Origin of the sequence: Marinimicrobium sp. (assembly GCF_002695945.1) — a bacterium.
Lineage (GTDB): Bacteria > Pseudomonadota > Gammaproteobacteria > Pseudomonadales > Cellvibrionaceae > Marinimicrobium > Marinimicrobium koreense.
The window spans coordinates 1-56386 of sequence record NZ_NZQP01000044.1; the positions used below are offsets into that span (position 1 = coordinate 1).

The window sequence follows — 56386 nt, forward strand, 5'->3', positions numbered from 1 at the left end:
GCAAACGAATCTGGAAGGAAAAGTTCGTAGGCTGAACTTGACCTGACAGACACCATCGGAAAAACCGGTAACTGTCAGATCAAGTCTGAACTACTACATGTCAGGTGATCTGGCGTCTTCCATTATCGAGGGGGCACTACTACGCCTGCGTCCCGTGCTGATGACTGCGCTGGTTGCTAGCCTGGGTTTCGTGCCCATGGCGCTTAACACTGGAACTGGTGCCGAGGTGCAGCGTCCGTTGGCCACTGTAGTCATCGGTGGGATCATTTCGTCAACATTGCTGACGCTGCTGGTGCTGCCCGCGCTCTACAGTCTCGTCCACGGCGGGAGCCGCGCAAACCGGAAAGCTTAACAGAGGTAACCCTGGAGGTCGTGCGACCTCCAGGGCTTTTTTAGTCTCGCCACTACTACCGCTCATCATCCTCATCTGGTTAATCCCCCCTCCAAAACTTCCTTGTTGACGTTGGCTGGTATTTGACCGACTAACGAAATACGGTCGAGGCGTGTAAATCGACCAACTTGCAGACCTGCGCCGTCGTGGAGCGCGATTCAACTGTTGCCCCACTTGGCGTGAGGGATAGTTTGACAATGGGGTGTCTCTTGTAGCCAATCTCGATGGGTACGATACAAGCGTTTATACCTGTCTCTCTCTCGCCCGGAGTTCGTTTTAGAAGTGGTTTAGAGGGAGTTTTAGGTAGCTCATGCCGTTGTCCTCTTTTGGCGGGAAACTGCCTGCCCGCATGTTGATCTGAATGGAGGGTAGAATCAACTTCGGCATGCCCAGTGTGGCATCGCGTTTTTCACGCATCGTCACAAACTCGTCTTCGTCGACGCCCTCGTGAATGTGGATGTTGTGCTGCCGTTGCTCTCTTACGGTAGTTTGCCATTGATGGTGATCGCGTCCCTCGGATAGGTAATCATGGCACAGAAACAACCGAGTCTCGTCGGGCAGCGCGTACAGCTTTTGTACCGAGCGGTACAGAGTCCGGGCGTCGCCGCCGGGGAAGTCTGCTCGTGCAGTGCCGTAGTCCGGCATAAACAGCGTGTCGCCCACGAAGGCCGCATCCTCAATTACGTAAGTCAGGCAGGCGGGCGTGTGGCCGGGGGTATGCATGACTCGAACATTCAGTTCTCCAATCTTAAACTCGTCTCCTTCTTCGAAGAGTTCATCGAACTGTTTGCCGTCCTGTGAAAACTCCTGACCCACGTTGAAGATGTTTCCAAACTGGCAGACTGGCTCAAAGGCCAACGTCGCAACCCGGTCAAACTCTACACCTTTGGCGCACCCCGTGTCGGGCTGGAAGGCTTTGCTCGGCATCTGACGAACAGGGCCCTCTCGAGCAATATTTACCGTGTCTACCATAAAACCGATCCCGTCCCGATGATTCCGGTTTACCCCTACCGCCACCCGCCATCACCCGGTGATGGCTATCACATTCCCTGGGGCCGAGGCGCCATTTCCTTCGCCGCCCACCGTATCGGTCACTATGTGGACAGCACTCGTCAGTGCAGTTGGTTGGCGTTGAAAGGACGTCCCAACCCCGAGCTGGGAGAAGAGGCGCTCAAACAATGGTTGTCCCGAGACACGCTGGATAATCCCACGGATCCGTCGGTTTGGGAGCGGATCAATAGTGCGATGGCATGGGTGCTGAGGAAAATCAGCGTGGTGTTTGTGGCGCCGATTCAGGCGGCATTGATGGGCGGGCTGACCTTGGCGGACCGAATTGCGCTGGCCTTGCGGCAGGGCGTTGATGCGTCCAAAGACGCCGGGTTCTGGGTGTTGCGGTTGATGCGACGGATTATGAAGCTCTTGGGCTTTGGGGCGATTGCGGAGACGACGGCGGAGCTAACCAGAGAGCTCATGCGTTGGGTGCTGATCCGGTTGATCGATCGAATGACCCAGATGGCGCAGCGGGCTTTGCGGCAGTTGCGGGGTGGGTAACGGCGCTCTGTAGCTTAGTTTGTTTCGGTGCCCCTTCTGGGACGGGTAACGGCGGATGCGGGCTTCGCCCTTATCCGCCCTACGCGAGCTGCCGTGGTATCCGTAGGGGCCGAGCGCAGCGATTAAACCCCGCATCCGCCGTAAAGTCACTTGAAAGTGAATATTTTGGTGATCACTCGGTCCCCGGTTCATACCCAAGCACCGGGCTCAACCAGCGCTCCATTTCGGTCAGGCTCATGCCTTTGCGCTTGGCCAGGCTTTCCACCTGATCCTTCTGGATTTTCCCCACATTGAAATACTTGGATTTCGGGTGGGAGAAATACCAGCCGGAGACCGCGGCGGTGGGGTACATGGCAAAGCTGTCGGTCAGTTCGAGGCCGGAGTTCTTCTCCGCATCCAACACCCGGAACAGCGTCGCTTTCTCGGTGTGGTCCGGGCACGCGGGGTAGCCCGGGGCAGGGCGGATGCCCTGGTATTTTTCCCGGATCAACTCGTCGTTGCTCAACGTCTCATCCGGCTGATAGCCCCAGAACTCGGTCCGTACCCGGCGGTGCATATGTTCGGCAAAGGCCTCGGCCAGACGGTCGGCCAGGGCTTTGACCATAATTGCGTTGTAGTCGTCCCCGGCCGCTTCGTACTCCTTCGCGAGCTCTTCGGCACCGATACCGGCGGTGACCGCGAAGCCACCGATATAATCCTGCTTGCCAGAGTCCTTGGGCGCCACAAAATCGGCCAATGAATAGTTGGCCGGATCGTTACCGGGTTTCTGATTCTGTTGACGAATGTGGTGCAGAGTGTCGATCACCTTGCCCTTGTCATCATAAATTTCAATGTCATCGTGATTGACCGTGTTGGCGGGCCAGAGGCCGATGACCCCGCGCGCTTTCAGGCGTTTCTCGTCAATCAGCTTGCGCAGCATTTTCTTTGCGTCGTCAAACAGGTTGCGGGCGGCTTCACCGACGATTTCATCATCGAGAATTTTCGGGTACTTGCCGACCAGATCCCAGGACATGAAGAAGGGTGTCCAGTCGACGGTATCCAGCAGGTCTTCCAGTGGGTAATCATCAAAAACCTTCAGGCCGGTAAAGGTCGGGGCAGGGGGCGTGTAGTCGTCCCAGGCCATCGCCGGTGCATTCTCGATCGCTTTCGGGTAGGTGCGCAGAGTGCCGCGGGGTTTGCGGTTGGCGTTGCGCTCGCGCACCTTGTCGTATTCGGCCTGCAGGTCGGCAACGAACTTCGGGCGGTTGGCATCGGAGAGCAGGCTGCCTGCCACGCCAACCGCGCGGGACGCGTCAGCCACATAGACCACCTGGTTCAGGTTGAACGCCGGGTCGATTTTGACCGCTGTGTGGGCTTTCGACGTGGTGGCGCCACCGATCATCAATGGTTTATCAATACCCTGACGCTGCATCTCCCGGGCGACATTCACCATTTCATCCAGCGACGGAGTAATCAGACCGGACAGGCCGATGATGTCGCAGTTCTCCTCTACGGCCACCTTGAGGATTTTTTCGGTCGGAACCATCACGCCCAGGTCGACCACTTCGTAGTTGTTACATTGCAATACGACCCCGACAATGTTCTTGCCGATATCGTGCACATCCCCTTTGACCGTGGCCATCAGAATTTTGCCGTTGGGTTTGCTGGCCTCGGTTTTCTCCGCTTCGATAAAGGGCTGGAGGTAAGCCACGGATTGTTTCATCACCCGGGCGGACTTGACCACCTGGGGAAGGAACATCTTGCCCGCACCGAACAGATCGCCGACCACGTTCATGCCGTCCATCAATGGGCCCTCGATCACATCCAGTGGCTTGTCAGCGCGCTGGCGGGCTTCTTCGGTGTCTTCGATGATGTAGGCGGTGATGCCCTTGACCAGTGAGTGCTCAATGCGCTTTTCCACGGCCCAGCTGCGCCACTCGAGATCTTCCTTTTTCTCGCCGCTGCTGCCGTCGCCTTTGTACTTTTCGGCAATTTCAAGCAGGGTTTCCGTCGCGTCATCTTTGCGGTTGAGCACCACATCTTCGACTTTCTCTTTCAGCTCTTCGGGCAGGTCGTCGTACACCGCCAACTGGCTGGCGTTGACGATACCCATGTTCAAGCCGGCCTTGATGGCGTGGTACAGAAACACCGAGTGAATCGCTTCGCGCACCGGATTATTGCCCCGGAAGGAGAACGACACGTTGGATACACCACCGCTCACACCGGCGTGGGGCAGGTTTTCCCGGATCCAGCGGGTGGCCTCAATGAAATCCACCGCGTAGTTGTTGTGCTCGTCAATGCCGGTGGCAATGGCAAAAATATTCGGGTCAAAAATAATGTCCTGGGGCGGGAAGCCCACTTTGTCGACCAGAACGCGATAGGAACGTTCGCAGATTTCTTTCTTGCGCGCCGCGGTATCGGCCTGACCATCTTCATCAAACGCCATTACGACCACCGCTGCACCATACTTGCGACAAAGTCGGGCGCGCTCAATGAACTCTTCTTCGCCTTCCTTCAGACTGATGGAGTTGACGATCGGCTTGCCCTGAATGCATTTCAGCCCGGCTTCAATCACGGTCCACTTGGAGGAGTCGACCATCACCGGCACCCGAGCAATATCGGGTTCGCCGGCAATCAGATTGAGAAAGCGCACCATGGCTTTCTCGGAGTCCAGCATTGCCTCATCCATATTGACGTCGATCACCTGGGCGCCGCCCTCGACCTGCTCCAGGGCGACTTCGAGTGCAGTGGTGTAATCCTCTTCCACGATCAGACGCTTGAACTTGGCCGAGCCGGTAACGTTACAGCGCTCACCCACGTTGACGAACAGGGAGTCCTTGGTGATGTTGAAGGGTTCCAGGCCAGACAGGCGACAGGCCGGCGCAATGTCGGGCAGCGGCCGCGGGGCGTGCGTGGCCACGGCATCGGCAATCGCTTTGATGTGCTCCGGTGTGGTACCACAGCAACCACCGATAATGTTCACCAGACCGCTGGCCGCAAACTCTTCGACGACGGCAACCATTTCCTCGGGGGACTGATCGTATTCGCCGAACTCATTGGGCAGGCCGGCGTTCGGGTGCGCTGACACCCAGCAGTTGGCCACCCGGGACATTTCCTGCACGTAGGGGCGCAGTTCCTCGGCGCCCAGGGCGCAGTTCAGGCCCATGGAGAAGGGGCTTGAGTGGGCCAGGGAGTTGTAAAAGGCTTCGGTGGTCTGCCCGGACAGGGTGCGTCCGGAAGCATCGGTAATGGTGCCGGAAATCATCAGCGGCAGCTCAACACCGTTCTGCTCAAAATAGGTCTGTACCGCGAAGGTGGCGGCTTTGGCGTTGAGGGTATCGAATACGGTTTCGATCAGAATCAGGTCCGAGCCACCCTTGACCAGCCCGTCGAGGGCTTCCATATAGTTCTCGACCAACTCATCGAAGGTAATGTTGCGCGCACCGGGGTCGTTCACATCCGGTGAAATGGAGCAGGTGCGACTGGTGGGCCCAAGCACCCCGGCGACGAAGCGGGGTTTATCCGGGTTGTCGGCGGTGTACTCGTCGGCCACTTCCCGAGCCAACCGCGCGGCGGCCCGATTCAACTCCGGCACCAGGTCTTCCATTTCATAGTCGGCCATGGAGACACGGGTGGAGTTGAAGGTGTTGGTTTCGACGATATCGGCCCCTGCGTCGAGGTAGCCCTTATAGATGTCTTTGAGCATGGCCGGTTGGGTAATGGCCAGCAGGTCGTTGTTACCCGCGACGTCCTGGTGGTAATCCGCAAAGCGCGCGCCCCGATACTCGGCCTCGGACAGTTTGAGGTTCTGGATCATGGTGCCCATGCCGCCATCGAGAATCAGGATGCGCTCGCGCACCAGGCGATGGAGGGCGTCAATACGGGCTTGGCGATCGTCGGTCAGGCTCATGGATTACCTATCAGAGGGGATTGATTTGATTCGAAAGGGCATGGATTTTAGCAGAAATGGCGCAAGATCGCAGGTTCGAGCATGTTGAAGTGATCTCGCGGAAGACTTCGTCGCCGAGGGCTGCGGGAGGGAAGGGGTCTTTGAGGCACGCCGTAAACCCATCCATGGGGGCTCGATCGCCTGCCGTCCAGGCAGGCGACGTCCTCAAAGATCCCTTCCCTCCCTCCGCTGTGCCTGCATAGCGTTCCGGGAAATAGCACCCTAAATATCCGCTACATACCAATTCTGTATGGTGGATAAGGGGTGAAACCCCGTCATCCACCAAATAATGCCGCTGCCATGCTTAATTATGGTGGATGGCGCCCTCCGGGCTTATCCACCCTACGTCAAATTGTGGCACTGAGAGCCGGTGCGGGGTGTACCGTTTGTAGACTCTCTGAGGCATGGATGCCGATGAGAAGCCTCCAGGGATGGATTCACGGCGGGTCTACAAACGGTACACCCCGTGCCGGATCGGGCGTGACGCAGCTACTGCACTCTGTCCCAATTTTCTACCCCTTTGTCTCCAAGCCCAATATCCCGTAAAATACCCGAGTAAATCAATCAGGTATACGCCTGTCCCAGTATTGGAGGCCCGCACGCCACTATGGTCAATGTACAGATCACCGAATCCGCCCAGCAGTACCTCAAAGAGCTTCTGAACAAACAGAAGGACAGCGAGGGCGTCGGAATTCGCATGTTTGTTGCCAGCCCGGGAACCCCCCAGGCCGAGACCTGCATTGCCTACTGCCGCCCCGGCGAAGAAAAGGAAGACGACGAAATCGTCGAACTGACCGCCTTCAAAGCCTACTTTGAAGGCCGCAGCCTGCCATACCTGGAAGACGCCAAGGTCGATTACTCCCCGGACCGCATGGGTGGGCAGCTCACCATCCGGGCGCCAAATGCCAAAATGCCCCAGGTCAATGACGACAGTCCGCTCGAAGACCGCATCAACTACGTCCTGTACAACGAAATCAACCCGGGCCTCGCCTCTCATGGGGGTAACGTCAGCCTGGTGGAGATCACCGAGGACAACTACGCCGTATTGCGTTTCGGCGGCGGTTGCCAGGGCTGTGGGGCCGTGGAAGTGACCCTGAAAAACGGCGTTGAAGCGACGCTGAAAGAGAAGCTGCCCGAGTTGGCGGGTGTTCGGGATGTGACCGACCACACCGACCGCACCAACGCTTATATCTGACGCGATCCTCCGTAACCCGGCTTTACATCCGTGTTAACGGATGTAAAGCCGGGTTAAAGCCCGGTAAAACCGCTGCCAACCACGTCGTAACTGCCGCACAATAGCCGCTCCAATAAATACAGGCAGGAGCGATAACAACGGATGGTGGTTTCCCGGCAACTTTTCAAAAAAGCGGTGCTTGTCGCCGCGCTCGTTCTGATCACCTTGGCCGTGTTTCAATTCTGGCCGAGCGGTTCTAACGAAGAGGCGCTCGCCAGCGTCGAAGTCCGCCGTGGCAATATCGAGGCATTGGTTACCGCGACCGGCGTGCTGCAACCCCGCACCTATGTGGATGTCGGTGCTCAGGTGTCCGGCCAGTTGGAAACCCTGCACGTGCAGGTGGGTGATGAGGTCAAACAGGGGGATCTGCTCGCGGAAATTGACCCCACGGTGTACCTCGCCCGCGTCGATGGCACCCGAGCGCAGTTGCGCAACCAGCAGGCGCAACTGAAGGACCGCAAGGCGCAACTGACACTGGCCGAAATTCAGCTCCAGCGCCAGAAAAACCTCTTCGCCGAAGATGCGACCACCCGCGAAGCACTGCAAAGTGCGGAAGCGTCATTGCGTTCCGCCGAGGCACAGATCGAAGCACTGAGTGCCCAGATCGAGCAGACACAATCCACGTTGCGTGCCGAGGAAGCCAACCTCGAGTACGCCAAAATCTATGCCCCCATGGACGGCACCATCGTGACCATCGACGCCCGCCAAGGGCAGACGCTGAACGCCTCCCAAACGACCCCGATACTGATGCGCATTGCCGACCTGGACACCATGAGTGTCCAGGCCCAGGTGTCGGAGGCGGATATCGGCCAGTTGGAGGCCGGAATGCCGGTTTACTTCACCACCCTGGGCAATCAGGGGCGACGCTGGGAAGGGCAGTTGTCCCGGATTGAACCGACTCCCCTAGTCGAAAACAATGTGGTGCTCTATTACGCCCTGTTTGATGTGCCAAATCCCGGTGGACGCTTGCTGCCCCAGATGACGGCTCAGGTGTTTTTTGTCGCCGGAGCCGCTGACGATGCCCTGATCGTCCCGGTATCCGCATTGCGCTACGGAGAGCGGACTCAACGTAACACTGAAGCAGCTTCCCGGAGCGGACGATCGGCAACGGTTTCTGTGGTGAGCCCCGGCGCTGAGCCGGCGTTACGGGAGGTGCGCGTCGGTGTCACCGATCGGGTGCACGCGGAAATCCTGTCCGGGTTGAGTGAGGGCGAACGGGTTCTGCTTAGTGGACCGGAAAGCCGCAACCGGCGCGAGCAGGGTAGTGGCATTCCACGGATGTTTCGCTGATGTCGAGCACCCCCATCCTGAGCTTGTCCGGTGTTACCAAGAGCTACCACAACGGCGAGCTTGAAACCCGGGTACTGCACGGTATTGACCTGACGGTTTACCCCGGGGAGTTTGTCGCCATCATGGGCGCCTCCGGCTCGGGTAAATCGACCCTGATGAATATCATCGGTTGCCTGGACAAACCCACTGAAGGCCAGTATTGCTTCAACGGGCGCGACGTTGCCAATCTCTCGCCGGATGAGTTGGCCCAGTTGCGTCGGGAGTCTTTCGGCTTTGTCTTCCAGAGCTACAACCTCCTGCCCGGCGCCAGTGCACTGGAGAATGTCGAAATGCCGGCAATCTACTCCGCGCTCACACCGGCCCAGCGGCGCGAGCGGGCCCGGGAATTGCTGTCCACACTTGGACTGGCTGATCGGCTCGACCACAAACCCAGCCAATTATCCGGTGGTCAACAGCAGCGGGTTTCGATTGCCCGGGCGCTGATGAACGGTGGCCAGATCATTCTGGCAGACGAGCCCACTGGCGCACTGGACAGTCACAGCGGACGGGAAGTGATGGCGTTGTTGCAGTCCCTGTCTGCACAGGGCCACACCATTGTACTGATCACTCATGATCCGGAAGTAGCCAAACACGCCCATCGGCGTATCGATATCAGTGATGGTCGGATTGTCGCCGATCCGGGCGCGGCTGAGCCGGTATCGGACGCGGAGCAGCTGTCCGACCAGCCCGCTCCTGATTGGCACCGCGACCCGCCGTTTGCCAACGAGCTGACCGAAGGCACCAAAACCGCCCTTCGCTCATTGGGCAGTAACCTGTTCCGAACGGCACTGACCCTGTTGGGTATTGTGATTGGGGTGGCCTCGGTCATCACCATGCTTGCCATCGGCGACGGCGCGCGCCAGGACGTGGTGGACCGGATCAGCTCCATGGGCAGCAATCTGTTGCTGGTCCGACCCGGCGGGCCAGACCAGCGCGGAGGGCGCTGGAGTGTGACCACTCTGGTACCGGAAGACATGGACGCGATCAACCAGACCGTACCCAATATCATTGCGGCCATTCCCGAGCTGACCGGCGGCCAGACACTGCGCTACGGCAATTCGGATCACCGCGCCGAGATCAACGCGACCTCCTACGCGTTTCCGGCAGCGCGCCAGTGGTCGGTGGCGACCGGCAGCTTTTTTACTCTGGAGCAGCAGAACAACTACACCTCGGTGGCGGTTCTGGGGCAGACCGTCGCGGATTCGTTGTTCGGCGAAAAAAATCCGCTGGGTGAGTACATCATGATTCACAATGTGCTCTTTCAGGTCATTGGGGTCATGGAAGAGCGGGGCGCTTCGCCCATGGGGCAGGATCAGGATGACGTGGTGCTGGTGCCATACACCACCGGCAGCCTGCGTCTGTTTGGCCAGCAACACCTGCGCAATATTACCGTTGCGGTTGCGGATACGGACCGGATGAATGCCACCCAGGATGCGGTACACCAATTGCTGCTGCAACGCCACGGCACCGAGGACTTCCAGATTCGCAACATGGCGTCATTGATTGAGGCGATCTCCGAAACCCAGGACACCCTGACCTGGCTGCTCGGCTCCATTGCCGCCATTTCCCTGTTGGTTGGGGGGATCGGTGTAATGAATATCATGTTGGTCAGTGTCACCGAGCGTACCCGGGAAATCGGTATCCGCATGGCAACCGGCGCGCGAACACGACATATTCTGCAACAGTTTCTGATTGAGGCGCTGGTGGTGTCAGCTCTGGGTGGCTTGATTGGCGTCGTGTTGGGGCTGTCCGTGGCAGCGGCACTGAGCTATTTCGGCACGCCCATTTACTACTCCCTGTTGCCGGTGGTGCTGGCGTTCAGTTGCGCCTTTGCCACCGGCCTGATTTTTGGTTATCTGCCCGCGCGCAAGGCCTCCCGGTTGAATCCGGTCAACGCCTTGGCCACGGAGTGAACGCGATGAAATGCAACGTTTTTGCGGCCTGCTGCAGCCTGAGTGTTCTGGTGGGCTGTGCGAACATCGACCCTGTGCCGCGCCCCGAGATTGATCCCGACCTGACCTGGAACAGTGTTCTGGCAACATCCGGCGCGCGAGAGGGCTCGAGTTCCTTAGCGAGCTGGTGGCAGGCGTTCGGCGCTGAACCGCTCGACGCCCTGATGCAGCAGGCCTTACAGAACAGCCCGGACCTGATGGCCGCCGAGCAGCGCCTGCGCCAGGCGGATTGGCAGATGCGTGCGACGGGCGCCTCGGTCTATCCAGGCCTCAATGCCGGCGCCGGAACCAGCGTGCGCAGTGACCAGGACGTCGAGGGCGATAGCCGCTCTTCGGAGTCGACCTCCGCCAACCTCGGGTTGAGTTATGAATTGGACCTGTGGGGCAGGGTGGCGGCGGAACGAGCGTCCGCCCGCGCCGGTTTTCGTGCCAGTGAGCAGGATTACCGCGCCGCTTACCTTAGCCTGACCGGCGCCATTGCCAACACCTGGTTTGAATATCAGGCGCTGCACGCTCGCATTCAGATAGCCCAAGACAATATGGCGCTGAGCGAGCAGGTGATGACCGTCGTCGAGGTGCGCTATCGAAACGGCGTAGCCAGTGCGGCAGACGTCGCCCGCCAACGCACAAGCCTGTTGTCTCAGCGTGCACAGCTTCCGCCGTTGCAATTTCAGGCGCAACAGACGCGCCGTGCCCTGGCGGTATTGCTGGGAGCCATGCCCCAAACACTATCGGTTGAACCGCAGGCACTCAGCGACATCCGCTTGCCGGATCTGAAGGCCCAGCCGCCCGCGGAAGCCATTTTCGCACGACCGGATGTGGCACGAGCCGAAGCGCAACTGCAAGCCGCCGATGCGGACGTGGTGGTGGCACGTCGGGCTTTTCTACCCTCCCTGAGTCTGAGTGCCGGTTTCAGCCTATCAACGGCGGAACTGTTTTCGTTGAGCGATGCGCGGGAATCCGACAATGCCGGCCTGTCCCTCAGTCAGTTGATTTTCGATGGCGGACGCACGCGTGCCCAGAGCCGTCGGACGGAGGCGAGACGCCAGGAACTATTGGCTCAGTACCGGAATACACTTCTGGTGGCGTTACAGGAAACCGATGATGCGTTGGGACGTGTGACTCTGGAGGCCGGGCAGGAGACAAGCGATCAGGCGATTCTGGTGGAAGCGGAACGGGCGCTGCGGCTTACGGAAGTGCGGTATCGGGAGGGCAGTGATGACCTGTTGACCCTGATCGACGCTCAGCGGAACCTGTTTCAGGCGAGGGAGCAGATAGTCGAGCGGCGCTTGAGTCGGTTGTCGGCGACGGTGGCTCTGTATCAGGCGTTGGGTGGTGTTCAGTAGGGAATTGGGGCCGTGCGGTTAGGGGCAACGTCAAGTGAGGTAATGGCGGATGCGCGCCGGTGGCGCTTATCCGCCCTACGAATGGTTCGGCGGTTGCGTAGGGCGGATAAGGGCGAAGCCCGCATCCGCCGTCACCATACCTGCCGCTACTTCTTCACCCGCTCCTGAAGATGATCCTTGATCTTCTCCCGCATATCCTTCAACGCCTGAACGGTGGTATCCCAATCGATACAGGCATCGGTAATCGACACCCCATACTTCAGGTCTTTCAGATTCTCCGGAATCGGCTGGTTACCCGCGCCGATATGGCTCTCCACCATCAGACCAATAATCGAATCATTGCCTTCCATGATCTGATTGGCCACGTTCTCCATCACCAGCGGCTGAAGCTCGTGGTTTTTATTGGAGTTGGCGTGACTGCAGTCGACCATGATGTTGGGCGGATTGACCCCGGCTTTCTCCAGCTCCTGCTCGCACATGGCGACGCTCACCGAATCGTAATTCGGCTTGCCGTTGCCACCGCGCAGTACCACGTGGCCGTAGGGGTTACCACGGGTGTGGACAATGGAAACCTGGCCTTCGGTGTTGATCCCCAGAAACCGGTGCGGTTTGGAAACCGACTTCAGGGCGTTGATCGCCACGGTCAGGCTGCCATCGGTACCGTTTTTGAAGCCCACGGCTCCGGACAGGCCACTGGCCATTTCCCGGTGCGTCTGGGATTCGGTGGTGCGGGCGCCAATGGCAGACCAACTGATCAGGTCCTGCATGTACTGGGGCGAGATCGGATCCAGCGCCTCGGTGGCGGAGGGCAGGCCCAGCTCGGCAATATCCAGCAGCAGCTTGCGGCCCATGTGCAGCCCTTTCTCGATCTTGAACGAGTCGTTCAGATCGGGGTCGTTGATCAGGCCTTTCCAGCCGGTGGTGGTCCGGGGCTTCTCGAAATAGACGCGCATCACCACATAGATGGTATCGCTGACCTCGTCGGCCAGTTTCTTCAGACGCTGGGCATAATCCATCGCCGCGTCCACATCGTGGATGGAGCAGGGGCCAATTACCACAAAAATCCGCGGGTCTTTACGGTCGAGGATATTGCGAATGGTTTCCCGCCCCTGGGTGACAACCTCCCGGGCTTTGTCGGTCATTGGCAGCTCGCGCTTGAGGTCGGCCGGTGAGATCAACAGCTCCTGGGAGACAACGTTGAGATCGTCTATTTGCGTGTCGGTCATTAGGGTTAGTCCATAGAGTGTTTCGAGAATACGGCACCATTCTACTGAAAATGGGGCACTTTTTGGGAGAAATTTGCCGATGGGGTTGATAGTTTTTGGATAATTTGATCGGCTGCTTATTATCTCTGGCAGTTGTCGCTAATTGCTTTACCGACATTAAGCCCAGATTGGCGGTGACGTCCGGGCCGGGAAGGGGAAGCCCTTTCAAGACACGCCGTAAACCCATCCCTGGGGGCTCGACGCGCGGAGTCCCTCCGCTTACGGTCTTGAAAGAGCTTCCCCTTCCCGGCCCTCAGTGCCAGCGTAACGTTTCGGGAACTAGCGCCTGTGTGATCTTTACGTTGGGTTACGGCGGATGCGCGCTACGCGCTTATCCGCCCTACGCAACCTCCTGAGCCACGCGAAGGCCGCACCCGTCGCCGCAACCCCCGCAATTACGCACCGCACGAGGTCACATCCGTCGCCGAGGCCCCCGCAATTACGCATAGGGCGGAGCCGAGCGCAGCGGTATGACCTGCATCCGCCGTAACCCAAACCTACCTCATCCGCCGCTTCCCGTCCCTGATGCATCAAAGAGGTTAAACGGTGACTTCAACCAACCGCTTTTCCGAGGCCAGCAGCGGGAAATACAGGGCGGTTTTGATGGGGCGGGTTTCGCCCAGGTCTTGCATCACCTTGGCGTAGCGCGCCAACTGCGGCGTATAGGTCGCCACCTCCTGCGTCACAAACGCCTCCGGCGACTGATCCGCCTCCGGTTGGCTGCTCTTGTAATCCACAATCCAGCGCACACCGCCATCCACAAATGTCCGGTCAATCACCGACTCGCGTACCTCACCGCCCACAGCATGATGAATCGCCAGCTCACAGGCGCTTTCCTCATGGGCCGGGTCCAGCAGCCAGCGACCGTCCGGGTCGGTCAGCGTCTGATGCAGCCCCCAGCGAATCTTCTCCAGAGCCTCCGCAATCGTGTCCGGCTCCCAGCCGAACTGGCGCAGCTGCAAGGTCCAGAATGGGCGCTGCTCCTCCGCCCAGGCCTCGGACCAGGCATCCAACGGCTGCTCGCTCAACCGCTGTAGCTGGTTGTGCAATACGGTGCCGGTATGGCGGGCCAGGCGAGCGGCCGGGGCTTCCACTTCCGGAAGGTTCTCCTCGTCGCCAAACTCCCGCCCCCGGTATGCCTGTAACACGGTCACCTCGGAGGGTGCCGGCGCCTGCCAGTCTGGGGGCAGGCGCAGAATGTGTTGGAGTCCCTCGTAGGCGTGGTCACTGTTGGCGCTTGCTGAGGGCGATTGGGTGCCCGCCGGGGCGCTCAACATCTGCGCCTGTACGGGCTCCCAGATGGTGCGTAACAGGGAGCCCTGGCGGGGGGCGCGAGGCTTGCCGCTGCGCGCATCCAAACCCACGCAGGCCAATAAATGCAGGCGTTTGACCGCGCGGGTGCAGCCGACGTATAGCAGCCGGGTGGCCTCGAAGCTGTCCCGCAGCTTGGCTTCGTTGCGCATGAATTGGTAGAGCGGGTCGGTATCGGTGCCGGTGGGAGCCAGCGGTCCCAGCAGCAGTTGGCGTTCCCCGGCCTGATTGATCCGCTGTTGCCAGAGCAGCAGCTCTTTGTCGTCGTTACTGCTGGCCCGGTCCAGCCCCGGAATGATGACGGTGTCGAACTCCAGCCCTTTGGACTTGTGCAGGGTCATCACCTGCAGGCGCGGGTCGGCGTCGGCCCGGGGGGCAGCGAACAGGCTTTCGACGCCGCGCTCGAAGGTGTTCCAGTCCCGCAGGCCGCCGCCGTGCTGGTGCTTTTCCACCAGGTTGAAGTAGCTCGGAATATCCTGCGCGTCGCCGGGCTCGGCCAGCAGAGCCGGGCCGCCCAGCGCCAACCAGACGCCCTCGATCCACTGGCGTAGGGGCTTGCGATGACGCTCCCGCCAGGCGGGCTCCAGCACGGACATCAGTCGATCCAGGCACCGCCGACCGGTGTCGCTGATTCCGGAGATTCGATCGCGTTCCTGCAGCTGCTGCCAGATCATCGGCCAGCCGTACTTGGGCCAGGGGTTCTGCGCACCGAGATCGGTGGTGACCAGTGCGTGCAGGTCGTTCAGGTCGAGACCACACCAGGGGGCGCGCAGAATCGAAAGCCAGGCAATGCGGTCGTCCAGGCTCAACAGGGCTCGCGTCAGGGACATCAGGTCGACAATCGCCATGCGACTGGCGAGTCGGTCGATTTCCGTGGCCTGCCAGTGCAGGCCGCGCCGGGCCAGGGCGGGGAGTATCCACTGCAGGTGCGGTCGGCTGCGCACCAGAATCGCCACCGAGTCTTCCTCATCGGCGGCCAGGGCCTGCTCGGCGAGCTCGGCGACCGACTCGGCTTCCTGCAGTTGCGCCAGGGTCTTGTCCGGGCTGGCCTCCGGGTTGACGGCTTCACTGTCGGCGTCGTCCGAGTCGTTCTGATGCAGACAACCGTAAAACTGGACGGCTTCATTCTCGAGTGGGGCATTGAAGGCGATGGACGGTGAATAGCGCACCGCACCCCGGCCAATATCGTCCCGGGCGGGAAAGGCCCGGGAAAAAATATCGTTGACCCAGCGAACCACGTTGGTCTGGGAGCGGAAGTTCACGGTCAGATCCAGCGCGGTCATGGGTACCTCGCCAATGCCGTGCTCACGGGCGTCCAGGAACAGGCCCACGTTGGCGTCGCGGAACCCGTAGCAGGACTGCATGCCATCACCGACGATAAACAGCGTGCGGCCGTCGTCGGGTTGCCAGCCGGCGGTCAGCTGCTCCAGCAGCCGTAACTGTGGGGCGGCGGTATCCTGAAATTCGTCCACCAGAATATGCTGAATACGGTAATCCAGTTTTAGGGCGATATCCGTTGGGTTTTCTTCATCCCCCAGAGCGAAGCTGGCTGCCTGGGCAATGGCACTGTAGTCGGTGGCGCCCAATTGTTTGAATATCAGGGTCAGCTCGGCGCTGAGCAACGGCAGCAGACGGGTCAGGCTGTCGAGCAGTTGCCACTGGCTTTCGGTGTATTCCGCGGGTGGTAGCTGGCGCACGGCGTGCAGCTGCTCGGCCAGGTCCGGGGTTTCTTCCTGAATCTGTGCGACCCACTCGCCGTACTGCTCTTTCAGTGCAGCGCCGGGTTTGCCCGCGGGGAAGCCTTCCTTTTTGGTCAGCCGCTTGCGCCACTCCCCCTTGGCGGTGAGCATCAGTTCAGCGAGCGCCTGCCAGTCGGCCACCGTCGACGGGCTCGGATCGGGCAGGGCGGTGATGCCTTTCAGGCGCAGAATCGGGCTTTCCGGGTTGTCCTGCTCGACGTTCGTGGCGGCCTGATCGGCCAGGTGGCAGAGATCGCTGGCGTGGTAGCCGATGCCTTCGATCACCCGGTTCAGTTGTTCTTCAATTACATCTTGCAGTACTGCCTCAAGGTAGGGGCGGGCGTGGGCCTGTTGAGCCTCGAGCATCACCCCCAGCCACTGGTCCCGCTTGGCCAGCAGACGCATCAGCAGCGTCTCGATGGCCGGCAGGTTGGTGTCCAGGTGACGCAGCAGGCGCTTCAGGTCCTCCCGGACGGTGTCGTCGGTTTCCAGGCGGGCCAGGAACTGATGTACGGCCTGGCGATAGGCGAGTTCCGGGGCGTCCAGGGTGTCCGGTTGCGCGCCGAGCTGGCTGTCCAGGGGCAGTTGCCGGGTGATGGCGCGACACAGACTGTCGATGGTCTGGATGCGCAGTCGCTGTGGACTCATCAGCAGTTGCCACTGGCACTCTTCGTCGCGCTGCAAGACCGCCTGAGCCAGACGCCAGGTGCGCCGGGCGTGGGGGTTGTCCGGCTCCGACCGTTCGGCGGCCTCGCGCAGGGCCGCCATGATGCGGTCCTGCATTTCCCCGGCGGCTTTGCGGGTGAAGGTGATCGCCAGTACTTCTTCCGGAGCGTCGCAGCGGGCCAGCAAGGTCAGGACGCGCTGAGTCAGCAGCCCGGTTTTCCCGGACCCGGCGGGCGCCGCCACCGCAAAGGAGCGGGTCGGGTCCAGCGCCGCCTGCCGGGCGTCGAAGTCCGGGGGCGCATCGGGGCTGAAGGCGCCGTGGGGGAGGTTGTCCAGAGTTGTTGGGTCCATAAAAAGAACGTGTCAGGTTGGTCGAAAAGTTGGGTAACGGCGGATGCGGGCTTCGCCCTTATCCGCCCTACGGGTAGCGCTTCAGGTGGCGTAGGGCGGAGCCGAGCGCAGCGGTATGACCCGCATCCGCCGTAACCGAACCCGGCCGCATCCTCCGTTGCTTTGGTTTACAAAATAAACCGCGCGACGGTATCGGCTTCCAACACCCGGTTTAACGGTACCAATTGCCCGCTGTACCGCTGCGCCTTGGCGTCCTTGAAATCCACCCGGGCATCGCCGGCCATGAAGGTCCGGGCCAGGTCGCTCAGTACCTCGCGCCACTCGGCCCGCTGAGCGTCCCAATCCTCGCTGGGCTTGACGCCGGGTGGGGGCGTACTCAGGGCTCCGAGGCCAATCCACTGCAGCGCTTTCGGGTTCAACTGCGCAAAGGCGATACCGCTGACCGGGTCTTCCTCGGTGACCGCATACAGCGGCAGCTGGGGTTCGTCGGGGCGCGGGCCCTGCCACTGATTGGCATTGAGGTCGGCGCCGGTTTTGTAATCAATCAACAGTCGCTCGCCGTTTTCCAGCTCGTCGATGCGGTCGATAAAAAGCGTCAGGTTCAGGCCATTGAATTCAATCAGCCGGCGTTGCTCGGTGGCCACGACGCGGAAGGGCGGGCGTTGTTTTTCCAGCATCAACCAGCGCTGTACCATCCGGCTCAATCGTTCCTGCTCCAGGGCACAATACTCCGGCCCCAGTTCCCTCGGTCGCCGCTGACGGATCGGCGCCAGGGTCTGTTCACAGGTGCGACTGATGAGGTCGTTCAGCGCCTCCTCTTCAATGGCGTGCAGTTGCGAGGAGTCCCTCAGGGTTTTCCACACGGTGGCCAGCACGCCGTGCAACACCGTACCGCGCTCGGCGGCGGAGAGGCCCAGTACCGGCGCATCCGGGAGCTGGGCCCCCAGACGCAGTTGGGCGAAGGCGTTGAACGGGCAGGCTGCCTGATGCTTGAAAAGCGAACTGCCGCCGGGCGCTTTGCTGCCGGCGGTGATGCCGGGTCCCTTGGCGCTGTGTACCGGTGTGAGTTCTCGGGCTTCCTCCAGAATGGCCTCGAAGGCCTGTCGGGCACTGATGGGCTCCGGGACCAGTTCGGCCAGTGGGGTCTCCGGCAGGGCGCGAATCAGCGGGCTGGGTGACAGGTCGCCCTGATCGTCGCTGTGGGGTGCGCTGAATACCACCTGTTCGGCGCATTGCCGGTAGTGGTCGGTCAGGCTGCGGGCAAAGTGCAGTTCCCGCTCGGCGCTGGCGTGGGGCATCTGNCGGTCCCGCTGCAGTTCGAGCGGCAGCAGGGGGTTGGGGGCNGGCACNGGGGGCCANTGGCGCTGATGCAGGCCCAGNACCCAGCAGTGGCTGAAGCGCAGNCCGGCNCCCTCCAGGGCCCCGAGAATCTGAATGGGNGAGTCCGGNGTCTGGGCCTGAAANGGGGTCTGTTGGGCCAACTGGTTCAGTTGNCTCAGGGCCTGAGTCAGACTCAGGTCGGCGCCGGTGGCCTCCAGAGCGGCGAAGGTTTCCAGCAGCTCATGCCAAAGCCCCAGTTGCTGGAACTCCTGACTGTCCAACCGGCGCGGGCCGGGCCAACCCAGGGTGTCCAGTTGCTGCCGGAAAANCTGGGCCCACTGGCGCGCGCTGGTGGATCGGGGCATGCGTCGTCGCTGCTCGTCGAGTAGCTGCAGNCGCCGGTTCAGCGTCGGTGCCTGTGCGGTGGTGTCGGGCGNAAGCGCAGGGCTTGCTTGCGCCTCACTCAGCCANTCGGTGATCACNTGGCCATGAAAGCGCAGGTCACTGCCGGTGAGTTCAAATTTGCCCTGNTCCCGCAGCCGNGTGACCCACTGCGCGCGNAGTACGGNCTCCGNATCCGGNTCCCCCCAAAACGNGTTCTGAAGCAGTTGGCACACCTCGCTCAGCGGCCACTGATCCCGCAGTAGGCCGAGCAGGCTCAAGGCGGCGTGAATCAGTGGCGTCGCGCCCAGCGGTACCCCGGCGGAGAAGTTGAATGGCAGGGTGTAACGGGGCGTACCCGGCAGAGGAACGGTGGGCTCGAAAACCTCGGCGAAGATCCGCTCCACCTGATCCCGTCTCTGGCCCAGGTCCGGTACGATAATACCGATGACCGCCTCCGCTGATGCTTGTAGTTGGCGCAGGCTCCACAGGGCGGCGGCGCGCAGCTCGGTGTCCGCATCCGGGGCCGCGACGCGATGTAGGTGGTTGTCGCGGGTGCCTTTGGGGGAGAGCGCGACGCGTTCGAGCGCNGCGGCTTCCAGAATCCGCTGATGCAGGGGAGGCAGGTCGTCAAAACCGAGTAGCCAGAGGCGGGGCTCGGGCTTCAGGGCACCGGNTTCATAGGCCTGGGCGACAATCTGCTGGCCGGCTTCCGGTGTCATCAATCGACGACTCGCCAATCGCTGCTCAAAGTGCTCGGCCCAGCNCAGGAAGCTGCGGCTATTGCCGTTCAGATAAGGATCCTGCCGGAGCGTATCGGGCGCCACCTCCCACAGCGTGAGTGCGCGCAGCGCCGAGTCGGCCTGCTGGGCCAAGGGGTCCGCCTGCAGAAGGGTTTGGGCTTCATCCGACTGACCGATCACTTGCTCCCAGACCCATTGGCGTTGGTGGCGGCTGGCCAGTGCCCGGTCGCAACCGGGGTAGCCCCGGCTCACCAGTGTCTGCCACTGCTCATCCAGCCACCGGTTGAGAGGCCATACNCGTGGGGCGGCCCAGGCCTTTTTTCCCTGCTCGCGCTGATAGTGGCTCCAGGCCTTCAGCAGGTGNCGCCGCAGGCGATCGTTAGCAGTGATGATGGGTTCACCGGCGTTCAGGGCGGGTAGCAGGGGGNCGAGATCGAATAGGGANGTTGCCATGNTGCTCCGGNGTTNTNGGTCGTTGGGGCANTGCGCGAAGAATAGCATGACCGGCGCGAGGCTTCAGGGGGGCGCTTGTTCCATTGAACGAATGATGCGCCAAATTCTGTGCTAGTCTTGAANNAGCTGTCAGAAAAACGAAGGNAGGCGGTGCCCACGGAGCTTTNACGGGGTNACCATTGANCGGGGCCGCCATTCAGNGGAATACAGATGCCGTTGATGACATCGATCAACACCAANCTGTTGGCGATCGTGGTCTTGTTCGCAGCGATCAGNGGGGTNTTGATCGGTTTGTGGCAGGGNGCAGAGGAGTCGCGNCGTCTGCANCAGGGGTACGACGAGCGNCTTCANATGCTGGGNGAACGTTACCGGGATCGCCTGNCTCAGGAGTTTGCNCGTCGCCAGAATCTGCTGGTGGCCACTCGTGATGCTCTGGCCGATTCANTGATCCGCACTGCCGGGGATACCGTNCCTCTGGACTTTGGGTTNCAGCGCGACCCCGATGGNGCGGTACGGGAGTACNTGGGNGAGTCNGGCNTNTTCATNCACCGGGANTCNCCGATCACCGACGATATGCGCCGNNTGGTGTACCACACCAACGGTACCTGGTTGAATATCGAGCCTCTGTTGAAGACNCAATTCAATGCCTTTTATCTGATCACCAAGGACCGGGTCAGTCGCATCTGGCCNGCCTCNCTGGTATCCGGGCACTTNCCTGCCCACGATGTGACCCAGGAAATTTTCTACACGCTTGCCGCTCCCGNTGAAAATCCCCTGGGNAAACCACGCTGGACCCCTATTTATTTNGACTACTACCCTCAAGTCTGGACCACGTCGTTACTGGTGCCGCTTTACGTCAATGGTCAGTTTGAAGGTGTGNTAGGGGCGGACCTGGATATGTCGTTNCTGTTCAGTCAGATCAATCAGTTGGAGTCGGACTTCGAATCCCTCAACGGGTTTATTTTCAGTGCCGANGGCGAACTGATCCTNCANGGCGATCAGTCGCTCAGNGCACCGGCCCAGCAGCGCGGNGANTANGAGGTGTTCAANCANCGGGCCGAGTTGAGCCCGGGCATGCGNGAGTTCATCGACCGGTCCCGGTCGGGNCAGTGGCCNCCCGGCGGNGTCTATANCCANGAGNTNCGNGGNGATANNCAGCNNATCAGTTACCAACCNCTACCNGAACTCGACTGGTATATNGGGCTNCACTANCCCGAGTCGATGCTGGAGTCCCGGCATGCGGAAACCATGATGACGATTTACCAGAATATTGCGGGAATGTTGTTGTTCCTGTCGTTGGGGATGTATTACGGGTTGAAGTGGTTGGTAACGCGACGGATTCTGAAACTGGCGGATATGACCGAGCGCATTGGTGCCGACAATTGGTCGANCCGCCTGCCGGAGTCGGGCAACGANGAAATCAGTCAGTTGGCCCGGGGCATGAANCGCATGCTGGAAAAAATCAACGAGCTGTTTCGCGGNCTGAANAACAGCATTCAGGATATGGANCGGCTGGCCTATTACGANCAGCTCACGGGNNTGGAGAATCGGCTCCTGTTCAAGGAGCAGTTGCGNACCGCNCTGTACGCGATTCGGCGNGANGNNCAGAANCTNGCNNTGTTGTATCTCGANCTGGATCACTTNAAAGACATCAACGACAGTCTCGGTCATGAGGCCGGTGACCGNTTGTTGGTGAGTGTCTCCCAGCGCCTGCGGGCCTGNCTGAGAGAGGAGGACTCGGTGGCNCGNTTGGGNGGNGACGAGTTTGCNATNTTNTTGCGCAATGTCTCCGAGCCCCGCTATGCNTCNGTGGTGGCGGAAAAGATCATCGACGCCCTGGGNTATCCGATCCGGCTGAACGCCCAGGAAGTGGTGGNNGGAACCAGTATTGGCATTACNCTCGCGCCGGATGACAGTCGGGANCTNGANNTGTTGATGCGCAANGCCGACNTGGCNATGTATCAGGCNAAATACCACGGNCGCAATNTNTATCGCTTCTACACNCCGGATATGAACCGGGAAGTAGAGCAGCGTTTGCGCCTGGAGCGNGANTTGCGNCTGGCGNTGCAGAANCANGAGTTNGAGCTNTATTACCAGACCCAACTCGATATGCAGACNGGANNGGTGGTCGGTATCGAGGCGTTGCTGCGNTGGAATCACCCGGAGCGCGGCCTGGTGCCGCCNGATGAATTTATTCCCGCAGCGGAGGACAGCGGCCTGATCGTGCCCATCGGACAGTGGGTCCTGCGTGCCGCCTGCCAGCAGGCCAAAAATCTCTACAAGGCNCAGTTCAAACACGTAAAAGTGTCGATCAACGTNTCAGCGAGGCAGCTCAGTGACCGGGANTTTGTATCGGACTTCAANGCAGTGGTAAGAGACACTGGGGTGGNNCCGGAACAATTGGTGCTGGAGGTGACCGAGAGTACTTTGATGGCGGACACCCAAGTCGCATTGGCACATCTGCATGCACTGCGCACGTTGGGTGTGGGGCTGGCAATTGATGACTTTGGTACCGGCTACTCCTCCCTGAGCTATCTGAAACGCCTGCCCGTCACCTGTCTTAAAGTGGATCGCAGCTTTGTCCAGCATTTGCCGGCCGATGACGAGGACCGGGCCATTACCACCCTGATCGTCGCCATGGCCAACAGTCTGAACTATCGGGTGGTGGTCGAAGGGGTGGAGACTGAGCCGCAGTGGGCCTTTCTGCGCGAGTGTGGNTGTCACTTTGGTCAGGGCTATTACTTCAGTTACCCGGTGCCGGTGGAGCAGCTCATGGTGGGGTTGCTCGAAGCGCAGAAGCGCCATTGATGGTCGTCAGTTATTGGGTACGGCGACCACCTGAATATCGTTGATGCCGAACTCGGCCAGTGCCGGCCCGAGCCGCTCGACCTCGGGGCCATCGGCGGTAAAAAGTGCTTGGTGAACCGGGCTTTCACTGGCTGACTTCCTGCGACNNAGCTCGGTCAACCAGTAGGCCACTCGGCGGGCGATCGCCTCCCCGGAATCAATCAGTGCGACCTNGGGNCCGACNACNGCCTGCAACTCCTGCTTNAGGAGCGGAAAATGCGTGCAGGCAAGCACCAGAGTATCCATTTCCGGAGCGCGCGGATGGCTCAGCATGGGTGACAGCAGGTCCTGAAGCTGTGCNANGGAAGGCGTCTGNCCGCGCAGGTGCGCCTCGGCCAGCCGGACCAGCTCGGAGCTTCCCAANGAAATGACCGTGCNGTCGGCGGCAAANTGCTGGATCAGGTCNCGTGTATAGGNGCGGGCAACCGTCCCCGGNGTGGCGAGCAAGCCNATGACTCTGGGNGCGCGATTGATGGGCNGCNGGCTTGATCGCGGGNACCACGCCCACGATCGGCTCGCGAAAGTGNGCCCGGATGTGCGGCAGGGCCAGGGTGCTGGCACTGTTGCAGGCCACGACCACNACATCGGGNCGGCTGTGCTCGATCAGCCGGTGCAGGACCCGATCGACCCGCNCAANNAGGACCTCTTCGCTTTTCGTACCGTAGGGAAAGGCGGCATTATCCGACGCATAGCTCACCGANCAGTGCGGAAGCAGTNGCTGAATGTCCGCCATAATACTCAGGCCGCCCACCCCGGAGTCGAATACCANCAGGCGAGGNGGGGNNTCAGCGGGCATNGTACAGGTCCGTGGTCATTGGCTTCACAGTCGTTCTTGTGCTCCTGGAGTGNCTATNGTTACAAACGGTCGTTNCGAANGGTCGNTACGACCGGTGGNCGCGCGGTGGNNCCAGCTCCGGCGAATGTGTCGTGGGCAGGGCCGGTCAGGCTTGGTAGAATCGCCGCGACGATTGTATTTTGCCCCCCGGTTCTGCACAAGGGAACCGACCAGATAACGGGAACGATCTTTGCCTCTGACCAATGTGACTTTACTGATGGCCGCCGCGGGTGGCCTGCTGAGCNGNCTGATACTGACNGTNCTNTTCTACCACTGGCGNCTCAAGGANGCCGTNGCGGCCCGCACNCGGGAGTTGGAGCAGACCCTTCAGCAGGCGCANAGTGACTGGGCGCTGGAGCAGGCCGANCATCGCCACGAGCGNGACCGNCTGGAGCGGCAGTGNCTGGATCTGCGCCGGCGCGAAGACGAGTTACGCCAGCAGTGGCAGGANAGTCAGCANCAGCATGAGCAAACCCGNCAGCGCCTGAACACNGCNCAGCAGGAGCTGGCNGCNGCCCGGGANAANCTCGAGTACCTGGGNGAGGCCCAGCGGGANTTGCGNCAACGGGANCAGGCGCTTGCCGAGGCNCGACGGCAGGCGACCGAGNTGGAAACNCGGCTCGGNCAGGANCGGGAGCAGTTTGAAGCCCAGNTNGNNCTCNTGCAGGATGCCAAAAAGCAACTGACCAGNGAATTCGAAAATCTGGCCAACCGGATNTTTGAAAGTAAGCANNAGCAGTTCTCCCACAGCAGNAAATCCCTGCTGGAAACCGCCATCGATCCNCTGAAAACCCANCTNACGGACTTCCGCCGNAAAGTGGAGGACGTGTACGAAAAAGAAAACGCTGAGCGNAACAAACTCGCCGGCCANATTGANCAGTTGCACCGNCAGGCATTGAAAATTGGTGAGGATGCCGTCAACCTGACCCAGGCGCTNAAAGGNAATACCAAGTCCCAGGGCAATTGGGGCGAGGTGGTGTTGGAGCGGCTGCTGGAACAGTCCGGGCTGCAGAAAGGCCGGGAGTATGAAACCCAGGTCAGCTACGCGAGTGCGGATGGCGGGCGCCGCACNCCGGATGTCATNGTGCGCTTACCGGANAACAAGGACATCATCATCGATGCCAAGGTTTCGCTGGTGGANTATGAGAANTANTGCAACAGCGATGATCAGGACGAGCGCGACCGATTTCTCGGGCAACACATTCAGTCACTACGCAACCATATCCGTGGCTTGAGCGTAAAAGACTACGAGCAGCTCGANGGTGTTCGGGCGCTGGATTTCGTGTTCATCTTTGTCCCGATCGAAGCCGCCTTCATGCTCGCGCTTCAGCAGGACCCGAAACTGTACAGTGACGCCTACGACAAACACATCATTCTGGCCAGNCCGACCACNTTGCTGGCCATTCTACGCACCGTCGAAAACATCTGGCGGTACGAAAAGCAGAACAAGAATGCCGAACGCATTGCCAGGGATGCCGGNGCNCTGCACGATCAGTTTGTGCTGCTGNTGGATGCGNTGGATACCNTGGGCAATCACATCGGTAAGACCCAGGAGGCGTTCGATACCGCGCGNAAACGNCTGGCGACGGGTAAAGGNAACCTGTTGCGTCGGGTCGACAACATTCGCCGGTTGGGCGCCAAAACCAAAAAGAGCATCGCTCGGGACAAGCTGGAAGAGGCGGATGAGTCCGAGACTCTANTGGACGTTGATGAGCCANTGGACGCCGATGAGGCGCTGGAGGATGGGGCNGNGCGGGAAGACGAAAAAGCCACGNATTGAGCCNGTGCGGACGCGTCGAGCCGCCGATCGTAAATCTGAATTGTCTGAATTGATAGTTGACTGAAAGGATCAAACCATGAGCAGTACCTGGATNATTCTGAGCATNGTCGGAGCCGTCATTATTGTCGCTNTGGCCGTTGTGGCNGGCATNCTGCANTACAAGGTGCACAANCTGAACCAGGCCCGCAAAGCCCAGGANTCGGCNCTGCAGGCCGAGAGCGACGCCCAGCGNGAACGCATCAACAAAAGCATNCAGGTNATCGCNCACGCNGTCGGNTCCGACGATATTACCCTGACCGANGCNAGCATCCGGATCAGNGTNTTGCTGGACAGNCTNGGNNTNGAGGATGAAGTGCGGGANGAATTCTCAGCCTTNTACGANCTGAAAGGNGCGACNGAGCANATCCCNTTCCTGGATGCCTGGAANGCGCTCAGCAAAAAAGAAAAATTCCGTTATGACCGGGAGCGCACNACTCAGGANCAGTTCCACGANAAAGCNGTGGTGGACGCCGCCAAACGCATCCGCGGCCGCAACTTCTGATTGATTCACCGTTTCAATCATCGCTTGCGCAGTACCACCCCGCACTCNAGGTGATGGGTGTANGGGAACTGATCAAACACCGCAAAATGTTCGATACGATGGGTCTGGGTCATNGTGTCCAGGTTGTGCTTTAACGTATCCGGGTTGCACGACACATACAGAATATTNTCNAACCGNTGGGTAATGCGGGTGGTGTGNGGGTCNAGCCCCGCCCGGGGCGGATCGACAAAAATGGTGCTGAACNCGTAGCTGTCCAGNTCCACNTGGCGCAACCGGCGAAACGGCCGGACCTTGTCCAGCGCCTGGGCAAAATCCTCNCTGGACATCCGCACCAGGGTGACATTGTCCACNCCGTTNAGGCGCTGATTGTANTCGGCNGAGGCCAGCGAACTTTTGGCCAGCTCGGTNGCCAGNACNTGGCGGAAGTTCTGGGCCAGNGGNAGCGTNAANTTGCCNTTCCCNCAGTACAGCTCNAGCAGATCNCCNCCNAAAGACCGGCTGTGNTCCACGGCCCAGGTCAGCATTTTTTCGCANACGCGACCNTTNGGNTGNGTGAATCCGGTTTCTACCTGTTGATACTGGAAAACCTTATCGGCCACCTGCAGGCGCTCAACCACAAAGTCCCGGTCCATCACCACTTTCTGTTTCCGGCTTCGACCAATCAGGTCCACGCCCAGCTGTTTTTTCAGGGCCCGGGCGGCCTCNTCCCANGCTTCATCCAGACGCTTGTGGTAGAGCAGGGTGATCAGNGCTTCACCGGACAGGGTGGTCAGAAACTCCACCTGAAACAGCTTCAGCCGCAGTATGGGGTCGGCATTGATGGCGGCCAGCAGTTCGGGCATCAACCGATTGATCTGTTCGGAGGCGACGGGAAAGTCATCGATCAAAAACGGNTTTTTGTATTCCCCCGGCTGATACATGGCGTAGTTCACNTGGCCATCNTCCTGCCACATCTTGAACTCGGCNCGNAGCCGGTAGTGCTTTTCCGGGGAGCTGAANACGTCAATNTCGGGCAGGTNGAAGCGCGCAAAATCCTCTTTCAGTCGCGCCACTTTCTGGTTCANTTGGGCGTCGTACTGATCGGGGAATACTTGATGAATGGCCATAACGTCGGGTCTGTGTGAAANGCGGGGGCATCCGCCCCGGAAAAAGGGCGGATTGTANCAGTTCAGNNGCGGTTTTTCAGGGCGCTTGGCACTCACCCCAATCACAGACGATAAAGCTCTGGCTCTGCTGNCCGCAGTAGATGCCATAGGCTTCNTGNGGCCNCTCNTTGGCNATCACCNCCAGTTCGGCGTTCGGACAGGTNTTCGCCATGCGCCGCTCGATTTCCCGGTANCTGCGNCCNGGNGCGAGNTTGCGNGGNATNTCNAGGGCNAGGGTGGGCACCTCACTCAGGGCGACCGGCCGTTCGGCATCCGCCANCAGGGCGTCCCGCACCAGAATGTCCCGCTCGGAGTCGGGCGTCAGGTAAGGGCGTTCGGTCAGNGTNGGCTCCAGCTCATCCAGGCGGCGCTNGCAGACAATNCGNTGGTTGTTGGCGCTGCGCTCGTTCAGTCGCAGCTCCTGCACCGCCCGGCCCCGATGCTCGTGCCGGAATCGCACCGCCGANAGNGCCAGGGCATGGCCGGCATAGTCGCGGGTTTCNCCNGCCAGCTCCCGGTTCANTTGAGTGTCGGCNCCGGCGAGCAGGTCGCCATGGGTCTCCATCCAGATGGTGCGCAAGTCCTGNGCGTATATCTTCAACTCCGGGCTNACNGCNGCGCACTCGGANAGTAGCCCTTCGNTGTAGATTGCNTCNGTCAGGAGNGCGCGGGCCATCTCGTTGCGCTCNNCCTCGGAAGGCGGTACCACTTTGGGTCCGGCGCAGGCGGTAAGNAACAGGGCAAGTGCNGCCANCAAAGCGGGAATCACGGATCGGCCAGTGGTNNNCGCNGGTGACCGGGTTGGANGTGTTCGAATCATAAGGAAGACCCCGAAGAAAGCGANTGAGATGNNCGATGATGTTCGGTGCGNTCNGCCAGGGGCAGGCGAATGGTAAAGCAGGTCCCCTCNTCGGGCATNGAGTCCACTTCAATGGTNCCCGAGTGGTGNTCGGTGATGATGAAGTAGGAGACCGACAATCCAAGCCCCGTGCCCTGACCGACCTCNTTGGTGGTGAAAAAGGGTTCAAAAATGTGGCGGCGCANATCCTCGGACATGCCCGGCCCGTTGTCCTCAATCTGCAGAACCGCNGCGCCGCGTTCNAGGTAGGCGCGCAGNTGAATGACCGGCGCNGTGCNCTGTGCCTCGTCGCNCTCATCNCTCTGGAACGCCTGNACGGCATTGCGCAGCAAATTCAGAATCACCTGCTGGATTTCCGCCGCGGAGCCCACCACCGGTGGCAGGTCCGGAGCCAGCTCGGTAATGATGTCCGGGCGCCGATGCCCCTGGCTGCTTTGCAGGTTGAGGGTGTTATCGCTCAACTCCAGCGTGTGTTGGACGATGCGCACCAGGTCGAACTGCTCATGAGCCCGGTTATTGCCGCGGGAGAACTCCAGCATGTTGCTGACAATGTGCATGGATCGCTCGCCGGCCTCGCGGATATCCTCCAGAAAGTGGAATACCCGGCGCTTGTTCAGATACTGGTGAAGCTGTTCCAGCTCGACCCCCAGCTCCCGGGCCACTTTGTGGTTCTGCTGAAGCTCAAGCGAGGTGCGCCGCTGAATGTTCTGTACGCCGTGCAGTACGGTGCTCAGGGGGTTGTTGATTTCGTGCGCCATACCAGCGGCCAGCTCGCCAAGCGACATCATTTTTTCGTTCTGGATCATCATGTTTTCAATGCGCACGCGCATGGTGATGTCATCCAGCCGGATGACCGCTCCGATCGCCTGAACCGCGATCAGCGGGTAGATGCTCAGGTCCGTATAGCGCGCGTTGCTGCCCTGGCCCTCCTGAATGTTTTCATTCACGAAGGGCACGCCGCTTTCGATGGTGCGGGTGATCGTTTCCATGGAAATGGGCAGGGCAGGGTACACCTCGGTCAGTGGTCGCCCCAGCGCCTGCTCCGGATTCAGGCCGGTTTCCAGTTCCGCCGCGCTGTTCCAGTGGGTCACGGTTCCGTCAGGGGTGACACCGATCAGCACCGACGGCATCGCATTGATGATGCTGTGGAGGTAGTCCTGGGTTTCCCGCAACAGAATCTCGGTGGCCTGGTGGTGGGCGACTTCGTCCTGCAACTGTTGATTGGTCTGATTCAGGCTCTCGGTGCGCTCAGCGATGCGGGCCTCAAGCTCCACCTTGTTCTGGCGCAGGGCATTGCGCGCCCGCTTGTTGTTCAGCCGGCTGCGCTGCAGCCCGATGATCAGCAGCGTCTGAAACACCAGCAGCAACCCGATCACCGCCCACAACAGCGCGGCCGGCCACGCGGCCTCCTCCTGAGCCCAGACCGCTGGCGACCAGACCAGCCACAGACCCAGCCAGAGGAATCGAAAACCGTGTTTCAGCTGGCACGCGTTCAAAGGCGATATCACTCAAGTTGTTATCGGTGGTGACAAACAAGCATTCTAACCCCCCAACGACCTAACTTCTAACGAACTGCATCAAAATTCGGCGCCAAATCTTGAACGGGGAATACATCGCTGGGGAAAGGCGGTTTATAAGGGGCTGGAAAAGGCCAATCGCGGGCCGCAAAATGATCAAAAAATGCCCAACAATCAATATCTTGGCTTTTTTATCAATAATTCCCCAAAAGTGTTTGACACCGGTTCGGATTTCGGTAGAATGCGCAGCCCATGGCGAGGGTGGTTAGCTCAGTTGGTAGAGCGGCGCCCTTACAAGGCGTAGGTCACAGGTTCGACTCCTGTACCACCCACCACTTCGTTAAGTGCGTTCCCTTGCCATGACAGCGCGGACCGGTAGTTCAGTTGGTTAGAATGCCGGCCTGTCACGCCGGAGGTCGCGGGTTCGAGTCCCGTCCGGTCCGCCATACATACGAAAACGGCCCACACGAAAGTGTGGGCCGTTTTCGTATGTATCGTGGAATGTGATGGGCGAGAACCCGCGCTCCGGGTTCGACAAAACGGCAGGACAGCCGTTTTGCACAGCCGAAGGCTGCCCGAAGGGTGGGCGCCATGGATGGCGCCCATGAGTCCCGTCCGGTCCGCGCAGCGCAAAGCGCTGCCAAAGAGTGAATCCCGTTCGGGAACTCAATACACCCCCAAACCCGCCCCAAAAAAAATCCCCACAATCACGAAACTGTCACACCCCGATCGTACTCTAACCCTGACGGATCGGCGCATGGAAAGGACTCCACCATTGAACAGGCGCCGCGAACGAAAGAGGATACGATTGTGGAAGACTACGTAGAAGACCTGCTGGACTACAGCTTTGACTACACCGATGATGACGGTGCAGAAGACTATTCCGACCTTTAATCCCTCCCTCATCGAGCCCGTCCGGGCCGATTAATCTGCCGACCACATCACAGAGTCATTGCCAATTGGCGGGCATAATGCGCCTGTCAACTTGAGTGTTGGCGGATTTTGACGTTAACTGTCAGTAGTGTCCCTGTCATCGATGCCCGGTTTGCCTATGGCCCATTCCAACTCGGAACACACCGAAGCGGTGTTCTTTTTCTCTGGTGATCAGGTTGCCCGGGAGATGCTTTACACCGAGTTCGAGGCAATACTGGACGGTTTTGTGCCGGTGCCCGACTACGCGGGCCAGACCGCCAAAGCCGCCTATCTGACCATCAACCCCCAGCTACAGATCAGTGCCCTGGTATTCTTCGTCATCGCCTTCGATGGCCGGGGGATGGTGGATAATCGCTGGAATCTGCCGCTGCAGCAGTTGGTCGAGCAGGCCTCCCGCGGGCCGGATCTCGGTGCCGGGCCGATTCGTCTGGTGTGCTTCAGCCAGTGTCCAGTGGCCTGGCAGCAGCAGTATCTGTGGGACCCGCAGATGGAGCCGGGGCGAAACAGTTTTGTCTTGCTGCGTAAATCCGTGGCCCGCAATCGCCTGGGCTTGGTGAAATACGAACCGGAGCCGGAGGAAACGAAGGACGAGGAGTCCATCGCGCCCCGTGAAGCCCAGAAACTCAGAAAGGCACTGCACGAGCACTACTCCCAGGAGATGCGCGACCGCCTGGCCCGGATGCTCAAGGAGCAGCGGCTTCGTATCACCACACTGAATAATCGTCATGCGCGCAAAATTGATGGGCTCAATCAGGAACACCAGCAGCGGCTGCAGGCCTATCGGGACAAGGTTCGCCAATTGCAGGAGCAAAATGGCGAGCTGACCCAGCGCCTGGAGACGTTGAAAGAGAACTTTGATGCCCAGGTCCAGAAAATCGAGGGTATGCGGGAGTATTTCAGCCACAAGCTCAAGGCCGCCCACGCAGATGAAAACCTGCAGCTTCAGACGCTGCAGGAAAACTATGAGATGGAGCTTGAAGCCCGTGTTCAGAACGCTACCGCCGAGCTGGAAGAGCGCCTGGGGATGCGCGAAATGGAGCTGTTCTACCGCCATCAGCAGGAAAATAACTTCAAAGAGGAAATTGCCCGCCTGCGCCAGGAAAACCAGAGCCTGCTGGAGCAGGGCGGCGGGCAGTTGCTCGACCGGCTGGATCGGGCCGGCATCAGCTTTGTGGCGTTCCATCCGGGAGTCGGTCAGCTTACCGTGCCCGCCAGCGAAATGGCCGCGTACCTCGACGATCCGGATACCTTTGCGGCCCGGGCCGCCGGTGTGGTGCCGGCGCTGTACAAGGAGTGGCTGGCGCACTCCCGAGAGCCGGTCTGTACCGCCAAAGATGACGCCGGCCACCGCTGTGGCAAGGCCGTGGCCCAGGTCGCCCGCCCGGCGGACTTTCATCCCGGCGAAAGCGATCGCTGTGCAGCACACCAGATGGTGGTGGGTCAGCGCTTGGCACAGTAGGGAAAACGGCGCACAATAACGCTCAATTCCACTCGCTCAGCGAATCATGCGAAATCGGTAAGGAATGACCTATGCTGTCATCGCAGCCTCAGACGCCGACCTCCGATCCGGCTTTTGATCTCTCTCTGACCCGCACCCTGGTGCCGCTCAAAGACATGAGCGAAAGCCACCTCCGGGACCTGCTCTCACACAGCCAGGCGGAAGTGGTATTTGCCGGGCAAACCCTGTTTCGTGCCGGAGAATACGACCGTCAGCACCTCTATCTGCTGCACGGTGATATCCTCTTGACCGACCGGCAGGGCGCGGAAACCCGCATCAAGGGGCGTTCCACCCTCATGCCGCTGGCCCACCAGCAGCCCCGGCCGGTGACGGCGGTTGCCGAGACAGACTGCAGTATCCTGCGCATCGACAGCGAGCGCCTGGACCAACTGCTGACCTGGAGCCAGGTATCGGACTACCTGCAACTGAACATCTCCCGCGAGCGGGATTTGGACGAAGACATCGAGTGGATGACCACGGTGTTGCGCTCCAACCTGTTCTTCAAGGTTCCGCCGCTGAATGTCGAGCAGATCTTCTACCGCTTGAAACCCCGGGTGGTCCATACCGGTGAAACCATCATCCGCCAGGGTGAAATCGGTGACTGTTGTTATTTCATCAAGGAAGGGGAGGCGGAGGTTCATCGTCACGGCGAAGGAGGCTGGACGCACCTGGCTGACATCGGCCCGGGACGCTGCTTCGGGGAAGACGCTCTGGTGAACGATGCCCCGCGTAACGCCCGGGTCCGTATGCTCAGCGACGGCGTGCTGATGGTGCTGGACAAGCAGGATTTCTACCGGCTGCTCAAGGCCCCTGAGGTCCCCACGGTACCGCTGGCCACCTTGCCCGAGGCACGCGCTCGAGGCGCTGTTTTGGTGGATACCCGAAGCGAAGAGGAGTACAGCGCGCAACACCTTTCCCAGGCGGTCAATATCCCTCTGAGCCTGCTGGCCATCAAATCCCGTCTGCTGGCCGAGGATGTGGAATACCTGTGCTACTGCGACACCGGTCGCCGTAGCCGGGCGACGGCCCACCTGCTGCGTCAACAGGGGTATCGCGCCCAGGCCCTCAATGACGCTCCCGCACTGTTTGGCGACCCTCAATGGGCGGAACAGTTCGAAGACCCGGCCCCTTATGTGTTAAAAGAGGGCAGGGCGTGTCGGGAACCCATCTGAAGCGCTGAGCGGCACCACTCGGCAGCCCCGCGAGCCCTCCCGAGTCCATCGAGTGCTCAACTGTGGCGCACCCATGTGGCGCCCAAATACCAATAACAGATCATCGCGACGAGAGAATCCGAATGTCCGAATTCACCACCATCGGCCTGATAGTGCGCCGCAACAGCGATCGGGCACTGTATTCCCTGAAGCGCCTGATCCGCTTCCTGCAGAGTCGGGGGCGGGCTTTTGTGCTCGAGCAGGAAACCGCCGAGCACCTGCCGGATCAGGAGTTGGTCAAGGATGCGACCCACACCGTCTCCCTGGAAGTGCTGGGTGCCCACTGCGATCTGGTGATCGTGGTCGGTGGCGACGGCAGCATGCTCAGCGGCGCGCGGGCACTGGTTGAAAGCGGCGTTCCCTTGCTGGGAGTCAACCGGGGTCGTCTGGGCTTCCTGACCGATATCACCCCGGAAGATATTGAAGAGAAAGTGGGCGAAGTGCTCGCCGGTGAGTACGTTGAAGAACAGCGCTTTCTGCTGGATATGAGCGTCTATCACCGGGGCCAGTTGGTCAGCGCCGGGGATGCCCTCAATGATGTGGTGCTGCACCCGGGCGAGTTTATCCGGATGTTGGAGTTCGAGCTCTATGTGGATGGCCACTTCGTCACCAGCCAGCGCTCCGACGGCATGATCGTCTCCACACCCACCGGCTCCACTGCCTATGCGTTGAGCGGCGGCGGCCCCATTCTGCACCCGCGCCTGGACGCCATTGGCCTGGTGCCCATGAACCCGCACACGCTCAGCAGCCGACCGATGGTGGTGCCCGGAGACAGCGAAATCAAAATTCTGGTTGGTGAGCACAACAACACCAACCCTCAGGTCACCTGTGACGGTCAGATACACTTTATGACCCATCCGGGCGATGAAGTGCTGATTCGCAAGAAACCGCAACTGCTCAAATTGATTCACCCGGTCAACCACAACTTCTACGAACGCTGTCGCTCCAAACTGGGGTGGGGTGGACACTTGCTGGATTGAGGTATCAATGGGGTCAGAGTCGTTTGATGCAGGTTTATCGGGAGATTGGCAGGGCTATGATGTAATCGGCGACGTGCATGGCTGCGCCGAGACCCTCGAGCGGCTTTTGCACAAGCTTGGCTACCGGCAAGGCCCAAGCGGCTACTACCATCACACCCGCCAGGCGATTTTCGTCGGCGATATCATTGATCGAGGGCCGAGAATCCGCGAGGCGCTCCAGTTGGTGCGCGCCATGGTGACCGCCGGCGCCGCTCGCATGGTATTGGGCAATCACGAGTTCAACGCGCTGGCCTACTGTACGCCCAAAGCCGGATCCGCTGGGGAGGCCCCGGCCGACTACCTGCGCCCCCACACGCCCCGCAACACCCGACAACTGGCCGAAACCCTGGAGCAGTTTGCCGACTACCCGGAGGAGTGGAACCACTACCTGGAATGGTTCCGCCGCCTGCCGCTGTTTCTCGAGTGGCCGGAGTTCCGGGTGGTACACGCCTGTTGGGACGCCGAGTTGATCGCCCGCCACCGGGCCCGCTTTGGTGATGGCCGGTTCGATGACGCTTTTCTGCAGGAAACCGCCATTCCGGGCAGCGACGCCGCGCGCATCAAACAGCGCCTCACCAGCGGTGTCGACCTGCCTTTGCCCAAAGGCATGACCATTGTTTCCAGCGACGGGGTCGAGCGAACCCATTTTCGGACCAAATTCTGGGCGCCGGACGCGCAGACCTACGAAGAGCTGTTATTCCAGCCCGATCCGCTCCCGGTGGGTTTCGGTCAGCAGCGGATCAGCCCCGAGCACCGGCAACAGATGGTAACCTATGGCGCGGATGAAAAGCCCGTATTCGTCGGCCACTACTGGCTCAAAGGCCACCCGGAACCGATAGCATCCAACATTGGCTGCCTGGACTACAGCGCGGTCAAGTTCGGCCGACTGGTGGCCTACCGTTTCGACGGAGAAACGCAACTGAACCCCGAAAAATTTGTCTGGGCCTACGTCGACCCCTAATAGATTATTTGATGTCCACCTGGATATTTGCGTAGGGCGGATCGGTCCGACGATTCGGAGCGAAGCGCATCCGCCGTTACAGAGTTTCACGTACACCGAATAGTCTGCGTAGGGCGGATAAGCGAAGCGCATCCGCCGTAACCAAACTTCAACCAACGAGACCCCAAGTGACCTGGATCCCCGTCAAACAACTCCCCCTGACCCGCGACCTGACCGAACTCAGCCGCTTTCTCCACCAGAGAGGCCTGATCCACCGCATCACCGACGAAGGCAGCCACCAACAGATCTGGGTCCAGGATCCGGCTCTGGTAGACCCACTGGCGGACCTCACCGAACGATGGTTGCAGGGCGAGCTGGAGCTCCCCACCGACGACTCACCACGTCGCGAGGTGCCCACCGGCCCCGGCCCCCGACAGTTCCCGGTTACCGTCGCGCTGCTGTTACTCAGCGCCGCCGGTGCCCTGATTGGTATGAATATCCTCGGCGGCGCCCTGATTCCCTGGTTGACCTTCCAGCCACTGAGCCTGACCGGCGCCGGCCCGGAATTTGGCAGCTGGGGCGAGGCCATGGCCCGGGGTGAACTCTGGCGCCTGCTGACCCCCGCATTTCTGCACTTCAGCGCCTTCCACATCCTGTTCAACGGCCTCTGGATCTGGGAACTGGGCCGTCGCCTGGAGGCGGTATTGGGAGTCGGTCATTACCTGCTGTTTTTCGTCGGCACCGCCGTTGCTGCCAACCTGGCCCAGTTTGCCAGCGGCCCGTCGGTCTTTGGCGGCATGTCGGGCGTCGTCTACGCCCTGATCGGATTCATCTGGATGCGCCAGAAGTTTAGCCCCCACCCGATACTGGCGGTCCCGCCGGGCATCATCGGCTTTATGCTGGTCTGGCTGGTGATCTGCTTCACCGGCATCGTCGACCGCTTCATCGGCGGCTCCATCGCCAACGGCGCCCACCTCGGCGGCCTCCTGGCCGGCATGGCCTGGGGCATCCTGACCAGCAAAACTCAGGCGCGATGATTTGTTATACTCATCCAATACCCGAACACAGAGCGATCCCATGAACTACCAAGACCTGCTCAATTCACTGACCCCGGAAATCTATGACAACCTAAAACGCGCGGTGGAACTGGGCAAATGGCCCGACGGCCGGGTGGTAACGCCGGAACAACGCCAGCATTGCATGGAGGCGGTCATCGCCTACGAACACAAACATCTACCCCCGGAGCAACACACCGGCTACATCCCACCCAAGCCCCACACCCACTGCGGCGGCGAAGGCGAGGTGGCCGAGGCTGATCAGCCGCTAAAGTGGAAGTGACGCTTTTATTTTCTCTTGTGGGATAAGTTGTAGTCCGGCCGGATACGGGGTAGACCGTTCGGAGACCCGCCGTGAATACATCCCTGTAGGCTTCTCATCGGCATCCATGCCTCAGAGAGTCTCCGAACGGTCTACCCCGCCTCCGGCCTCCAAGCTATCGTAAGCCCGTGAGGCACCCACGGTTTCGACAACGTGCAGAGGGACGGTTCAGGGTGTATGGTTCCCAGACCGTAGAGCGGGGGACCCGCGATCCGAGCCTACAGGGACGTATGTACGGCGTGTCTGGGAACCATACACCCTGAACCGGCCCGGTCCCTGAATTTCGGCACCCCACGCTTAAAAAATTTGGAGTTATTTATGTCCGCACGCGACGCACAACCGAAAGCCATTCAGTTGAAAGACTACCGGCCGCCGGAATACCTTATTGACCGCACCGAACTGCACTTCGACCTCGGCGCCGACAAAACCCGCGTCACCAGCACACTGACACTGCGCCGAAACCCCGACGTCACCCCAACCGGCAAAGGCCTGACCCTGCACGGCCAGGAAATCGAACTCGTCTCCGTGGCCGTCGACGGTCGCGCACTCAGCGACAATGACTACCGCCTCGACGACGAAACCCTGACCCTGCTCGACGCCCCCGAACAATTTGAGTTGACCACCGTCGGCGACATCGACCCCAAAAACAACACCTCCCTTGAAGGGCTCTACCGCTCCAAAACCATGTACTGCACTCAGTGCGAAGCCGAAGGCTTCCGCAAGATTACCTGGTACCTGGATCGCCCCGACGTGATGAGCGAATTTTTTACCACCGTGGTGGCCGACGAAAAACAGTTCCCGGTGTTGCTCTCCAACGGCAATCTGATCGAGCAGGGCAGTGCAGACAAAGGCCGCCACTTTGCCACCTGGCACGATCCACACAAAAAGCCGGCCTACCTGTTTGCGCTGGTGGCGGGTAACCTCGAGCACATCGAAGACACCTTTACCACGATGTCCGGTCGCGAAGTGACGCTGAAGATTTTTGTCGAAGCAAAAGACCTCGACAAATGCGGCCACGCCATGACGTCCCTTAAGAACGCCATGCGTTGGGACGAAGAGCAGTACGGACGGGAATACGATCTGGATATTTTCATGATCGTTGCCGTAGACGATTTCAACATGGGCGCTATGGAGAATAAAGGCCTCAATATCTTCAACACCGCCTGCGTATTGGCCAAACCGGAAACCACCACCGACGCCGGTTTTCAGCGCGTTGAAGGCGTCGTCGCCCACGAGTATTTTCACAACTGGTCCGGCAACCGCGTCACCTGCCGGGACTGGTTTCAGTTGAGTCTGAAAGAAGGCTTTACTGTCTATCGGGATGCGACTTTCTCAGCGGACATGGGTTCGCCCACGGTCAAACGGGTGGAAGATGTGTCCATGCTGCGCACCCTGCAATTCGCCGAGGACGCCGGGCCCATGGCGCACCCGGTGCGGCCGGATTCCTACATCGAAATTTCCAACTTCTACACCCTGACCATTTACGAGAAGGGCAACGAAGTGGTGCGCATGCTGGCCAACCTGTTGGGGCCGGAGCTGTTCCGCAAAGGCACGGATCTGTACTTCGAGCGCCATGATGGCCAGGCGGTTACTACCGAGGATTTTGTGGCGGCGATGGAAGCCGTATCCGGTCGCGACCTGACCCAGTTCAAACGCTGGTACGATCAGGCGGGCACACCCAAGCTGACTGTGACCGACCGTTGGGATGAAGACGCCGGGGAATACCACCTGACCATTGCCCAGAGTTGCCCGCCCACGCCCGGGCAGCCGGAGAAGCAGCCCTTTCACATTCCGGTGGCCATGGGGTTGTTGGGCAGTGCCGGTTCACTGCCGCTCAAAATCAAGGGGCAGGCTCCCAACCCGGAGACCGACGACAACACCCACACCGTGTTGGAACTGACGGAAGCCGAGCACACCTTTGTGTTCGAGGAACTGCCGGAGAAACCGGTGCCGTCCCTGCTGCGCGGTTTTTCCGCACCGGTGAAGTTGCATTATGACTATTCCCGCGATGACCTGATGCGCCTGATGAGTGGCGACAGCGACGGTTTCTGCCGCTGGGATGCCAGTCAGCAATTGGCCATTGAGGTGATCGAGGACGTGATGATCGCCTATCAGAAGGGCGAAGACCTGAGTGGTATCACCATCGATGAGCGCTTGATCGAGGCCAACCGCCTGTTGTTGCAGGATGATTCACTGGATAAAGCCATGGTGGCCTTGATGCTCAGCCTGCCCTCCGAGGCTTACCTGGGTGAACAACGGGACGAGATTCAGGTGGAGGCCATTCACCACAGCCGGGCCGCGGTCAAACGCGCGCTGGCCGAGGCGCTCAAACCCGAGCTGACCCAGATTTACCGCACCTACGATCACGGCAAACCTTACCGGCCCACGGCGGATGATATTGCCGAACGCAGTCTGAAAAATGCTGCGCTCAGCTATCTGATGACCCTGAACGAACCGGAGATGATCGAGGCCTGCGAGCAACAGTACCGCCAGGCGAACAATATGACCGACGCGATCGCCGCGGTTGGCGAGCTGGTCAATAGTCTGGCATCGGGTGCTGAAACGGTTCGGGAACAGGTATTGGAGGACTTTTACCGAACCTGGAAGGACGAGCCGTTGGTGGTGGATCAATGGTTGCGGGTACAGGCGACCAGCAGTCGGCCCAATACGCTGGATGTGGTACGTAAACTGGAACAGCATCCGGCGTTCGAGCCGAACAACCCAAACAAGATCCGGGCGCTGGTGGGGGCGTTTACCAACGCCAACCCGATCAACTTCCACCGTGCCGACGGGGCAGGGTATCGCTTTCTGGGGGATCAGATTCTGCGCCTGAACAGCGTCAATCCGCAGATCGCCGCACGGTTGGTGACGCCCTTTACCCGCTGGAAGCGGTATCCGAAGGCGCTGCAGGAATTGATGCACGCCGAGTTGGAGCGCATCAAGGCCGAACCGAAGTTGTCCAAGGATGTGTACGAGGTGGTGAGTAAGAGTTTGGTGTGATGGTGGTGCGGCAAACGGCGGATGCGCGCTCCGAGCTTATCCGCCCTACGGATCGCATGGCAGTTCCCGTAATAATGGTGGGTGCGCCCCAAAAGATACCACGGAGGTTTTTTGCGCAACACCGGTGAATGTATCCAAACGGATACCACCGCAGGTCGCGTAGGGCGGATAAGGCCGAAGGCCGCATCCGCCGTTACCCAAATATCAGCCGTCACCTGACGCTATTACAGCTCCCAAGACTCCAACTGCAACACCCCCGGCTGCGCCACCAGACACCACCCCCGCTCGTGCCAATCCCCCAACACAATCCGCTCCCCCGGCTGGCCATTCAGGTCCAGCGGATGGCGGGCCGGCCGATGGGTGTGGCCATGAATCAAAAGGTCTGTCCGCTCCTTGCGCATGGCTTTTTCCACCTCTCGAGGGGTCACATCCATGATGTCCTGCGCTTTGTTGCTGTTCATGCTCTGGCTTTGCGAGCGCATATGGGCCGCCAGCTCTCGGCGCTTGTCCAGAGGTAAGGAGAGCACCTCTGCCTGCCATTGTGGCGAGCGCACCCGGCGGCGGAACGCCATATACTCAGCATCCCGGGTACACAGGCTGTCGCCGTGCATCAGCAAGGCGGGGCGCCCGTACAGATTGATGACGCTCGGGTCTGGCAACAACTCCGCACCGCAGGCGCGGGCGAATTCGTTGCCAATCAGAAAGTCCCGGTTACCGTGCATCAGGTAGATGCGCGTTCCGGACTCGGTCAGCGCGCTCAGTGCCTGAGCAACCGCCGTCGACAGCTCGCTTCTGTCGTCGTCGCCAATCCAGGCATCAAAAAAATCACCGAGAATATAAAGCGCCTCCACGCCCTGGGCCCGGTCCCGCAGGAAGCGGAAAAAGCCTTCGGTAACGGTGGGTTGGCGCTCATTCAAATGCAGATCGGAAATAAACAACCGCGTCATGGGGAGAACTTACTCGCTGACGGTCGCTTTCTCGATCAAAACCGGTTCAACCGGAACGTCCTGATGCCCGGCCTTGCTACCAGTCGGTACCGCCTTGATCTTGTTCACCACATCCATGCCTTCCACAACCTTACCAAACACGCAGTAGCCCCAGCCCTGCATGGACTTGTCGCGGTGATTCAGGAAAGTGTTGTCCTGTACGTTAATGAAGAACTGGGAGGAGGCACTGTGCGGGTCGTTAGTGCGCGCCATGGCGACACTGCCCACAGCATTGCCCAGGCCGTTGTCGGCTTCGTTCTCAATCGGCGCGCGCGTGGCCTTTTGCTGCATGTCGGGCGTCATGCCGCCGCCCTGAATCATGAAGTTGCTGATCACGCGGTGAAAGATGGTGCCATCGAAAAATCCGTCCTGCGCGTACTGGGCAAAGTTGGCCGCGGTTTTGGGCGCTTTTTCGTGGTTCAGTTCAATGGTGATATCGCCGTGCGAAGTGTGCAGAGTGACCTTGGACGCGGTGCTCATAATGGAACCCTTATGTTAGGACTAAAAGCCGGCATCTTACCACAAGGTCGCGCGCGCAGAGGGAGCAATGCGAAGATGATCCCCGTTCAACCATGGTAAACTCCATCCCTGAAATGCCATCCAATAACCACAGGAACCCATCACCCCGTGACCCCAGGCCGCTTTATTACCGTGGAAGGCACCGAAGGTGTCGGCAAGAGCACTAACCTCAACTTCATCCAACAGTGGCTGGAGGGGCAGGGCCATCGTGTGCTGGTCACCCGTGAACCGGGTGGCACGCCCCTGGCGGAAGAGTTACGCAGCCTGCTGCTGGCCCCCCGTGACGAGACCGTCGACCCAATGGCGGAATTGCTGATGGTGTTCGCGGCCCGGGCCCAACACCTGGAACAGGTGATCAAGCCGGCGCTGGCGGCCGGCACCTGGGTACTGTGCGATCGCTTCACGGACTCGACCTACGCCTATCAGGGCGGCGGTCGGGGCTTTGATCAGAGTGTCATCGCCCAGTTGGAAACCCTGGTGCAGGGCGAGCTGCGCCCGGACCTGACGGTCATTCTGGATATTGATGTTGAGAAAGGCCTGGCGCGCGCCAGTCAGCGCAGTGTGCCGGATCGGTTTGAGGGAGAAGCGGTGGCGTTTTTCGAGCGGGTGAGGGCGGTGTACCACGAATTGGCCGCCCGAGCACCGAACCGCTACGCGGTGGTCGATGCCGGACAACCCCTAGAGCAGGTCCAGCAGGCCATCAAACAGGTCTTAATCAGCCTGTAGGTCACAGGATCGTCGGATTACGCTTCGCTAATCCGACCTACATGGTCGGCGTTCCCGTAGGTCGGATTAGCGAAGCGTAATCCGACACATCAACTGCCTATTTTAGAACCGCAGGCCCAACTGCATGGAAGCACCGGCGGTATTGCCATCACCGGTAAAGCCGGCAATATCCACATTCACCACGTTGAAGGGCGAGAAGCCGATACCCACCGATACGGTATCTTCCACGTTATCTTCCAGATCACGCTGGAAGCCCACCCGCAACTGTGCCCAATCAAAGGCATTCAGCTCGGCGCCAGCGCGGACGAACTGAGTCTCCTGTCCGGTGGCGAAGTTGGGGCTGGTATTCAGGTCAGCAGCCACCTCGGCAGTAAACCAGCTACCCTCGTAACCGACAGCGGTAGTGGCACGCGGCTTAATTTCCAGCGTGTCGCCGGGCACAATGGTCTCGTACTCATTGCTGATCAGGTTTGATACCGTCAGGGCGTAGCGCATGTCACCGCACAGGTAGGTGGCACCGAGATCGATGTTCACATCATCGGTTTCCACGGTGTACTCATCACCGTCGAAATCGTCTTCCTCAAAATCGTCCACGGTAGCGGAGTACACAAAGGTCATCACGTGCATCCACTTGGGCGTGGCACCCAGCAGCAGGCGGGAATCCTCACCGGTCTGCAGGCTCTTGGCCATCGCCAGGCCAACTTCGGAAACGGCCGCACCCCGTCCTACACCATAAGACTGCAGTCCTGCTGGATCAAAGTTGGTTTCGCCAACCGCGTCGCGGATATATTGGTAGTCTTCTTCGTTGACTACTGTCTGAACAGCGGCCTCAATGCGGGTCTTGCCGACCACGGAGAGTGACAGAAGATCATTGGGCAGGGCCAGAACAAAGCTGCCACCGGCACCAATATTGGCGGTCTTGTCCGCGATATTCTCCAGGCGACGAATGGCTTCTTCGGCTTCTTCTTCGATCAGCTGACTCGCTTCCTGCTCCGATGCCAGCGGGTCATTGGGGTCAAAACCACCAATTTCGTCGAAATAGTCGTAGGCGGTTTTCTCTTCCAGCTCATCCAGGTAATCTGCCAGATCCTCCAGGCCATCGATCAGGTCGTCTTCATCTTCACCCAACACACCGCCGTTGAAAACCAGACCAAAATCGTCCTGCTCATCAAATTTGGCACCCAGGCTGGGGTTGTACACCACGCCGTCGGCGTAACCACCGGTGGCGTAACCCGCGCCGGACATGCCGGTCAGGCGACCGTTATAGTAATCACCGGCAACAGCGGCACCAGAAGCGGCCATCAAGGCCATGCTGAGAAGCGTTTTTTTCATTTTAAAAACCTGTGAAGGGAGAACTGGGTGAAACGTAAAAAAATGTTAGTGATTAAATTGTGGCCCATTATATAAGCAGGTGCAATAACCCATTTGGGTGTTATTAGAAAATGGTCTTGATTTTGCCTTGGGGAGAAGCTTTGGCAATAACACCGGCTAAAAAACCGGCGGTGACTCACAGTGCACGGGTGAACCGGTCTGCGGATGGGTAAATTCAATCGTGGTGGCGTGCAGCAGCAGGCGGTCCGACGCGGCAAGGTATGCCGGCGTGGCGTAAAGATTATCCCCCAGAATGGGATGCCCCAGTGCCTGCATATGCACCCGAAGCTGATGCGACCGTCCCGTGACCGGCTCCAGCGCCACCCGCGTGGCATCCGCGTTACGCTGCAGAACCCGATAGCGAGTCAACGCCGCCTTACCGTCAGTATAGTCAACTTTCTGTCGGGGTCGATTCGGCCAATCACAGATCAACGGCAAATCCACCTCACCCGCCTCATCCGCCATGACCCCGCCAACCACCGCCGTATAACACTTATGCACCAAACGCTGCTCAAACTGCCGCGCCAAATGCTTCTGCGCCTCATACCCCAACGGAATCAACACCAACCCCGACGTCGCCTGATCCAGCCGATGCACAATCCGGGCATTGGGGTAGGGCACCAACAACCGGTTGATCAGACAATCCTGCTTCTCCGGCCCACGCCCCGGCACCGTCAACAACCCAGCGGGTTTATTGACCACCAACAGCGTATCATCGGCATAGACAATCTCAGGAAGCACAACCGTCCCCAGTTCAAAAAGTCGGCATTGTACCCCGTTGGTGGCATGACAGTAGATCCATGTATCGGGTCAGCCCCCATTGGTCGGCGGGTGCGCGCTTCGCGCTTACCACGCCCTACGCGCTGCATTAGAAAATGGCACTGAGGTCCGTGGAGGGGAAGCCCTTTCAAGACCGTAAGCGGCGGGAATCCGCGCGTCGAGCCCCCAGGGATGGGTTCACGGCGTGTCTTGAAAGGGCTTCCCCTCCATGGGCCGGACGTGATGGAGCAACCGCTGGGCAACCACCAACCCGAACGCGTACAATACCGCCAAACTTCAACCGAAACCGACGCCCCATGTCCGAACACTTCCCGGCCCTGCCATACCCCTGGCAAAAAGAACCCTGGCAACGCCTCAACCGCCAAATCAGCGAAGGCCAACTGCCCCACGCCCTCATGTTCGCTGGCCCCCCAGGCATCGGCAAAGCCCACCTGGCCACCGCACTCGCCCAGCGGCTCCTGTGCCAGACACCCCAGCAAGACACCGCCTGCGGCAAATGCCACAGCTGCGGCCTGCTCAAAGCCCAGACCCACCCCGACCTCACCGTTCTGCAACCGGAAGAGCCGGGCAAAGCCATCAAAATCGACGTCATCCGCGAACTCACCCAGACCCTGGGCACCACCGCCCAACAGGGCGGCTACAAAGTCGTCATCCTCGAGCCGGCCGAAGCCATGAACGCCAACTCCGCCAACGCCCTGCTCAAAACCCTGGAAGAGCCTGCTGACGACACCGTGCTGATCCTCATCAGCCATACCCCCAGCGCCGTGCTGCCCACCATCCGCAGCCGCTGCCAACTGCGCAGCTTCGCCATCCCGCCCCAGGCCCAGGTCCTGAACTGGCTCAACCCCCTGGTCTCCGGCAGCGGCTTCGAACCCGAAGCCCTGCTCGAACTGGGCCGAGGCGCACCCCTGCACGCCCTGGCCCTACTCGAAGGCGACGCCCTGGAACAACGCCGCCAGCGCGAAAAAGACTTCATCAGACTCTGCGACCAGCAGCTCACCGCAATCCAACTTGCTGACCAATGGCAAAAAGGCGACGTCGGCGAAGCCATCGAATGGCTCCTGATATGGCTCTACGACCTGGCCCGCTGGCAGGCCGGCGCCGACGTATCCACCTTCAAACCGCTGCCGGATCACCTCCAACACCAATTCCAGCGCATCCCACCCGCGCTCCTGCACCGGTACCTGGAAAAGCTCCTGACCGTCAAAAGCCAGTGGCTCAGCGGCGCCAACCCCAACAAACAGCTACTATTGGAAGAGTTGTTGCTCGATTGGGGTGTCGTGATGCGGCAGGCGATGAAGGCGGCGTAGAGTTTGGGTTACGGCGGATGGGTCACGATCGGTTACGGCGGATGCGCTTCGCTTATCCGCCCTACACGACCTGCCGTAGTATGCGTAGGGCGGATAAGCGCGAAGCGCGCATCCGCCGTAACCAACCCCAACCAGCGCGACGTATGGCACTGAGGGCTGCGGAGGGGGTGAACCTTTCCAAGACCGTAAGCGGAGGGACTCCGCGCGTCGAGCCCCCCATGGACGCCCCACACGGATGTGGGAAGTGTCCCGAAGCGCCGGGAGCGCGAAGGGGCCCGGGTTTACGGCGTGTCTTGGAAAGGTTCACCTCCTTCGCGGCCCGGGCTTTATTCTGGACACCCGGACCCGAATCCATTACTGTTTCACCAAAATCCAACACCGGAGCAGAGTATGCACGCACTTGGCGGTGCCCGAAACGGGATACTTTCTCTCACCATCAAAGACAAAGCCGTGCTCTACGCGGCCTACATGCCCTTCGTCAAAAACGGCGGCCTGTTCATCCCCACCGGCAAAAGCTACAAACTGGGCGATGAAGTCTTCATGCTCCTCAACCTCATGGACGAACCCGAAAAAATCCCCGTCGCAGGCAAAGTCGTCTGGGTCACCCCAAAAGGCGCCCAAGGCAACCGCGCCGCCGGCATAGGTGTCCAATTCAGCGACCAGGACAACACCGCCGTTAACAAAATCGAAACCTACCTTGCCGGCTCCCTCGAGTCCGAGCGGCCGACGCATACCATGTAGTTTGAATGTGGCACTGAGGTCCGTGGAGGGAAATGCCTTTCAAGACCGTAAGCGGCGGGACTCCGCGCGTCGAGCCCCCAGGGATGGGTTTACGGCGTGTCTTGAAAGGCATTTCCCTCCACGGACCGGACGCAACCAAAATCGCTTTAATTAACCGGCACGACATACCCACCCCTGGTATGCGACAATTCCCGCCCGATCGCCCATTCACCCGAACTCACGACCGACTGCAATGCTGACCGACTCCCACTGCCACCTCGACCGCATCGACCTCAAACCCTACAACGGCGACCTCAACGCCGCCCTCGACGCCGCCCGCGAGCGGGGCATCCGGCAATTCCTGTGCATCGGCGTCAGCCTCGAAAACCGCGAAACCGTCGTCGACATCGCCCGCCAATACCCCGACGTCTACGCCTCCGTCGGCGTCCACCCCTGCGACGTCGAATCCGGCACCGCCACCGTCGAACAGCTGGTAGAGTGGGGCGGGGCACCCGAAGTCATCGGCCTGGGCGAAACCGGGCTCGACTACCACTATGCCGAGCAGACCAAAGAACTCCAACAGGAAAGCTTCGCCCTGCACCTCAAAGCCGGTGCCCAGGCAGGACTGCCCATCATCGTCCACACCCGCGAAGCCCGGGAAGACACCCTGGCCCTGATCCGCGAACACGGCAGCACCGAACACGCCGGCGTCCTCCACTGCTTCACCGAAACCTGGGACATGGCCAGCCAGGCCCTCGACCTCGGCTACTACATATCCCTATCCGGCATCGTCACCTTCAACAGCGCCAAAGCCCTGCGCGAAGTGGCCAAACAGATCCCCCTCGACCGCCTGTTGGTCGAAACCGACTCCCCATACCTGGCGCCCGTCCCGCACCGGGGAAAATCCAACGAGCCCCAATACGTACGCGAAGTGGCAGAGTTTGTCGCCGATCTTCGGGGAATACCCGTAGAACAGCTCGCGGAGCAGACCACCGAGAATTTCCATCGGTTGTTTCCGAAATCCCGGGATTAGGCAACGGCGGATGCGACCGATGTGTGGCACTGAGGTCCGGCAAGGGGACACCCTTTAAAGACCGTAAGCGGCGGGATTCCGCGCGTCGAGCCCCCAGGGATGGGTTCACGGCGTGTCTTTAAAGGGTGTCCCCTTGCCGGACCGGGCGTGACTGCCAATCAAAGTCCGAGGCTCGAACAATGCGGCACGGCATGCGTGCCCTACGTTATAATGCCGCCACAAAAACCAACCGGAGACATCTGATGCCCCGCACCCAACAACTGATGATCATGCTCGACCTGCAAGACAGCATGAACACCAAAGTCCACCCGGAATGGCGCTCCCAGCAATTTGAGTTCTACCGCGCGATCTGGATCGAATGCGCGGAGCTGCTCGAACACTACGGCTGGAAATGGTGGAAAAAACAGACCCCAGACACCGAACAGGTCGCCCTCGAACTGATCGACATCTGGCACTTCGGCCTCAGCATCCTCCTGCAGAACAGCGACGACCTAGACGCACTGGCCGCCGACATCGACCAACAGCTCAACGTCACTACCGACGAACCCGACTTCCGCCTCGACCTGGAAGCCTTCGCCGGCGCCACCCTGGCCGACCGCCAGTTCCACATCGGCAAATTCGGCCGTCTGATGGCGGGTGTCGATATGAGCTTTGAAGACCTCTATCGGGGCTATGTCGGTAAAAACGTCCTCAACTTCTTCCGCCAGGACCACGGGTATAAGGATGGCAGCTACCGCAAGCACTGGCAGGATGGTCGGGAAGACAATGAGCACCTGGTGGAAGTGGTGCGGGAACTGGATGCGGGGAGTCCCAGCTTCAAAGATGACCTCTATCAGGCACTGTCTGCGCGGTATCAGTAGTGGGAGCGGCGGATGCGCTTCGCTTATCCGCCCTACGGCCTAGCGCAGCGGTATAAACCTGCGTAGGGCGGATAAGCCGAAGGCGCATCCGCCGTTACCAAACCCCGCCGCATCCACCGCATCCAAACCCACACATAGAAATACCCACCCAACCCCGTTATCATACGCCCCAACGAAATCCACTCTCTTTATGAAAGGGACCTTACCCGCATGAAAGTTACCGTATTTGGCACCGGCTACGTCGGTCTGGTGCAAGGCGCCATCCTCTCCGAAGTCGGCCATGACGTGGTCTGCGTTGATGTAGACGCCAAAAAGGTCGAGCGCCTTAAAAACGGTGAAATCCCGATTTACGAACCCGGCCTGGAGCCGCTGGTGACTGAAAACTACGCCGCTGGCCGCCTGCATTTCACCACCGACGCGGCCGAGGCCGTCAAACACGGTGACCTGCAATTCATCGCCGTGGGTACTCCGCCGGACGAGGACGGCTCCGCCGACCTCAAATACGTGCTGGCCGTGGCCGAGACCATTGCCACCCACATGGAAAAGCGCCAGGTCATTATCGACAAGTCCACCGTGCCCGTGGGCACCGCCGACAAGGTAAAAGCCAAAGTCGCGGAAACCCTGGAAAAGCGCGGCCGCACCGACCTCGAGTTCGCCGTGGTGTCCAACCCCGAATTCCTGAAAGAAGGCTCTGCGGTGGCCGACTGCATGAAGCCGGACCGTATTATCATCGGCACCGATGACGACTACGCCGAGGAAATCATGCGCGAGCTGTACGCGCCGTTCAACCGCAACCATGACAAGGTCATGATCATGGACGTGCGCAGTGCTGAGCTGACCAAATACGCCGCCAACTGCATGCTAGCCACCAAAATCAGCTTTATCAACGAAATTGCCAACCTGGCCGAATTGCTGGGTGCGGATATCGAAGCCGTGCGGCAGGGCATCGGCAGCGACCCGCGCATCGGCTACCAGTTTATCTACCCCGGCGTGGGCTACGGCGGCTCCTGCTTCCCGAAAGACGTCCAGGCCCTGATTCGCACCGCGGACGACATCAACTTTGACGCCAAAGTACTCAAGTCGGTAGAAGCGCGTAACAACGAACAGAAAACCACCCTGTTCCAGAAAATCAACAAACACTACGGCGGCGACCTGAAGGGCAAAACCTTCGCCGTCTGGGGCCTGTCGTTCAAGCCCAACACCGACGACATGCGCGAAGCCCCGGCCCGGGTGCTGATGGAAGCCCTCTGGGCCGCCGGCGCGACGGTGCAGGCTTATGATCCGGAAGCGATGGAAGAAACCCAGCGTATCTACGGCACCCGTGACGACCTGAGCCTGTGCGGCACCAAAGAAAGCACCCTCAAGGGCGCCGACGCCCTGGTGATAGTCACCGAATGGCAGGCCTTCCGCGCCCCGGATTTCGATCTGATCAAACAGCAACTGGCCCAGCCGTTGGTGTTCGACGGTCGTAACCTGTTTGATCCGAAGCGGATGGTCAAAAAAGGGTTTACGTACTACTCCGTGGGCCGGCCATCGTAAAGTCCGGCAACGGCGGATGCGGTTTATACCGCTGCGCTCGGCCCCTACGGAAACCGTGGCAGTAATGGCCGGCAACGGCGGACGCGGTTTATACCGCTGCGCTCGGCCCCTACGCAAACCACGCCAATAACGACCGGCAACGGCGGATGCGCCTTCGGCTTATCCGCCCTACGCAAACCACGGCATAATGGCCGGCAACGGCGGATGGCACGGAAGCTCGCGTAGGGCGGATAAGCGCGAAGCGCGCATCCGCCGTAACCCAACCCGACGCATCCGCCGAAACCAAATTCTGCGGATTCGCCAAACGATTGCCAACAACCCGGCGCGCAGAACGTGCCCGATGAAGATGTTATGACCCAACCCCAATGGTACCTGGTGCAATGCAAACCGCGGCATGCGTTTCGGGCCGAGGAGCACCTCGCCAACCAGGGCTTTGACTGCTTTCTTCCTTCGCACCGGGTCAAACGCAAACACCGCGACAAATCCCGGCTCGTTACCGAGCCGTTATTCCCGCACTACCTGTTCATTCGTCTGGACGACGAGAGCAACTGGGGTGTCATCCGCTCCACGCGCGGCGTCGCCCAGGTGGTGACCTTCAATGGCGTGCCCAAACCGGTACCCGACGATATCATCGAAGGCCTCCGGCAACACTGCGCGCTGCTTAATGGCGCCGAGCCAGAACCCTTGTTCAAGGCAGGGGACCGGGTGGTGATCACCAAGGGCGCCTTCCGCGAACTGGAAGCGGTGGTGCATGCCACCAAAGGCGAGGAGCGGGTGGTCCTGCTACTCAACCTCCTCAACCAACCCCAGCACATCGAAGTCCCCACCCACTCCCTAAGTAGGTCGGATTAGCGCACAGCGCGTAATCCGACAGTTACCCCCTTAGCACGAACGTCGGATTACGCGCTGCGCGCTAATCCGACCTACCCAAGAGCAGAGGGTGTCGTGCGCGGCGGCGGATGGTACTATGACAGCCTGAACCAATAACAACCGCACGGACGTTACTATGCTGATTACCACCTACGCATTCTGGCTATTGCTGGGCATCGCCTTGCTGCTCTCCGAGCTGTTTATCCCCGGACTGATCGCCGCCTTCTTCGGCATTGGCGCGCTACTGGTAGGCGTGCTCACGCTACTGGGCATCATCGACACCCTGGCCGCCCAACTGGCCGTCTTTACCGTGTTCAGCCTCGTGGCCCTGTTCGCTCTGCGCAAACACTTCCACCGCTGGCTACGCGGCACCGAAGCCGACCCCTCCGCCAAAGATATGGACGACGCTGGCGTCATCGGCTCCAGAGTCAAAGTCCTGACCGACTTCACCGACGGCACCGGCAGCGTGCAGCTCAACGGCGCCAAATGGGACGCCGAATCTCCCGACTCCCTGAAAATGGGTGACTCCGCGTGGGTCAGCGAACACAAAGGCATTATTTTGGTAGTCAGCGCCACCAAACCTTAAGGTCGATACGATACAGGTTTTTTATGCCACTGAGGCCCTGCAAGGAGGGAACCCTTTCAAGACCGTAAGCGGAGGGACTCCGCGCGTCGAGCCCCCATGGATGGGTTTACGGCGTGTCTTGAAAGGGTTCCCTCCTTGCAGGGCCGGACGCGATGTAAACAATCCAACTCAATATAAACACACAATTCATAATCAAACCCCGGAGAACCACCAATGGAACTTGATATCCCCACAATCATCATGCTGGCCATCGTCGCGCTGGTCATCATCACCCTCGTCAAAACCGTACGCATCGTCCCACAGCGATCCGCCTTCATCGTCGAGCGCCTCGGCAAATACGCCAAAACCCTCGAAGCCGGCTTCCACATCCTGATTCCTTTCATTGACAAAGTGTCCTACCAGCACACACTGAAAGAAGAAGCCATCGACGTCCCCAGCCAGGCCTGTGTGACCAAAGACAACATCCAGGTGGTCGTCAATGGCGTCATCTACCTGCAAGTCATCGACCCGAAACTCGCCAGCTATGGTATCAGCGACTACCGCTACGCCGGCATCCAGCTGGCGCAAACCACCCTGCGTTCAGTGGTGGGTAAAATCGATCTGGATAAAACCTTTGAAGAGCGGGAATCGATCAACGTCCAGGTAGTGCAGGCGCTGGACGAAGCGGCCAAACCCTGGGGCGTGAAAGTCATGCGCTACGAAATTGCCGACATCGAACTGCCCGCCACCATTCTAGATGCGCTGGAAAAACAGATGCGGGCCGAACGTGAACGTCGCGCCACCGTCGCCGAATCCGAAGGCGAGCGTCAGGCAAAAATCAACGTATCCGAAGGGCAGAAGCAGGAAACCATCAACCTGTCCGAAGCCGAAAAGCTGCGTCAGATCAACGAAGCCGAAGGTAAAGCGCGGGAAATCGAAATGATCGCCACCGCCACCGCCGAAGGTATTCGCCGCGTCGCGGAAGCCATCAACCTGGAAGGCGGCAAGGATGCGGTGAACTTGCGTGTAGCGGAACAGTACGTACGTGAGTTTGGCAAGTTGGCGAAAGAAAACAACACCATGATCCTCCCCGCCGAATTCGCCGACATCGGCGGCGCCGTCGCCGCCATAACCCGTACATTGGAGTCCGCCAAAAAATAACGGATGCCGTGGACAGAGGTTTGCGTAGGGGCCGAGCGCAGCGGTATGACCCGCATCCGCCGTTACCGTGCGTGACGTGTATTTACGGCGGATGCGCTTCGCTTATCCGCCCTACGCGGACAACGCCGTACGCCGCCCGTCCAACACAACTACGCCAAATACCCCCGATCCGCCATAAACTGAATCACCCGCTCGGCGGCCTCATCGGCGGAAATATCCGTGGTATTCAACACACACTCCGGATTCACCGGCGGTTCATAAGGCGAGTCGATCCCGGTAAAGTTCTTCAACTCACCCTTGCGCGCCTTGCGATACAAGCCTTTCACATCCCGCTGCTCAGCCACTTCCAGAGGCGTATCCACATACACCTCCACAAACTCATTGGCTTCCAACAGGTTGCGAGCCATATCCCGCTCCGAGCGGAAGGGCGAAATAAACGCGGTAATCACAATCAGCCCCGCGTCCACCATCAGCTTGGCCACTTCTGCAATCCGGCGGATGTTCTCCACCCGGTCTGCATCGGTAAAGCCCAGGTCCTTGTTAAGACCGTGACGCACGTTATCGCCGTCCAGAAGGTAGGTGTGATGCCCCCGCGCATACAGCTTCTTTTCCACCAGGTTGGCAATGGTGGATTTGCCCGCGCCGGACAAACCGGTCAGCCAAAGAACGCAAGGCTTCTGGTTCTTCAGCTGCTGGCGCGCCTGCTTGTTCACATCCACGTGCTGAACGGTAATGTTCTGGCTGCGGCGCAGCGAGAAGTGGATCATGCCCGCGCCCATGGTGTTGTAAGTCAGGCGATCAATCAGAATAAAACCACCGGTATCGTGGTTATCTTTATAGGCATCAAAGGCGATGTCCTGGTCCAGATTGATGGTGCACACCCCGATGCCGTTCAGCGCCAGGTTTTTGGCCGCCGTGTGCTCCAGAGTGTTCACATTTACCTGATACTTGATGTCGGTGATAGTGGCCGACACGGTTTTGGTGCCGATCTTCATCAGGTAGGTGCGGCCCGGCAGCATCGGGTCGTCATTCATCCAGACGATGGTCACCTCGAACTGATTGGCGACGGAGGCGGGGGTGTCAGACGCACAGAGCAGGTCACCCCGCGAAATATCGATCTCGTCGGTCAGGGTCAGGGTCACGGACTGCCCAGCGACGGCTTTGTCCAGATCACCGTCGAGCGTGTAAATGCGCTCCACGTAACTTTCTCGACCGGAGGGCAGGGTGCGTATTTTATCGCCCGGGTGAATGACCCCGCTGGCGAGCTGCCCGGAGAAGCCCCGAAAATCCAGATTGGGTCGGTTCACCCACTGCACCGCCATGCGGAAGGGCGATTCCTGCATCAGCTCATCATCCACCTCGACCGTTTCGAGGTAACCCATCAGGGTCGTACCCCGATACCAGGGCATGCGCTCACTGCGCTCAATGATATTGTCGCCCCGGAGCGCGGACATCGGAATAAAGGTGATGTTCTCCAGACCGATCTGCTTGGCGAACTCACGATATTCTTCAACGATGCGATTAAACGTTTTTTCCGAATAATCCATCAGGTCCATCTTGTTGATTGCCACCACCACATGGCGAATGCCGATCAGTGCGGCGAGATAACTGTGGCGCTTGGTCTGGGTCAGAATGCCCTTGCGGGCATCGACCATCAGAATCGCCGCATCGGCGGTGGAGGCGCCGGTCACCATATTGCGGGTGTACTGCTCATGCCCCGGGGTGTCGGCAACAATGAACTTGCGACGGTCGGTGGAGAAAAACCGGTAGGCCACATCGATGGTAATGCCTTGCTCGCGTTCGGCGGCCAGTCCATCCACCAGCAGCGCGAAATCCATCTCCTCACCTTGGGTGCCCCAACGGGCCGAATCCGCTTCCACGGCGGCGAGCTGGTCTTCAAACAGCATCTTGGACTCGAACAGCAAGCGCCCAATGAGGGTGCTCTTGCCATCGTCTACGCTACCGCAGGTAATAAAGCGCAACAGGCTCTTGTGCTCGTGCTGCTCCAGGTATTCGTTAATGTCTTCCGCGATCAAACTCGATTGGTGGCTCATAATCTTGTCCTGTGAATCTCTTTTGGCATCGGCGGATGCGGGCTGCGCCCTTATCCGCCCTACGCAAATTTGGGTGCTGAGGTCCGGGAAGGGAAACCCCTTTCAAGACCGTAAGCGGCGGGAGTCCGCGAGGCGAGCCCCCAGGGATGGGTTTACGGCGTGTCTTGAAAGGGGTTTCCCTTCCCGGACCGGACGTGATGACACACCACTCTCGCCAAAACCCAACCCAAATATTGCTCAAAAATACCCTTCCTGCTTCTTCTTCTCCATCGACGCGGAAGAATCATGGTCAATCATCCGCCCCTGGCGCTCCGAAGTGCGGGTCAACAACATCTCCTGAATAATATCCGGCAGAGTATCCGCCTCGGACTCAACCGCGCCGGTCAACGGATAACAACCCAGCGTCCGGAAACGCACCTTCTTCATCATCGGCACCTCGCCGGGATTCAACGGCATACGGTCATCATCCACCATGATCAGCGTACCGTCGCGCTCCACCACTGGGCGCTCGGCGGAGTAATACAAAGGCACAATCGGAATCTGCTCCAGATGGATGTACTGCCAGATATCCAGCTCCGTCCAGTTCGACAGCGGGAACACACGAATGGACTCTTTCGGGTGTTTTTTCGCGTTGTACAGCTTCCAGATCTCCGGGCGCTGGTTCTTCGGATCCCACCGATGGTTGGCGGTACGGAAGGAAAAAATCCGCTCCTTCGCACGGGACTTCTCCTCATCCCGGCGCGCGCCCCCAAAGGCCGCATCGAACCCGTACTTGGTCAACGCCTGCTTGAGCGCCTCGGTTTTCATGATGTCAGTATGAATGGCCGAGCCATGCGTAAAGGGATTGATGCCTTGGGCACGGCCCTCCTCGTTGACGTGGACAATCAGCTTCATGCCGGTTTCCTTCGCCATGCGCGCGCGGAACTTATACATCTCCTGAAACTTCCAGGTGGTATCCACGTGCAACAAAGGGAAGGGCGGAACGGACGGGGCGAAGGCCTTCATCGCCAGGTGCAGCATTACGGCACTGTCTTTACCGATGGAGTACAGCATCACCGGATTCTCCGTTTCCGCGACCACTTCGCGCATAATCTGAATGCTCTCGGCTTCCAGCCGCTGAAGGTGTGTGAGTGCCATAGGATTCCTCTTCTGTGGTTTGCGCAATGCCGAGGGGTCGGCATCGGGTTGTGATTGTTTGGTCTTTGGGTGTGACGGGTTGGGACTATTCAATGGTGGATGACGGCCTTCGGCCTTATGCCACCCTACGGTTGGGGAGGGCGTCTGGGGATCGGTTGGCCAGTGGGGTATCGTCAAAAGCTGAATCGGTTTGTCGCCGGCCAACCAAGGTCGCAGCAGCTCATGCCGGCTTAAATCCACCGACTGAAACACCAGAACCGCCTCGTCGCCCAGGGTTTGTTCCAGGCGTTCAAGAAACGCGGCGATATCGTCCGCACGAGGCGGGGTAGGGAAGGCCGACCACAATAACTGGCCTCGACCGTCCCGGGCAAAGAGCTGATAGCCGCGCAGCGGCTCACCCTCATACTCACCATTGATAGAGCGAACACCCCCGGTAAGCACCTTCCGTCGCCCAGGCTCCACCCCACGTTCGGCAAGCAGCTGATCCGGCACCCCGCGGGAAGGTCCGTCAGCGACGCTCAACCCCCACCGCTCCATATACCGCCCGGCACTCCGCCCAGTAACCTCAATCCCCCGAGTCTCCAGAAACCCGCTCACAGCCCGAAGACTCCAAAGCTCACCCTCAAAGCTCGGCGCGGCTGGTGTAGGGCGGATAAGCACAGAGTGCGCATCCGCCGTTGTCACACCCTCTGCATCTGCCGCTCGCAATTGGGTTGCACTCGTCGTCGCGTATTCACGGGTATTAGACGCTTCGCGCCCCCGACGCCCCCGAGCCTTAGTCTCCACCGCCGCCCAACCTCCGGCCACAAACCGCTTGTAAGCGTCCGTAATAGTCGGTCGAGTTAACCCCGTTAACTCACTGATTTCCTTATAGGTTTTCTGCTCAATCCGCAGCCGCACCGCCTGCTTACGCAGCCGGTTCAAGTCATCCGCAGAGAGCTTTTTACCACCCATAACCCATCCATCAGTGATCAGAAAACACCCAGATTACCCAACAAACAACTCAATGTAAAACATTTAATGTCGCAGTCTCACGCCCGGCTTCCCGTAGTCCAGTAGGTCGGCTTAGGCCAAAGGCCGTAAGCCGACAGTGTGCCTCGGCGGTGTTGTGTCTGCTTACGGCCTGCGGCCTAAGCCGACCTACGGTACTCTTCAGTCGGTATGGTCACGGCGGATGCGCCTGCGGCTCCGAGGCGTTGGACCGATCCGCCCTACGACAGGCTTTGGTTGTTGCGTTGATTTGGGTAACGGCGGATGCGGGCTTCGCCCTCCGAGGCGTCGGACCGATCCGCC

General features: G+C 59.8%; 36 protein-coding genes, 2 tRNA genes and 3 pseudogenes. 27 read left to right on the forward strand and 14 right to left on the reverse strand.

What is annotated here, in order from left to right:
- Positions 1 to 112: 112 nt before the first annotated feature.
- Positions 113 to 352, forward strand: a pseudogene (locus tag CMG77_RS10020) (efflux RND transporter permease subunit); the annotation flags it as partial.
- 315 nt (positions 353 to 667) lie between these two features.
- Here the strand turns inward: CMG77_RS10020 and CMG77_RS10025 are convergent.
- Positions 668 to 1318 (reverse strand): MBL fold metallo-hydrolase, encoded by a 651-nt coding sequence (locus CMG77_RS10025; protein WP_353743476.1) that lies wholly within the window; start codon positions 1316 to 1318, stop codon positions 668 to 670.
- A gap of 63 nt (positions 1319 to 1381) precedes the next feature.
- Between CMG77_RS10025 and CMG77_RS10030 the strand changes: the two genes are divergently transcribed.
- The gene (locus CMG77_RS10030; RefSeq protein ID WP_286804371.1) at positions 1382 to 1942 is read left to right on the forward strand and encodes a hypothetical protein; all 561 of its coding nucleotides are present in this window, start codon (positions 1382 to 1384) and stop codon (positions 1940 to 1942) included.
- Between the two features lie 172 nt (positions 1943 to 2114).
- Here CMG77_RS10030 and metH read toward each other — a convergent pair whose 3' ends face one another.
- Entirely contained in the window at positions 2115 to 5831 is a 3717-nt protein-coding gene (gene metH / locus CMG77_RS10035) for a methionine synthase (RefSeq protein ID WP_286804370.1), read from the reverse strand.
- Between the two features lie 646 nt (positions 5832 to 6477).
- On the opposite strand from metH, the gene nfuA reads away from it, so the two are divergent.
- From nfuA to CMG77_RS10055, 4 genes are all read left to right on the forward strand, one after another.
- Positions 6478 to 7065, forward strand: a complete 588-nt coding sequence (gene nfuA, locus CMG77_RS10040) for a Fe-S biogenesis protein NfuA (RefSeq protein ID WP_286804369.1) — start codon at positions 6478 to 6480, stop codon at positions 7063 to 7065.
- 141 nt (positions 7066 to 7206) lie between these two features.
- The gene (locus CMG77_RS10045) at positions 7207 to 8394 is read left to right on the forward strand and encodes an efflux RND transporter periplasmic adaptor subunit (RefSeq protein WP_286804368.1); all 1188 of its coding nucleotides are present in this window, start codon (positions 7207 to 7209) and stop codon (positions 8392 to 8394) included.
- Positions 8394 to 10346 (forward strand): MacB family efflux pump subunit, encoded by a 1953-nt coding sequence (locus tag CMG77_RS10050; RefSeq protein ID WP_286804367.1) that lies wholly within the window; start codon positions 8394 to 8396, stop codon positions 10344 to 10346. Before CMG77_RS10045 ends, CMG77_RS10050 begins: the two co-directional genes overlap by 1 nt.
- 5 nt (positions 10347 to 10351) lie before the next feature.
- Positions 10352 to 11731, forward strand: a complete 1380-nt coding sequence (locus tag CMG77_RS10055; protein WP_286804366.1) for an efflux transporter outer membrane subunit — start codon at positions 10352 to 10354, stop codon at positions 11729 to 11731.
- Between the two features lie 146 nt (positions 11732 to 11877).
- Here the strand turns inward: CMG77_RS10055 and CMG77_RS10060 are convergent, their stop codons facing one another.
- The 3 genes from CMG77_RS10060 to CMG77_RS10070 form a co-directional block, all read right to left on the reverse strand.
- The gene (locus tag CMG77_RS10060; protein ID WP_024460021.1) at positions 11878 to 12957 is read right to left on the reverse strand and encodes a 3-deoxy-7-phosphoheptulonate synthase; all 1080 of its coding nucleotides are present in this window, start codon (positions 12955 to 12957) and stop codon (positions 11878 to 11880) included.
- Positions 12958 to 13535: 578 nt separating this feature from the next.
- A complete protein-coding gene (locus tag CMG77_RS10065) occupies positions 13536 to 17063 on the reverse strand; it encodes a UvrD-helicase domain-containing protein (protein ID WP_286804365.1) in 3528 nt (1175 codons plus the stop codon).
- A gap of 167 nt (positions 17064 to 17230) precedes the next feature.
- The gene (locus CMG77_RS10070) at positions 17231 to 20008 is read right to left on the reverse strand and encodes a PD-(D/E)XK nuclease family protein (protein WP_502691836.1); all 2778 of its coding nucleotides are present in this window, start codon (positions 20006 to 20008) and stop codon (positions 17231 to 17233) included.
- Positions 20009 to 21262: 1254 nt separating this feature from the next.
- Here CMG77_RS10070 and CMG77_RS15890 point away from each other — a divergent pair.
- The 3 genes and pseudogenes from CMG77_RS15890 (at position 21263) to CMG77_RS15900 (ending at position 25963) form a co-directional block, all read left to right on the forward strand.
- Positions 21263 to 22768, forward strand: coding sequence for a putative bifunctional diguanylate cyclase/phosphodiesterase (locus CMG77_RS15890; protein WP_353743477.1), 1506 nt, complete (start codon positions 21263 to 21265; stop codon positions 22766 to 22768).
- A 1091-nt stretch (positions 22769 to 23859) separates the two neighbouring features.
- Positions 23860 to 25422, forward strand: coding sequence for a DNA recombination protein RmuC (locus CMG77_RS10080; RefSeq protein ID WP_286904341.1), 1563 nt, complete (start codon positions 23860 to 23862; stop codon positions 25420 to 25422).
- A gap of 76 nt (positions 25423 to 25498) precedes the next feature.
- Positions 25499 to 25963: pseudogene (locus CMG77_RS15900) on the forward strand (DUF2489 domain-containing protein).
- Positions 25964 to 25980: 17 nt separating this feature from the next.
- Here the strand turns inward: CMG77_RS15900 and trmA are convergent.
- Both trmA and CMG77_RS10090 read right to left on the reverse strand, forming a co-directional pair.
- Complete coding sequence (gene trmA, locus CMG77_RS10085; RefSeq protein WP_502691837.1) at positions 25981 to 27216, reverse strand: tRNA (uridine(54)-C5)-methyltransferase TrmA; 1236 nt, start codon at positions 27214 to 27216, stop codon at positions 25981 to 25983.
- Positions 27217 to 27924: 708 nt separating this feature from the next.
- Positions 27925 to 29475: a two-component system sensor histidine kinase NtrB gene (locus CMG77_RS10090; protein ID WP_502691838.1), complete on the reverse strand. Its 1551-nt coding sequence runs from the start codon at positions 29473 to 29475 to the stop codon at positions 27925 to 27927.
- Positions 29476 to 29743: 268 nt separating this feature from the next.
- Here CMG77_RS10090 and CMG77_RS10095 point away from each other — a divergent pair.
- The 9 genes from CMG77_RS10095 (at position 29744) to pepN (ending at position 39462) form a co-directional block, all read left to right on the forward strand.
- Positions 29744 to 29819, forward strand: a tRNA-Val gene (locus CMG77_RS10095).
- A 34-nt stretch (positions 29820 to 29853) separates the two neighbouring features.
- Positions 29854 to 29930, forward strand: a tRNA-Asp gene (locus CMG77_RS10100).
- 605 nt (positions 29931 to 30535) lie between these two features.
- Positions 30536 to 31876, forward strand: a complete 1341-nt coding sequence (locus tag CMG77_RS10105) for a hypothetical protein (RefSeq protein WP_286804591.1) — start codon at positions 30536 to 30538, stop codon at positions 31874 to 31876.
- Positions 31877 to 31947: 71 nt separating this feature from the next.
- Positions 31948 to 33087: a cyclic nucleotide-binding domain-containing protein gene (locus CMG77_RS10110; RefSeq protein ID WP_286804590.1), complete on the forward strand. Its 1140-nt coding sequence runs from the start codon at positions 31948 to 31950 to the stop codon at positions 33085 to 33087.
- Between the two features lie 122 nt (positions 33088 to 33209).
- Entirely contained in the window at positions 33210 to 34106 is an 897-nt protein-coding gene (locus tag CMG77_RS10115; RefSeq protein WP_024460033.1) for an NAD(+) kinase, read from the forward strand.
- A 7-nt stretch (positions 34107 to 34113) separates the two neighbouring features.
- A complete protein-coding gene (locus CMG77_RS10120; RefSeq protein ID WP_286804589.1) occupies positions 34114 to 35106 on the forward strand; it encodes a metallophosphoesterase in 993 nt (330 codons plus the stop codon).
- 167 nt (positions 35107 to 35273) lie between these two features.
- The gene (locus CMG77_RS10125; RefSeq protein WP_286876407.1) at positions 35274 to 36122 is read left to right on the forward strand and encodes a rhomboid family intramembrane serine protease; all 849 of its coding nucleotides are present in this window, start codon (positions 35274 to 35276) and stop codon (positions 36120 to 36122) included.
- Between the two features lie 40 nt (positions 36123 to 36162).
- Positions 36163 to 36423, forward strand: a complete 261-nt coding sequence (locus CMG77_RS10130) for a YeaC family protein (protein WP_286876406.1) — start codon at positions 36163 to 36165, stop codon at positions 36421 to 36423.
- Between the two features lie 357 nt (positions 36424 to 36780).
- Positions 36781 to 39462 (forward strand): aminopeptidase N, encoded by a 2682-nt coding sequence (pepN, locus tag CMG77_RS10135; RefSeq protein WP_286804299.1) that lies wholly within the window; start codon positions 36781 to 36783, stop codon positions 39460 to 39462.
- A 224-nt stretch (positions 39463 to 39686) separates the two neighbouring features.
- On the opposite strand, the gene CMG77_RS10140 is transcribed toward pepN, so the two are convergent.
- Positions 39687 to 40409 carry a UDP-2,3-diacylglucosamine diphosphatase gene (locus CMG77_RS10140; RefSeq protein ID WP_286804298.1) on the reverse strand — a complete coding sequence of 241 codons (723 nt, stop codon included), beginning with the start codon at positions 40407 to 40409 and terminating at the stop codon, positions 39687 to 39689.
- Positions 40410 to 40418: 9 nt separating this feature from the next.
- On the reverse strand, positions 40419 to 40928 hold the full coding sequence (locus tag CMG77_RS10145) for a peptidylprolyl isomerase (RefSeq protein ID WP_123637266.1): 510 nt from the start codon (positions 40926 to 40928) through the stop codon (positions 40419 to 40421).
- A gap of 147 nt (positions 40929 to 41075) precedes the next feature.
- Between CMG77_RS10145 and tmk the strand changes: the two genes are divergently transcribed.
- The gene (gene tmk, locus CMG77_RS10150; protein WP_024460040.1) at positions 41076 to 41693 is read left to right on the forward strand and encodes a dTMP kinase; all 618 of its coding nucleotides are present in this window, start codon (positions 41076 to 41078) and stop codon (positions 41691 to 41693) included.
- A gap of 102 nt (positions 41694 to 41795) precedes the next feature.
- Here tmk and traF read toward each other — a convergent pair whose 3' ends face one another.
- Both traF and CMG77_RS10160 read right to left on the reverse strand, forming a co-directional pair.
- Complete coding sequence (gene traF, locus CMG77_RS10155; protein ID WP_286804297.1) at positions 41796 to 43025, reverse strand: conjugal transfer protein TraF; 1230 nt, start codon at positions 43023 to 43025, stop codon at positions 41796 to 41798.
- 156 nt (positions 43026 to 43181) lie between these two features.
- A complete protein-coding gene (locus CMG77_RS10160) occupies positions 43182 to 43805 on the reverse strand; it encodes an RluA family pseudouridine synthase (protein ID WP_286804296.1) in 624 nt (207 codons plus the stop codon).
- Between the two features lie 335 nt (positions 43806 to 44140).
- On the opposite strand from CMG77_RS10160, the gene CMG77_RS10165 reads away from it, so the two are divergent.
- From CMG77_RS10165 to CMG77_RS10200, 8 genes are all read left to right on the forward strand, one after another.
- Positions 44141 to 45154 (forward strand): DNA polymerase III subunit delta', encoded by a 1014-nt coding sequence (locus CMG77_RS10165; RefSeq protein WP_286804295.1) that lies wholly within the window; start codon positions 44141 to 44143, stop codon positions 45152 to 45154.
- 390 nt (positions 45155 to 45544) lie between these two features.
- A complete protein-coding gene (locus CMG77_RS10170; RefSeq protein WP_024460045.1) occupies positions 45545 to 45895 on the forward strand; it encodes a PilZ domain-containing protein in 351 nt (116 codons plus the stop codon).
- Between the two features lie 232 nt (positions 45896 to 46127).
- Positions 46128 to 46907 (forward strand): TatD family hydrolase, encoded by a 780-nt coding sequence (locus CMG77_RS10175; protein ID WP_286804294.1) that lies wholly within the window; start codon positions 46128 to 46130, stop codon positions 46905 to 46907.
- 242 nt (positions 46908 to 47149) lie between these two features.
- On the forward strand, positions 47150 to 47767 hold the full coding sequence (locus CMG77_RS10180) for a dUTP diphosphatase (protein ID WP_286804293.1): 618 nt from the start codon (positions 47150 to 47152) through the stop codon (positions 47765 to 47767).
- Positions 47768 to 47977: 210 nt separating this feature from the next.
- Entirely contained in the window at positions 47978 to 49306 is a 1329-nt protein-coding gene (locus CMG77_RS10185) for a UDP-glucose dehydrogenase family protein (protein WP_286804292.1), read from the forward strand.
- A gap of 351 nt (positions 49307 to 49657) precedes the next feature.
- Complete coding sequence (gene rfaH / locus CMG77_RS10190) at positions 49658 to 50158, forward strand: transcription/translation regulatory transformer protein RfaH (RefSeq protein WP_286904339.1); 501 nt, start codon at positions 49658 to 49660, stop codon at positions 50156 to 50158.
- 154 nt (positions 50159 to 50312) lie between these two features.
- Positions 50313 to 50762, forward strand: a complete 450-nt coding sequence (locus CMG77_RS10195) for an NfeD family protein (RefSeq protein ID WP_286804290.1) — start codon at positions 50313 to 50315, stop codon at positions 50760 to 50762.
- 213 nt (positions 50763 to 50975) lie between these two features.
- Complete coding sequence (locus tag CMG77_RS10200; protein WP_286804289.1) at positions 50976 to 51902, forward strand: SPFH domain-containing protein; 927 nt, start codon at positions 50976 to 50978, stop codon at positions 51900 to 51902.
- 149 nt (positions 51903 to 52051) lie between these two features.
- Here the strand turns inward: CMG77_RS10200 and cysN are convergent, their stop codons facing one another.
- From cysN to CMG77_RS15905, 3 genes and pseudogenes are all read right to left on the reverse strand, one after another.
- On the reverse strand, positions 52052 to 53956 hold the full coding sequence (gene cysN / locus CMG77_RS10205; RefSeq protein ID WP_286804288.1) for a sulfate adenylyltransferase subunit CysN: 1905 nt from the start codon (positions 53954 to 53956) through the stop codon (positions 52052 to 52054).
- Between the two features lie 237 nt (positions 53957 to 54193).
- Complete coding sequence (gene cysD, locus CMG77_RS10210) at positions 54194 to 55630, reverse strand: sulfate adenylyltransferase subunit CysD (protein WP_286804300.1); 1437 nt, start codon at positions 55628 to 55630, stop codon at positions 54194 to 54196.
- A 225-nt stretch (positions 55631 to 55855) separates the two neighbouring features.
- Positions 55856 to 56047 (reverse strand): annotated as a pseudogene (locus CMG77_RS15905) (helix-turn-helix domain-containing protein); the annotation flags it as partial.
- Positions 56048 to 56386: the final 339 nt, after the last annotated feature.

Bases quoted from the DNA above. Each gene is read 5' to 3' on its own strand.
- CMG77_RS10025 (WP_353743476.1), bottom strand. From the start codon at position 1,318: ATGCCGAGCAAAGCCTTCCAGCCCGACACGGGGTGCGCCAAAGGTGTA.
- CMG77_RS10030 (WP_286804371.1), top strand. From the start codon at position 1,382: ATGATTCCGGTTTACCCCTACCGCCACCCGCCATCACCCGGTGATGGC.
- metH (WP_286804370.1), bottom strand. From the start codon at position 5,831: ATGAGCCTGACCGACGATCGCCAAGCCCGTATTGACGCCCTCCATCGC.
- nfuA (WP_286804369.1), top strand. From the start codon at position 6,478: ATGGTCAATGTACAGATCACCGAATCCGCCCAGCAGTACCTCAAAGAG.
- CMG77_RS10045 (WP_286804368.1), top strand. From the start codon at position 7,207: ATGGTGGTTTCCCGGCAACTTTTCAAAAAAGCGGTGCTTGTCGCCGCG.
- CMG77_RS10050 (WP_286804367.1), top strand. From the start codon at position 8,394: ATGTCGAGCACCCCCATCCTGAGCTTGTCCGGTGTTACCAAGAGCTAC.
- CMG77_RS10055 (WP_286804366.1), top strand. From the start codon at position 10,352: ATGAAATGCAACGTTTTTGCGGCCTGCTGCAGCCTGAGTGTTCTGGTG.
- CMG77_RS10060 (WP_024460021.1), bottom strand. From the start codon at position 12,957: ATGACCGACACGCAAATAGACGATCTCAACGTTGTCTCCCAGGAGCTG.
- CMG77_RS10065 (WP_286804365.1), bottom strand. From the start codon at position 17,063: ATGGACCCAACAACTCTGGACAACCTCCCCCACGGCGCCTTCAGCCCC.
- CMG77_RS10105 (WP_286804591.1), top strand. From the start codon at position 30,536: ATGGCCCATTCCAACTCGGAACACACCGAAGCGGTGTTCTTTTTCTCT.
- CMG77_RS10110 (WP_286804590.1), top strand. From the start codon at position 31,948: ATGCTGTCATCGCAGCCTCAGACGCCGACCTCCGATCCGGCTTTTGAT.
- CMG77_RS10115 (WP_024460033.1), top strand. From the start codon at position 33,210: ATGTCCGAATTCACCACCATCGGCCTGATAGTGCGCCGCAACAGCGAT.
- CMG77_RS10120 (WP_286804589.1), top strand. From the start codon at position 34,114: ATGGGGTCAGAGTCGTTTGATGCAGGTTTATCGGGAGATTGGCAGGGC.
- CMG77_RS10130 (WP_286876406.1), top strand. From the start codon at position 36,163: ATGAACTACCAAGACCTGCTCAATTCACTGACCCCGGAAATCTATGAC.
- pepN (WP_286804299.1), top strand. From the start codon at position 36,781: ATGTCCGCACGCGACGCACAACCGAAAGCCATTCAGTTGAAAGACTAC.
- CMG77_RS10140 (WP_286804298.1), bottom strand. From the start codon at position 40,409: ATGACGCGGTTGTTTATTTCCGATCTGCATTTGAATGAGCGCCAACCC.
- CMG77_RS10145 (WP_123637266.1), bottom strand. From the start codon at position 40,928: ATGAGCACCGCGTCCAAGGTCACTCTGCACACTTCGCACGGCGATATC.
- traF (WP_286804297.1), bottom strand. From the start codon at position 43,025: ATGAAAAAAACGCTTCTCAGCATGGCCTTGATGGCCGCTTCTGGTGCC.
- CMG77_RS10165 (WP_286804295.1), top strand. From the start codon at position 44,141: ATGTCCGAACACTTCCCGGCCCTGCCATACCCCTGGCAAAAAGAACCC.
- CMG77_RS10170 (WP_024460045.1), top strand. From the start codon at position 45,545: ATGCACGCACTTGGCGGTGCCCGAAACGGGATACTTTCTCTCACCATC.
- CMG77_RS10175 (WP_286804294.1), top strand. From the start codon at position 46,128: ATGCTGACCGACTCCCACTGCCACCTCGACCGCATCGACCTCAAACCC.
- CMG77_RS10180 (WP_286804293.1), top strand. From the start codon at position 47,150: ATGCCCCGCACCCAACAACTGATGATCATGCTCGACCTGCAAGACAGC.
- CMG77_RS10185 (WP_286804292.1), top strand. From the start codon at position 47,978: ATGAAAGTTACCGTATTTGGCACCGGCTACGTCGGTCTGGTGCAAGGC.
- rfaH (WP_286904339.1), top strand. From the start codon at position 49,658: ATGACCCAACCCCAATGGTACCTGGTGCAATGCAAACCGCGGCATGCG.
- CMG77_RS10195 (WP_286804290.1), top strand. From the start codon at position 50,313: ATGCTGATTACCACCTACGCATTCTGGCTATTGCTGGGCATCGCCTTG.
- CMG77_RS10200 (WP_286804289.1), top strand. From the start codon at position 50,976: ATGGAACTTGATATCCCCACAATCATCATGCTGGCCATCGTCGCGCTG.
- cysN (WP_286804288.1), bottom strand. From the start codon at position 53,956: ATGAGCCACCAATCGAGTTTGATCGCGGAAGACATTAACGAATACCTG.
- cysD (WP_286804300.1), bottom strand. From the start codon at position 55,630: ATGGAGCGGTGGGGGTTGAGCGTCGCTGACGGACCTTCCCGCGGGGTG.